The following is a 55954-nucleotide window of genomic DNA, read 5'->3' as shown; positions in this document are numbered from 1 at the left end:
CGGCGAAGAGTTCGGTCACCTCGATCCGGGTGCCGCGCTGGGCCGGCGCCGGGCGGACCTGACCCTTCAGCCCCGCCTCGACCGTCAGGCTCGCCCCCGCCTCGGCCTCCGGCGTCCGCGTGACGATGGCGAGCCGCGACACCGCGCCGATCGACGGCAGGGCCTCGCCGCGGAAACCGAGGGTGTCGATCGCCGTGAGGTCGCCGCCCGGGAGCTTGGAGGTGGCGTGCCGCTCGACCGCGAGGTCGAGATCGTCCGGGGTCATGCCGCGGCCGTCGTCGACGACCCGGATCAGCCGGCGCCCTCCGGCCTCGACGGTGACCTCGATCGCCCGGGCCCCGGCATCGATCGCGTTCTCGACCAGCTCCTTCACGGCCGAGGCCGGGCGCTCGACCACTTCGCCCGCGGCGATGCGGTCGACGAGCACGGGATCGAGGCGGCGGACGGACGGCGCGGACAGGGATGTCATCGGCGCGCAGGATAGTCCCTGCGCGGCGGCGATCCAATCGCGGCGGCCGCGCCGTCTCTTCAGGCGCGGCGCTGCGACCCGCCCAGGGAGATGCGGCCGGTGCCGCCGCGCGCGCCGCGGCTCGCCGCCGCCACGGGACGGCGGGACAGGTCGTAGAGGACGTTTCCGACGAGGCCCGCGGTCCGCCGCAGGGTCGCGCCCTCGCAGGTCGCGGCGACGCGGACGCCGATCGCGTGGGTGTGGCTCCGGCCGTAGAGCCAGACGGCGAGTCGGGCGCGGGTCGCCTCCGGGATCCCGTCGAGCAGGAACGCGGCCCCCTCCGGATCGGCCTTGATCAGGCGGCCCACCACGTCCGGCTCGACCGGACAGTCGAGGGCGGGATCGTCGATGCTGAGCGTTCGATCCTGGTTCATGGCAGCCCCTGACAGTGCGGAGCCGTCAGGGTGGGCAGTCTTGGTTAACGAAAGCTCACCAGGGGTTGTGAGCCTTCATACCCTGGTGCAGGTCGCGACAGCGGCGTTGCGGCGGTGCAACCGGCACCTGCCCGGAAGCCCGACCCTAGAGCGGCCGGCGGATCATGCGGGCGATCAGTCCGACGATGCCCTCGCGGAACAGCAGAACGCAGAGCACGAAGACGCAGCCCTGGATGATCGTCACCCAGGCCCCGAACTGCGCGAGGTACGTCTCCATCGTGACGATCACCAGCGCGCCGACGATCGGACCGAACACCGTCCCCATGCCACCGACGAGGGTCATGAGCACCACCTCGCCCGACATCGACCAGTGCACGTCGGTGAGCGAGGCGAGCTGGAAGACGATCGCCTTGGTGGAGCCCGCGAGCCCGGCGAGCGTCGCCGAGAGGACGAACACGGCGAGCTTGTACTGGCTGGCGCGGTAGCCCAGCGAGATCGCCCTCGGCTCGTTGTCGCGGATCGCCTTCAGCACCTGCCCGAAGGGCGAGTGGATGATCCGGTAGATCAGCAGCATCCCGGCCATGAACACCACGGCCACGACCGCGTACATCACCCGGTCGTCCGCGAGGCTGATCGCGCCGAACAGGTTGCCGCGCGGCACCGCCTGGATGCCGTCCTCGCCGCCGGTGAACTTCGCCTGCAGGGAGAAGAAGAACACCATCTGGGCGAGCGCCAGGGTGATCATCGAGAAGTAGATGCCCTGCCGGCGGATCGCCAGGGCGCCGAAGACCAGCCCCAGCAGCGCGGCCGTGACCGTGCCGGCGAGGATCGCCAGCTCGGGCGTGAAGCCCAGGCTCTTAGCCGTGTAGGCGCAGAGGTAGCTCGCCATGCCGAAATAGGCGGCGTGGCCGAAGGAGAGCAGGCCGCCGTAGCCGAGCAGCAGGTTGAAGGCGAGCGCGAACAGCGCGAAGCACAGCACCTTCATCAGGTAGACGGGGTAGAGGACCAGCGGTGCTACGACGAGCAGCACGGCGATACCGACGAAGATGAGGCGGTGGAGCGCCTTGTCGTCCCGGCTCGTCGGCAAGGCGGCGGCGATCGGGGCGGCGTCGAGGGCGGCGGTGTCGGCCATGGGGGTGCCTCAGATCGCGATCAGGCCGTGCGCCCGAACAGGCCGGCGGGTTTGACGAGCAGCACCAGCACCATGATCACGAAGATCACGGTGGCCGACGCCTCCGGATAGAACACCTTGGTGAGCCCCTCGACGAGGCCTAGGGTAAAGCCCGTGATCACCGAGCCGATGATCGAGCCCATGCCGCCGATCACCACCACGGCGAAGACCACGATGATGATGTCGGCGCCCATGTTGGGATTGACCGAGTAGATCGGCGCCGCCAGCACCCCGGCGAAGCCCGCGAGCGCGACGCCGAACCCGTAGGTCAGCGTCAGGAACAGCGGCACGTTCACCCCGAAGGCCTGGACCAGGGTCGGGTTCTCGGTGGCGGCCCGGAGGTAGGCGCCCAGCTTGGTCTTCTCGATGACGAGCCAGGTGGCGATGCAGACGGTGAGCGACGCCACCACCACCCAGGCCCGGTAGTTCGGCAGGAACATGAAGGGCAGGCGCTGACCGCCGGACAGCTCGGCCGGGATCGCGTAGGGCAGACCCGAGACGCCGTACTGGTTGCGGAAGAGGCCCTGGATGATCAGCGCGAGACCGAAGGTGAGCAGCAGGCCGTAGAGGTGATCGAGCTTGTAGAGCCGGGCGATGAGCACCCGCTCCAGCACGATGCCGAACGCGCCCACCACGATCGGGGCGAGCCCCAGCGCCCACCAGTAGCCGAGTCCGACGTAGGTGAGCAGCATCCAGGCCACGAACGCGCCCATCATGTAGAGCGCGCCGTGGGCGAAGTTGATGATGTTGAGGAGCCCGAAGATGATCGCGAGCCCCAGCGACAGGATCGCGTAGAACGAGCCGTTGATCAGGCCGAGCAGCAATTGCCCGAACAGGGCCTGCGTCGGCACACCGAAGATCGTGGTCATGGCCGTTCTCCGCGCCCCGATCCCACCGTCAGCCCTTCACCAGCGGGCAGTTGCCCTCGTTGAGCGGCCGGAAGACCTGGTCGCCCGGGATAGTCTCGAGCTTCTTGTAGAGGTCCCATTCGCCCTTCGACTCGGCGGGCTTCTTGACCTCGAACAGGTACATGTCGTGGATCTTGCGGCCGTCCGCGCGGATCACGCCCTTGCCGAAGAGCGGGTCGTCGGTCGGCATCGCCTTCATCTTGGCGACCGTGGCGGCCCCGTCGGCGGTCGACTTCAGCTCGGCCACCGCTTTCAGGTAATGGAGCACGTCCGAGTAAACGCCCGCGTGGTTCGCGGTCGGCTTCGAGGCGTTCTTCATCTGCTTGGCGAACCGGTCCGAGAAGGCGCGGGTCTGATCGTTCAGGTCCCAGTAGAACGGCTCCGTCAGGACCAACCCCTGGGCGACCTTGGTACCCAGCGAGTGCACGTCCGACGAGAAGACCAGGAGGCCGGCGAGCGCCTGCCCGCCCTCGGTGATGCCGAACTCACCCGCCTGCTTGATCGCGTTGATCGTGTCGGTACCGGCATTCGCCAGCCCGATCACCTTGGCGCCCGACCCCTGCGCCTGCAGCAGGAAGGACGAGAAGTCGGAGGTCGGGAAGGGCGTCTTCACCGAGCCGACGACCTTGCCGCCGTTCTTGGTGATCACCGCGCTGGTGTCGCGCTGAAGGGTCTGGCCGAAGACGTAGTCGGCGGTGAGGAAGAACCACGTGTTGCCGCCGCGCTTCACCATCGCGCCGCCGGTGCCGTTGGCGAGCGCCACGGTGTCGTAGACCCAGTGGATCGTGTTCGGCGTGCATTGCGGCCCGGTGAGATCCGCCGTGCCGGCGCCGGTGTCGATGAAGACCTTGTTCTTCTCCTTGGTGACCTGGCTGATCGCCAGCGCCACCGAGGAGGTCACCCCGTCGGTGATCATGTCGACGGCGTCGCGGTCGTACCATTGGCGGGCGATCGCCGCGCCGACATCCGGCTTGTTCTGGTGGTCGGCGGAGACGATCTCGACCTTCAGGCCATGCTGCTCCGGCTTGAAATCCTCGACGGCCAGCTTCGCGGCGACCACCGAGCCCTCGCCGCTGATGTCCGAATAGGCGCCCGAGCGGTCGCCCAGGATGCCGATCTTCACGTTCGTCTGCGCGGCCGCAGTACCCATCATCAGGGCACCTGCGAGGGCAGCGAGGGTCACGGGCCGGGCGATGCGTCCGAACATTTCGTTTCCATCCTCCAGCGGCGCGGCGGATCTCCGCCGGCCGAGTATCGGGTCGCCGTTTGCTGGCGCTTCTACGGTTTTCGCGTACGGGATTCAGACGCCGAGATAGGCGTGCAGCTTGTCGATATTGGCGTCAAGCTCGGCATTGGGGATCATGTCGACCACCCGTCCCTGCTCGATCACGAAATGCCGGTCCGCCAAAGTCTGGGCGAAGCGGAAATTCTGCTCCACCAGAACGATGGTGTAGCCCTGGGCCTTCAATTGCTGGATGGTCCGGCCGATCTGCTGGACGATGACCGGCGCCAGACCTTCCGTCGGCTCGTCGAGCAGGATCAGCTTGGCGCCGGTGCGCAGGATGCGTCCGATCGCCAGCATCTGCTGCTCGCCGCCCGAGAGCTTGGTGCCCTGGCTGCCGGCGCGCTCCTTGAGATTCGGGAACAGAGTGTGGATCTCCGCCACCGACATGCCGCCGGGCTTCACCCGCGGCGGCAGCATCAGGTTCTCGTGGACCGTCAGGCTCGCGAAGATGCCGCGCTCCTCCGGCACGTAACCGATTCCGAGCCGCGCGATGTTGCGCGAGGCCATTCGGACCGTCTCGACGCCGTCGTAGACGATCGAGCCCGAACGCTTGCCGAGGATGCCGATGATCGCCCGCAGGGTCGTGGTCTTGCCGGCGCCGTTGCGGCCGAGCAGCGTGATCACCTCGCCCGCGCGCACGTCGATGTCGATGCCGTGGAGGACGTGGCTCTCGCCGTACCAGCCTTCGAGGCCGCGGACGGTCAGCAGCGCGCCGGTCGCGGCCGCCGGAGGTACCTTGAGAGCCGCCTCAGGCATGTCCCGCCCCGATATACGCTTCGACCACGCGCGGGTCCTTCGAGACCGTGGCGTAGTCGCCCTCGGCCAGCACCTGGCCGCGGGCCAGCACGGTGATCCGATCCGACAGGGAGGCGACCACGGAGAGGTTGTGCTCCACCATCAGGATCGTCCGATCCTTCGAGACCCTGCGGATGAGGGCCGCGGTCCGGTCAACGTCCTCGTGGCCCATGCCGGCCATCGGCTCGTCGAGCAGCAGCATCTCGGGATCGAGGGCGAGCGTCGTGGCGATCTCCAGCGCGCGCTTGCGCCCGTAGGAGAGTTCGACCGCCAGCACGTCGGCGAAGTCCGAGAGGCCCACCGCCTCGACGAGGGCGAGCGCCTCGCCGTTCAGCGCGCGCAGAACCCGCTCGGCCCGCCAGAAGTCGAAGGAATCGCCGCGCCGCCGCCGCTGCAGGGCGATGCGGACATTCTCCATCACCGTCAGGTGCGGGAACACCGCCGAGATCTGGAAGGAACGCACGAGACCGAGACGGGCGACGTCGGCCGCCTTCAGACCGGTGATGTCGCGATCCTTGTAGCGGATCGTGCCCGCGGTGGGGATCAGGAACTTGGTCAGCAGGTTGAAGCAGGTGGTCTTGCCGGCGCCGTTCGGCCCGATGAGGGCGTGGATGGTGCCGCGTTCCACTTGCAACGCCACGCCGTTGACGGCCCGGAATCCGCGGAATTCCATCGTCAGGCCATCGGTCGCCAGGATTACATCCCGTGCCAAGCGTGTCCCTCCCGGGTTTGATTTCTTGCCGCCATATCGCCGATCCGCGACGGCACAGTCCATCGCAAACGCTCGTGGCGGCGCGACAATCCCCCGGGAGTGATATCAGTCGCGGCCCGTGTCATGCGGGCGGCGGGACCGTGCTTGACCGCGCCGCGGCCCCCACTTAACTCAGACAATTCGAGACCACGGTCGTTAGAGGGATTTCAGCATGGTCGGTCGCGCGGCCTACATCGCCGTCGACTGGGGCACGACGAACCGGCGGGCCTTCGCCATGTCGGAAGCGGGAACCGTCCTCGACAGTTTGGGCGACGACCGCGGCATCCTTGCCCTGACGCCCGACGCGTATCCGGGGGAGATCGCGGCCCTGCGCGCGCGGTTCGGGGCGCTTCCCATCATCGCCGTCGGCATGGTCGGCTCCAACCGCGGCTGGCAGGCGGCGCCCTACGTGGCCGCGCCGGCGACCCTGGCCGCCCTGGTCGATGCCTGCCTGGAGCCCGCCCCCGACGTCCGGATCGTTCCGGGGGTGGCCCTGCGGGACGGTGCGCGTCCCGACGTCATGCGGGGCGAGGAGATCCAGGTCTTCGGAGCGATCGGAGCGGGGGCGGCGCCCGCGACGGCCCTGTTCTGCCAGCCCGGCACGCACAACAAGTGGATCGAGACGGTCGACGGGGCCATCACCGATTTCACCACCGTGATGACCGGGGAATTCTTCGCCCTCCTCCGGACACACGGCATCCTGGCGGGAACCCTCGACGGCGCCGTCGAGGACGGGACGAGCTTCCGCGCGGGCGTCCGCCGCGGTCTCGCGTCCCGGAACCTCGCCGCTACCCTGTTCGAGGTCCGCTCGGGCCTGCTGCTCGAACGGCTCGGGCCCGGCGATGCCGCCGCCCATGCCAGCGGCATCCTGATCGGCGCCGATCTCGGCACCCGGGACGACCTGCAGCGGCGCCCGGTCCACCTGCTGGGCGGCGGCCACCTCGCGGCGCTCTACGCGGCCGCCATCACCGAAGCGAATGGGGATCCGGTGATCGTCCCCGACGGTTCAACCACGGCCGGTATCCACGCCATCTGGAGTCTGCGGGCATGACGATCCTCGAGCGGTTCGAGGCGGCCTTCGTGGCCTGCCCGCTCGTCGCGATCCTGCGAGGCCTCACGCCGGACGAGGCACCGGATGTCGGCGAGGCCCTGGTCGGAGCCGGGTTCACCCTCGTCGAGGTGCCCCTCAACTCGCCCGACCCGCTGCGGAGCATCGCCGTGCTCGCCGAGCGCCTGCACGGGCGGGCGCTGGTCGGGGCCGGCACGGTCCTGACCCCGTCGCAGATCGGCGAGGTCGCCGCCGCCGGCGGGACCCTCGTGGTGTCGCCGAACGTCGATCCGGCCGTCATCGGCGCGACGGTCGCGGCGGGACTCGTCTCGCTACCGGGCTATCAGACCCCCACCGAGGCCTTCGCGGCCCTAGCGGCCGGCGCCACCGCGCTGAAACTGTTTCCGGCGGACGTCGCGACGCCGCTGGCGCTCAAGGCGCATCGCGCGGTCCTGCCGCCGGACACGCGGGTCCTGGCCGTCGGCGGGGTGATGCCCGAGAGCATCGCGGGCTGGCGGCAGGCGGGTGCCGACGGATTCGGGCTCGGGTCCAATCTGTACCGGCCCGGCAAAGCGGCGGCCGACGTCGCCCGCGACGCCGCGACCTACGTGGCGGCGTTCGAGCGCTCGATCTGAGAACACGGTCGGCTGTCCGCCCGAAGGTCGGCTCGTACGGTCGCAGCCGCCCGAACACGCCTGCGCGACGGGTCTATCGAAGGATCAGTGATAACCGGTCGCGGTCGGCCACGTCGCCGGCAGGAGAGGCGCCGCGCTATCGGCGATTCGCGATCTCGCGTGCCGGCCGCTCGGACCGGTCGACGACCGTCCGGCAGGCACCGCTCAGCGCCCCCCGCTTCTCGCGCAGGCAGAGGGTGATCGCTCCCGCGTTCGGGATCTGTGCCGCGCACAGGCGCATCACGTCCGGCGTGCAGGCAGCCCGGTCGGCGCTCGTCTCCGCCAGCGTCGGTGACGCGCCGACGAGGACGGCGACCAGAGCGAAGGGGGCAGATTTCATCGCGGTAGGTCTCCTGAGCGGATCGGGTGCAGCGAGCGGCCAAGCCTCGGCGTCCGGCGAGAACGCCGAGGCCGGAGAAGATATCCCGTCGCGCTTGTTTCAATCTGACGCAGGGCGTCGCCAGCGGCCCGGGACCGGCACCCTCAAGGCCGTCCGGCCGGTAGGATCGCTCCGGTCGTCGCGGGCTCGACCAAAGCTGCGCCGACAACCGCCTGTGTTTTCTGACGATCGAGCTTGTCCGCCGAGACGAGCGCGGCAGCGATCAGGGCCGACACTGCCAGCGTCGCCTTCACCACATCCCAGACCCGCGCCAGCATGGTCGAACCTCAACGGCGTCATCGAATGCGAGCGGCGGATCCGCCTCATCTATCCGCCCGACCTGCATCCTCGAACGCAGCCCTTCCCAAAACCTTTCTCGCGGAGCCGGAGACTGCATATCGACCATCGCGTGATGCAATCAGGTCTCACTCCACATCTCACGCAGGCGCCAGGCGCGGGGTCTCACCCGACCGTCGACTCCGCGGCCGCCTCGGCGGCCAGAGCCTCGAAGACCAGGGCGTGGCGTCGCGCCAGGGCATCGACATCGTGCGTGTAACCGCCGCCGATCACCGCGGCGAGGGCGATCCCGCGGGCACGAGCCTGGGCCACGACGAACCGATCGCGGGCGAGCAGGCCGTCATCGGTGAGGCAGAGACGGCCGAGGCGGTCGTCGCGATGGGGATCGACGCCCGCATTGTAGAAGACGAGATCCGGCGCGAACGCGTCGAGGAGCGGCGGCAGTCGGGCGCGCAGGACATCGAGGTAGCCGGCATCGTCGAGCCGGTCGGGCAGACCGATGTCGAGGTCGCCGGCGATCTTCTGGGCGGGATAATTGTTCTCGCAATGGATCGAGAGCGTGAACAGGTCGGGACTGAGCGCGAGGCAATCCGCGGTCCCATCGCCCTGATGCACGTCCAGATCCACCACGAGGACGCGCCGGACCAGACCTTCGGCCTGGAGGGTGCGGGCCGCCACCGCGACATCGTTCAGCACGCAGAAGCCGGCGCCCTGCTGGCGCCGCGCGTGGTGGCTGCCGCCGGCGGCGCTGCCCGCCAGCCCTTCCGCGAGGGCGAGGCGCCCGGCCAGGAGTGTGCCGCCCACCGACGCGCGCGAGCGACGGACCAGGGCGGCGTCGACCGGCAGGCCGATGGCCCGTTCGATCTCGCGGCCGACATCGCAGGCGAGCACCGCGTCCACGTAGGCGGGATCGTGCGCGCGCAGCAGGATGTCCGCGCTGGCCGGCTCCGGCGTGACGAAGCCCAGGGGTGCCAGGCCCTTGGCGACCAGCGTCTCGGCGAGCAGACCGTACTTGCGCATCGGGAAGCGGTGGCCGGACGGGAGCGGCGCCTCGTAGGCCGGGTGAAAGGTGATCGGCGGAATCACGCGGGGCAGCCCAGATCGGCCATGAGGCCCCGGGCCAGCGCCTCGCCGCTGTCGTAGGCCGCCTCGATCCGGGCTCCGAGGCACCAATCCCCGGCCGCGCCGACGCGCAGGTCCGGATCGTACAGGCAGGGCTTCTGGAGCGCCGTCTCGACCTGGGCGTAGCGCCAGCGATGCGCCTCCGCGTGCGACGGCCGGAGCCCGGTACCGAGAACGTCCTCGGCCGCCTCGAGAAGTTCGGCGACGACCGCCTCGCGCGCGGCCTCGAGGTGTCGGCGGGACCATTCCGGCGTCGCGTGCACCGTCAGCCGGCAACCGGCAGGTCGCCCGGGCTTCGAGGCATCGTGCGCGATCAGGCCGATCGGATCTGTCCGGGGCTCGATCAGGACATCCGGCGGCGACGCGTCCGTTGCCACCATGAGGGACCAGCAAGGCGCGTAGGAGGCGCGGCCGATGCCGGGCAAGGCGACACCCGACGCGTCGAGCAGCGTCGCGACCTGAGGGGCCGGGAAGGTGATCGCGATGCCGTCGAACGGGCCGTGGACGGTGCCGGACGCGTCCTCGACGTGCCAGCGCGGGCCCGCGCGTCGAAGCCGCACGACGGTCGTGGCGCTCGAGACCGGAAGCCCCCTGAGCAGGGCGCGGACGGGCTCGGTCATACCGGGCACACCCACATACCGGTCGGCGCCGGCCCAGGGCTTGACGATGCCCCGCTGCGCCCAGCATTCGAGCTGAGCCGCGAAGGCGGGACCGCGCGCCCGCATGAACTGCGCGCCATGATCGAACTGCATGTCACCGGCCCGCCGGGTCGCCATGCGCCCCCCGACCCCGCGCCCTTTATCGAGGACCTGGACGCGGAGCCCTGCCTGAGAGAGCCGGCGCGCTGCGGCCGCGCCGGCCATGCCGGCGCCGAGGACCGCGACAATTCCGTGCTGGTTCACGCCCTGCCCCGCCTCGCCGAACGGCCCTGACGACCGCGCGGCGGCGAAGATAGAGGACGCGATGCGCGACGTCAGAGCGACGGAATCGCGCTGCACGACGGATCGATGCGTCGCGACGCGGATCCGGTCGAGAAGTCCGACAGCGTCCCGCGTCGATCGGTGGCGCTCTGGTGCGGGTAGAGGGAATCGAACCCCCACGCCTTGCGGCTGGCGATTTTGAGTCGCCCGCGTCTACCAATTCCGCCATACCCGCGTGCCAGGGGCTCTTCGCATAGGTCGGCAGCTCCGGCCAAGTGTTGTTTTTGCGCGGGTCGTCGATCTGGCCAAGGTCTCGCACCTATGCTCAAAGGGCGGCCGATCGCTCAAATCGGGACCTTGAATGCTCCGCCGGCTCTACGCGTGGATCCTGGCCCTCAGTGACCGGCCGTCCGCGCCCTACGCGCTCGGCGCCGTGGCCTTCGCAGAAAGCTCCTTCTTCCCGGTGCCGCCGGACGTGATGCTGGTGCCGATGGCGGTTGCCCGGCCGGACCGGGTCTGGCTCTACGCCACGATCACGACGGTCGCCTCGGTCCTCGGCGGCCTCGTCGGCTACGCCATCGGGGCCCTGCTGTTCGACTCCGTCGGCGAGTGGCTCATCCGCCTCTACGGCCTGCAGAACTCGGCCGCGACGTTCCAGGATTCCTACGCGCGCTACGGCCACTGGGTGATCCTGCTGAAGGGACTCACGCCGATCCCCTACAAGCTCGTCACGATCACGTCGGGCTTCGCGCACTACAGCCTGTTCTGGTTCACGATCCTGTCGATCGTGACCCGCGGCGCCCGCTTCTTCATTCTCGCCGGATTGCTCGGGCGCTACGGTGTGCAGATCCGCGGCGTGCTCGACCGACACCTGAACGCGGTCGCGGCGATCTCCGTCGCCGTCATCGTCCTCGGCTTCCTGCTCTTTAAGGTAATCCTGTAGCGATGAACACGGCGGCTGCCCTGCGCCTCAAGACCGCTGGCCTCTGGCTCGCGATCGCCTCCGCCCTCACGGTCGGGGCCGCGCTCGTGCTCCAGTACGGATACGGCTACGCGCCGTGCAAGCTCTGCCTGACCGAGCGTCTGCCCTACTACGCCGCCGTACCGCTGGGCCTGCTGGCCCTGTTCCTGCCGGAGCGTCTGGCGCGGATCGCCCTCGGGCTCGCCGCTCTCGGCCTCCTCTACGGGGCCGGGATCGGGGTCTACCACGCCGGCGCGGAATGGGGCTTCTGGCCCGGACCCGCCGATTGCGGCGGCGGCACCGGCGCCAATCCGGGTCAGATCGGCGACTTCCTCAACAGCCTGCAGACCACGAAGGTCGTCGACTGCTCGGTGGCCGCGCTCCGGGTGCTGGGCGTGTCGCTCGCCGGCTGGAGCGCCGTGATCTCGGCCGTGCTGGCCTCGTTCGCGGGGACCGCCGCCCTGCGTCCCTGACGCGTCCCGGCCGGCGGAACCGCTCAGTTCCGGTCGTCGGGCAGGATCGGGATCGCCGCCACCTCGATGCCCTCGTCGATCAGGGCGCGCGCCTCCGCGGGGCTCGCCTCGCCGTAGATCGAACGCCCCTCCGCCTCGCCGTAGTGGATCTTGCGCGCTTCCTCGGGAAAGCGCGCCCCGACATGCTCGGAATTCGCCACGACGTGCTCCCGGAACGCGCGCAGCATCGCCCGCATCTGACGCTCCGGCTCGGCGACCATGGTCACGGGTGCGTCCGCCCTGGGAACCGGCGCGGGCGCGCGGTCCCGATCCGTGCGGGCGACGCTCGGCACCATCAGGGCCTTGCTGACCTTGGCGCTGTCGCAGACCGGACACGTCACGAGGCCGCGTGCGACCTGGGTGTCGTAGGAATCGGAGGACGGGAACCAGCTCTCGAAGCCGTGCCCGGTGTCGCAGACGAGACTGTACTGGATCATTCTGTTGCTTGCTGGGGTGCCTATTGCGCGGCCTGAACGCGCGGACCCACGCGGTCGACGGTGAACGGCCGGGCGTGCTGCAGCGCGGGGATGCGGGCGCGGGCCTCGGCGACCTGCGCGAGGTCGATTTCCGCCAGGATGATCCCGGGCTCCGCCCCGCCGGCATCGGCGAGGACGCGGCCCCAGGGATCGACGATCAGCGAGTGCCCGTAGGTCTCGCGCCCGTCCTCATGCTGTCCGCCCTGCGCCGCAGAGATCACGAAGGCGCCGGTCTCGATGGCCCGGGCCCGCTGGAGCACGTGCCAGTGAGCCTCGCCGGTCTGCCGGGTGAAGCAGGCGGGGGCCGTCAGAACGTCGGCGCCCGCCTCGGCGAGGGCACGGTACAGGGCCGGGAAACGGATGTCGTAGCAGATCGTCAGGCCGAGCGTGGCCCAAGGCGTCTCGGCGAGCACCGCGCAGGCGCCCCCGGAATAGGTCGCCGATTCCCGCCAGCGCTCGCCGCTCGGCAGGTCGACGTCGAAGAGATGCAGCTTGTCGTACGACGCCAGGATCTCGCCGTCGGCGCCGATCAGGTAGGCGCGGTTGGCGATCTTGTCGCCGGACTTGACCGCGATCGAGCCGATCTGGACGAGTGTCCCGGTCTGACGCGCGGCCTCGCGGAGCGCCGCCAGGGTCTGGTCCTCCTCCTCGGTGGTGACGTGCGCGAACAGGCGCTCGCGGCTCCGCTCGACCAGGGAGGTCATCTCGGGGGTCTGCACGTAGGCGGCGCCCCGGGCCGCCGCCTCGCGCACGCCCGCCACGGCCGCGTCGCGGTTGGCGACCGGGTCCCGCCCCGACCGCATCTGCACGCAGGCCGCCGTGAAGCGAGACTCAGGCATCGGCCGTGTCCTTGAGCAGCGGGTCGAGCTTGCCGGCCCGGTCCAGGGCGTAGAGGTCGTCGCAGCCGCCGACATGCGTGGCGCCGATGAAGATCTGGGGAACGCTGGTGCGGCCGCCGGCGCGCTCGACCATCGCGGTCCGGGCGCCCTGAACGCGCTCGACGTCGATCTCCTGGAAGGCGGCGCCCTTCTCCTTCAGCAGGCTCTTGGCCGCCGAGCAGTAGGGACACCAAGCCGTGGTGTAGATTGTGACCGGCTGCATCGCGATCGTCGCCCCGCCCGTGAACGCCCGACATATAGGAGCGCGGGGCGCGGCTTGCCTATGCCCCTGTGGTCACAGGGCAACGCGCGCGCCGTCGGCGACGCGCGGGCAGGATCAGGCGGCCAGGAGCTTCTCGACCTCGTTCACGAGGTCGCGGAGGTGGAAGGGCTTCGACAGGACCTTGGCGTCCTTCGGGGCCTTCGAATCCGGGTTGAGGGCGACGGCCGCGAAGCCGGTTATGAACATCACCTTGATGTCGGGATCGAGTTCGGTGGCGCGGCGGGCCAGCTCGATGCCGTCCATCTCGGGCATCACGATATCGGTCAGCAGCAGCTCGAACGGCTCCTCGCGCAGCCGGTTGTAGGCGGAGAGGCCATTGTCGAAGGACAGGACATCATAGCCCGCGTTCTGCAGCGCCTTGGCCAGAAACCGGCGCATATCGTTGTCGTCTTCCGCCAGCAGGATTTTCATCGGCCGGATCCGAGCCTTCGAGTCGAGAAGTTGATCCCATAAAGGGAGGCGATGGTAAACAAGGTGTTAGGATGGAGCGCGCAGCCGGCGCCGCGTGTCTCCCGGGCGACTGCGTCAGCCGCCGGTGCGGAGTGGACAGGCGATCGTTCGCGCACCACAGTGAGCGCCTGCCGTCCTCGTTCAACCGCTGGGGTGCCCAACAGCCGATGACTGCAACCGAACCGGTACAGCCAGACGCCTTCGGATTTGCCCCGGCCTTCGCGGTCGACGAGCCCGCGGCGCACACCCTGCCTTTCGTCTTCAATACCGGTCATTCCGGGGCCGTCTACCCCCCCGACTTCATCGCGGCCTCGCGGCTCGACGCGCTGACCCTGCGCCGCTCCGAGGACGCCCACGTCGAGCGCCTGTTCGCGTCGGTCGTCGAGTTGGGGGCGCCGCTCCTGCGTGCCAACTTCCCCCGCGCCTTCCTCGACGTGAACCGCGAGCCCTACGAGCTGGACCCGCGCATGTTCGAGGGGCGTCTTCCACCCTTCGCCAATACCCGGTCGATGCGCGTCGCCGGTGGCCTCGGGACGGTGCCGCGAGTCGTCGCCGACGGCCAGGAGATCTACGCCCGCCGCCTGCCGGTCGCCGAGGCGACCGCCCGGATTGAGAATCTGTACAAGCCGTATCACCGCGCGCTGCGCGGACTGGTCCAGCGCACGGCGCGCACCCACGGCCACTGCATGCTCGTCGACTGCCACTCGATGCCGTCCTCGAGCCTGGGCCGCGATCCGGACATGAAGGCGGACGTGGTCCTGGGCGACCGCTACGGAACGGCGTGCGCCCCCGTCCTGATCGACGGGTTCGAGGCTGCGTTCCGGGCGCGGGGTTTCCGCGTGGTGCGCAACAAGCCCTACGCCGGCGGCTTCATCACGGAGCATTACGGCGAGCCGAACCTCGACCGCCACGCGCTCCAGATCGAGGTGAACCGGGGCCTCTACATGAACGAGGCCAGCCTCGCGACGACGGCCGGATTCCCGGGCCTGGTCGAAGCCCTGCGCGCTGTCATCACCGACGTCGCCAGGGAGCTCGACGAGCTGGTCCCTCGCCAAATGGCCGCGGAATAGCGGTCCCGGCCCACCCGCTCCTAGAGAAGAGTGACGCTGTACCGGACAGAAAAAAGGCCACTCCCGAAGGAGCGGCCCGAAGTCTAGGGAGGAAACGCCCAAGAAGGGCAACGAGACCGCGACGCCATCGCGATCTCGCAACGCACAAATTAAAGTGCGCCGCACAAGAAGCAAGCGCAAAACGTCCGGACCGGCCGCACTGCGCGCATACCTGAACCGCGTTCGCCGTGAGCGTCGCCCCCGACGCCGCGAAGAGCGGGCTGATCTTTCGATCGATAGTGAAGAACCCTGACCGCCGCGGCCGGCGACCGGGGTTCCGAACCGTCGGAGCTGTCGCCGGAACGTGCCGGCGGCAGGCCCGCAATCGTCGGACCTGCGCCCGGCGTGCCGATCAGCCGTGATGCTTCAGCAGCTTCTCGATCTCGGCCCGCAGGGGACCCGCGAGATCGTTCCGCTCCAGGGCGTAGGCGAGGTTCGCCGTGAGGAAGCCGAGCTTCGAGCCGGTGTCGTAGGTCCGGCCCTCGTAGCGCATGCCGAAGAACGCCTGCGTCGCCATCAGGTCGATCATGGCGTCGGTGAGCTGGATCTCGCCGCCCGCGCCCTTCTTGCCGTGCTCCAGGATCCCGAAGATCTCGGGCTGCAGGATGTAGCGCCCGGAAATGATGAAGTTCGACGGTGCCGTGCCCTGCTTGGGCTTCTCGACCATCCCGGTGATCTGGAACGACTGGCCGTAGGTCTCGCCGACGCTGACGATGCCGTACTGGTGCGTCTCCTCGGGAGCCACCTCCTCGACCGCGATGATGTTGCCGCCGTGGCGATCGTAGGCGGCCAGCATCTGCTGCATGCAGCCGCGGCTCAGCATGTCGGGGAGCAGCACCGCGAACGGCTCGTCGCCGACGATCTCGCGGGCACACCACACCGCGTGGCCGAGGCCGAGCGGCGCCTGCTGGCGGGTGAAGCTGGTCTGGCCGGCCTTCGGCAGGTCCTTCTTGAGCTCCTCATAGGCGGCCGTCTTCCCCCGCTCCTGCAGGGTGTGGTCCAGTTCGAACGCGATGTCGAAGTGGTCCTCGATGACCGCCTTGCCGCGGCCAGTGACGAAGATGAAGTGCTCGATCCCCGCCGCGCGGGCTTCGTCGACGACGTGCTGCACCACCGGCCGGTCGACGACCGTGAGCATCTCCTTCGGGACCGCCTTGGTGGCGGGCAGGAAGCGCGTGCCAAGGCCCGCGACGGGAAGGACGGCCTTGCGGATCGGTTTCATCGAGCGGTAACCCCGGAACTGGATGGAACGACGTGGTCAGCTGTGCGGTCAGTGAGATAGCTTAACGCGAGCCGTCGCAAGCATGTACGTCGATAGTATGAGGTGGCGGGGCGTAAATTTCCCGTCTGCAAAAGCGTATGCCGGTGCCGGGGTGGGGGCAGAGGGGGTGAGATGGCGGTTCTGGTGACGGGTGGTGCCGGCTACATCGGCAGCCACATGGTGCTGGCGCTCCTCGACGCCGGCCATGAGGAGGTCGTCGTCCTGGACGATCTGTCCACCGGTTTCGACTGGGCGGTCCCGGAGGGCGTGAAGCTCGTCGTCGGCGACGTGGCCGACCAAGCCCTCGTGACGCAGACGATCCTCCAGCACCGCATCGACGCCCTGGCCCATTTCGCCGCCAAGATCGTCGTGCCCGATTCCGTAGCCGATCCCCTGGGCTACTACCAAGCCAACACGGTGAAAACCCGCTCGCTGATCGAGGCCGCGGTACGCGCCGGCGTCAAGCACGTGATCTTCTCCTCGACCGCCGCCGTCTACGGCGAGCCCGACGTCACGCCGGTTCCCGAGGATCTGCCGCTCAACCCGATCAACCCCTACGGCCGCTCGAAGCTGATGAGCGAGTGGATGATCGCCGACGCCGCCGCGGCGCACGGCTTCTCCTACGTGGTCCTGCGCTACTTCAACGTCGCCGGCGCAGATCCGGAGGGGCGGTCCGGCCAGTCGACGCCGAATGCCACACACCTCATCAAGGTGGCCACCCAGGCGGCGCTCGGACAGCGCGCCCGGCTCGACGTCTTCGGGACCGACTACCCGACCCCGGACGGGTCGTGCCTGCGCGACTACATCCAGGTGTCGGACCTCGCCGAGGCGCATCGCCTCGCCCTCGACCACCTGCGCTCCGGCGGCGAGAGCCTGACGCTGAACTGCGGCTACGGGCGCGGCTACTCGGTGCTCGAGGTGGTCGAAGTCGTGAAGCGGATCTCCGGCCGCGATTTCGAGGTGCGCCTGTGCCCGCGCCGAGCCGGCGATCCGGCCCAGATCGTCGCCGAGGCGGCGCGCATCCGCGAGCGCCTGGGGTGGCAGCCCCGGCACGACGACCTCGACGCCATCGTCGACCAGGCGCTCGCCTGGGAACAGCGCCTGGAGAAGCGCAATCGGATCTGACCGGATGCTCTCCCGCCGATGGTTTCTGGCCGCGGCGGCGTCCCTCGCCACCGGGGAGGCCCGCGCCGAGGACGCCTTCCGGGCGTTCATCGAGGCCCTGCGTCCGGACGCGGCGGCGCGGGGTGTCACCGCGGCGACTTTCGACGCGGCGTTTCGCGGGATCACGGGACCCGATGCCGGCATTCTGGCGCGCACCCGCCGCCAGAGCGAGTTCGTCCGGCCGGTCTGGGAGTACCTCGTCGGCGCGGTCTCGGCCGGCCGCATCGCGCGCGGACGCGCCCGTGCGGCGGCCCTCGCGTCGACCCTGACGGCAATCGAGGGCCGCTACGGCGTTCCGGGGCGGATGGCGATGGCGTTCTGGGGCGTCGAATCGGACTTCGGAGCGAGCGCGGGCAGCGTTCCGACGGTCCGGGCGCTGGCGACGCTCGCCGAGGCGCGGCACCGCGGCGGCCTGTTCCGCGACGAGCTCCTGGCCGCGCTCACGATCCTGCAGCGCGGCGACATCGCGCCGGACCGGATGAGCGGCAGCTGGGCCGGCGCGATGGGTCAGGTGCAGTTCCTGCCCTCCACCTACCTGGCCCACGCGGTCGACTTCGACGGCGACGGCCGCCGCGACATCTGGACCAGCGAGCCGGACTCGCTGGCATCGATCGCGGCCTACCTCAAGGATCTCGGCTGGAATCCGGCGCTCTCTTGGGGCTACGAGGTGCTCCTGCCGAAGGACTTCGACCTGAGCCGCTACGCGGGCGATCTCGGCAGCTTCGCCGAGCGAGGCGTTCGCCGCACCGACGGGAAGCCGCTGCCGGGGACCGGACGTGCCAGCCTGTTCCTGCCCGGTGGCCTGGGGGCGCCGGTCTTCCTGATCACCGACAATTTCGAGGTGATCCGAGGCTACAACACCTCGGATTCCTACGCGCTGGCGGTGGGACACCTCGCAGACCGACTCGCCGGCGGTCCGCCGCTGGCCGCGCCTTGGCCAGCCGCCGGCGCCCGCCTCGACGGGCCGGGCCTCCGCGCCCTGCAAACCGGCCTCGCGGCGGCCGGCTTCTACGACGGGCCGACGGATGGAAGGGCCGGCCCGAAGCTGCGCGAGGCGGTGCGGCGCTACCAGATCAGCGCCGGATTGCCGGCCGACGGCTACGCCACGCCGGCCCTGCTCGACCGCGTCACCGGCAAGGCGGCACCGCGACGCTGAGCCCGTCGAGAGGTTTAGACCCGCGTGCTGCTTCCGCCTATAGTGGCCGCGTTCCGAACGGGTCCGGTTCGGCGTGAAGCGTACGGAATGCGCATGGTCCTCGCTCGTCGGCGTCACTCGGAGCGTCCGCTGCTCCTCGGGCTCGCAGCCCTGCTGGGGCTGGCGGGGCTGGCGGCCATCGGCGGTCCGGCCCGCGCGCAATGGGGCGACAGTTACCAGCAGCAGCAGGGCGGCACCTACTACGAGGCACCGCCGCGTCGGCGGCCGCGGGACGCCTATTACCGCGACGACGGGACGTACGGGCGTCAGCCCCGTTACGCGCCGCAGCAGGAGGCGCCGCGCCAGTTCTACTGGCCCTGGGAGGACAGGCCGCAGCCGGTGGCGCCGCAGCCGGAGCGCACCTACCGGGCGCCGCGCCAGCGCAATCCCTACGCGACCGGCGAGGCGCAGCGACCGGCCCCCGCGGTGAAACGGCGGGTCCGTCCGGCCCGGGCACCGACGCCGCCGAAACCCGCGGTCGCCAAGACCGAGCCGAACGTCCAGATCGCCGTCTTCGGCGATTCCCTGGCCGACCACCTCGCCAAGGGCCTCGACGACGTGTTCGAGGACAATGCCGACGTCGCCGTGATCGACCGCGCGAAGGGCGACAGCGGTCTGGTGCGCAAGGACGTCGTCGACTGGCCGAAGGTCGCGCAAGACTACCTCCAGAGCAACGGGAAGGTGCGCTACGCCCTGGTGATGATGGGCGCGAACGACCGACAGCCGATCCGCGAGGGCGACGAGACGGCCGAGCCTCTCACGGACCGCTGGCGCGCGCTCTACCGCGCGCGGGTGGAGGCGCTCGTGAAGGTCTTCACCGACCGCAAGATCCCGCTGATCTGGGTCGGGTTGCCGCCCGTCCAGAGCGAGACGCTCAGCCGGGATCTCGCGTCCCTGAACGACATTGTCCGCGACACCGTCGGCAAGGCCGGCGGGACCTACGTCGACATCTGGCCGGGCTTCGTCGACGACCGGGACCGGTACGCCGCGTCGGGCCCGGATCCGGAGGGCCAGATCGCCAAGCTCCGCACCGCGGACGGCGTGCATTTCACCAAAGCGGGCGACCGGAAGCTCGCCCACTTCGCCGATGTCGAGCTGAAGCGGCTGATGGGCGCGGTGCCGGGCACGACCGAGCCGTCGCCGACCGCGACCGTGGCGCCGACCGCGCCGTCCTCGACCCCCGGGCCCAGCCTCGACGGCACCGCGCCGGCCACCGACACCGCGGCGATCGATCGTCAGATCACCGCGATGCTGCCGAGCCTGCCCGAGCCGCCCGGCGTGCCGGCGCTTCCGGTGAAGCCCGCGGCCGGCCCCGTGGTGCCGCTGAGCCGGAGCGAGGTGTCGCCCGGCGGCGCGCTTCTCAACGGACGGCCGCGCGACCCCGACAATTCCGGGACCGTGGAGCGGACGCTGCTGCGCGGCAACGCACCGATGCCGCAGCCCGGCCGCGCCGACGATTTCCGCTGGCCGCCCGGCTAAGCCGGGTGGATCCTCCGTGCGCCCTCAGCGCGGCAGGACGCTGGCGCCCATCAGGGTCTCGTCGATGGCGCGCGCCGCCTGACGTCCCTCGCGGATCGCCCAGACCACCAGGGACTGGCCGCGCCGCATATCGCCCGCGGCCCAAATCTTCGCGTCCGAGGTGCGGTAGTCCTCCTCGTTCGCCTCGACATTGCCGCGCTTGCTGACGCCGATCCCGGATTGCTCGAGGAGCCCCTTCTGCACCGAGCCGGCGAAGCCGATCGCCATGAAGACGAGGTCGGCGGGCAGCACAAACTCTGTCCCGGCGATCGGCTGGCGCTTGGCATCGACCCGGGCGCAGACCACGCCGGTGAGCTGGCCCTTCTTGTTGCCCTCGAGCCGCAGGGTCGCGGCCTGGAACTCGCGCTCCGCACCCTCGGCCTGGCTCGACGAGGTCCGCATCTTGGTCGGCCAGTAGGGCCATACGGTGAGTTTGTCCTCCCGCTCGGGCGGGCGCGGGCGGATGTCGAGCTGCGTCACCGACAGCGCCCCCTGGCGGAAGGCGGTGCCGACGCAGTCGGAGGCGGTGTCGCCGCCGCCGATGACGACCACGTTCTTGCCCGAGGCCAGGATCGGCTGCTCGCCGTTGCCGCGCATCGGCTCGGCGCTCACGCGCCGATTGGACTGGACGAGGTAGGGCATCGCGTAGTGCACGCCCTCGAGGTCCTGGCCGGGCAGCTGCGGGTTGCGGGGATCCTCGGCGCCGCCGCAGAACATCACGGCGTCGAACTCGGCCTTGAGCTCGTCCACCGACTTCGTCACGCCGATGTTCTGGTTGTAGTGGAAGACGACGCCCTCGGCTTCCATCTGGCGCACGCGCCGGTCGATGTGGCGCTTCTCCATCTTGAAGTCCGGGATGCCGTAGCGGAGCAGGCCGCCCGCCTTCGGCTCGCGCTCGAACACGTGGACGTCGTGCCCGGCACGGGCGAGCTGCTGGGCCGCCGCCATCCCGGCGGGGCCGGAGCCCACGATCGCGACGCGCTTGCCGGTGCGGGCCTGCGCCGGCTCGGGCTTCACCCAGCCCATGTTCCACGCCCGGTCGGCGATCGCCTGCTCGATCGTCTTGATGGCGACCGGCTGGTTCTCGAGGTTCAGCGTGCAGGCCTCCTCGCAGGGCGCGGGGCAGACGCGGCCGGTAAACTCCGGGAAATTGTTCGTGGAGTGGAGGTTGCGGGACGCCTCCTCCCAATCCGACTGGAACACGAGGTCGTTCCAGTCCGGGATCTGGTTGTGGACCGGGCAGCCCGTCGGCCCGTGGCAGAACGGGATGCCGCAATCCATGCAGCGGGCGGCCTGTTTCGTCAGGTCGTGCTCATCGAGCGGCAGCGTGAACTCGCGGAAGTGCCGGACCCGGTCGGCAGCGAGCTGGTACTTCTGCTCCTGCCGGTCGAACTCGAGGAAGCCTGTGATCTTGCCCATTGGTCAGCCCCTGGGCCGGCCAGTCTCTGACTGCGCTGCCCGCGTCGTCGTCTCGTGTCAGTGCGTGACCGGGCGGCAGACCGCCCGGTCTGAGGAAGCTGCCTACTCGGCGGCCACCGGCATCCGCGCCATCTCCATCTCGCGCAGGGCCCGGCGGTACTCCACCGGCATCACCTTCACGAACTTGGTGCGGTAGCCGCTCCAGTCGTCGAGGATCGCCTTGGCGCGGGGGCTGCCCGTATACTTGAGATGGTTGGTGATGAGCTGCGTCAGCCGCTCCTCGTCGTGACCGGACATGTCGGCCAGGATGTCGACCCGCCCCTTGGTCTCCAGATCGCCGTCCTGGTGGAAGCGACGCATCAGGTCGTCCTCCTCCTCGACCGGCTCCAAGTCGACCATCGACAGGTTGCAGCGCGCCGAGAACGAGCCGTCCTCGTCGAGCACGTAGGCGATGCCGCCGGACATGCCGGCCGCGAAGTTGCGCCCGGTCTCGCCGATCGACACGACCACGCCGCCGGTCATGTACTCGCAGCCGTGATCGCCCATGCCCTCGACCACCGTGATGGCGCCGGAATTGCGCACCGCGAAGCGCTCGCCCGCGGAGCCGCGGATGTAGCACTCGCCGGCGATCGCCCCGTACAGCACGGTGTTGCCGACCATGATGGTCCGGTCCTGCGGCGACTTCAGCGCGTCGCTCGGCCGGATGATCAGCTTGCCGCCCGACAGGCCCTTGCCGACGTAGTCGTTGCCGTGACCGGTCAGCTCGACGGTCACGCCGGCAGCGACCCACGCGCCGAAGCTCTGGCCTGCCGTGCCGGCGAGCCTCACCACGATCGTGTCGTCGGGCAGGCCCTCGTGGCCGTGCGCCTTCGCCACCGCGCCGGAGAGCATCGCGCCCGCGGCCCGGTCCGAGTTCCGGATGGTGTCGGTGATCACCACCGGCTCACCGGTCTCGATGGCGCGCTGCGCCTTCTCGATCAGGCGCCGGTCGAGGACCGTGTCGATCGGGTGGTGCTGCACCTCCACGTGGCGGATCGCCGTGCCCTCGGCCACCTTGGGCCGGTGGAACAGCTTCGTGAAGTCGAGCCCGCGCGCCTTCCAGTGGGCGATGGCCTCGACCTTGTCGAGCACGTCGGAGCGGCCGACCGCCTCCTCCAGCTTCGTGAAGCCGAGCGACGCCAGGATCTCCCGCACCTCCTCGGCCACGAAGAAGAAGTAGTTCACCACGTGCTCGGGCGTGCCCTTGAAGCGCTTGCGCAGCACCGGATCCTGGGTGGCGACGCCCACCGGGCAGGTGTTCAGGTGGCACTTGCGCATCATGATGCAGCCGGCGGCGATCAGCGGCGCCGTCGAGAAGCCCATCTGGTCGGCGCCGAGCAGCGCCGCGATCATCACGTCGCGCCCGGTCCGGATGCCGCCGTCGGCCTGGAGGGCGACGCGGCCGCGCAGGCCGTTGAGCACCAGCGTCTGCTGGGTCTCGGCCAGCCCGGTCTCCCAGGGACCGCCCGCGTGCTTGAGGGAGGTCAGCGGCGCCGCGCCGGTGCCGCCGTCGAAGCCCGAGATCGTGATGTGGTCGGCGCGCGCCTTGGCGACGCCGGCCGCGACCGTGCCGACGCCGACCTCGGAGACGAGCTTCACCGACACGTCCGCCGACGGGTTCACGTTCTTCAGGTCGAAGATCAGCTGGGCCAGATCCTCGATCGAGTAGATGTCGTGGTGCGGCGGCGGGGAGATCAGGCCGACGCCCGGGGTCGCGTAGCGGACCTTGGCGATCTTGGCGTCGACCTTGTGGCCGGGCAGCTGACCGCCCTCGCCGGGCTTGGCGCCCTGCGCGACCTTGATCTGCATCATGTCGGAATTGACGAGGTATTCCGTCGTGACGCCGAACCGCCCGGAGGCGACCTGCTTGATCGACGACCGGCGCGAGCGCCCGTCCGGCAGGGGCTTGAACCGCTCGACCTCCTCGCCGCCCTCGCCCGAGTTCGAGCGGCCGCCGAAGGAGTTCAGCGCGATGGCGAGCGTCTCGTGCGCCTCCTTGGAGATGGAGCCGTACGACATGGCGCCCGTGGCGAAGCGCTTGACGATCTCGGAGGCCGGCTCGACCGCGTCCAGCAGGACCGGCGCGCGGCCGATCTCGGTGGCGGACTTGATCCGGAACAGGCCGCGCAGCGTCTTCAGCTGGTGCTCCTGGCGGTTCACCAGCTCGGCGTATTCCCGGTAGCGCTCCGGCACGTTGAGGCGCACGGCGTGCTGCAGCGTCGCCACCGTGTCGGGCGTCCAGGTGTGGGTCTCGCCGCGCAGGCGGTAGGCGTACTCGCCGCCGACATCGAGGGCGTTGCGGTAGACCGGCGCGTCGCCGAAGGCGTCGCGGTGACGGCGCGCGGTCTCCTCCGCGATCTCCGCCATGCCGACGCCCTCGATGGTCGTGGCCGTGCCGAAGAAGTCGCGGCCGACGAAGGTCGAGTTCAGGCCGACCGCGTCGAAGATCTGCGCGCCACAGTAGGACTGGTAGGTGGAGATGCCCATCTTGGACATCACCTTCAGCAGGCCCTTATCGATCGCCTTGATGTAGCGGTAGATGATCTCGTCGTCGGTGAGGTCCGGCGGGAACTCGTCCTTCATGTCGAGCAGCGTCTCGAAGGCGAGGTACGGGTTGACCGCCTCGGCGCCGTAGCCGGCGAGGCACGCGAAGTGGTGCACCTCGCGCGGCTCGCCGGACTCGACCACGAGGCCGACCGAGGTCCGAAGTCCCTTGCGGATCAGGTAGTTATGCACGGAGGCCGTGGCCAGCAGCGCCGGGATCGGGATCCGGTCCGGCCCGACCGCCCGGTCGGTGAGCACGATGATGTTGTAGCCGCCGCGCACCGCCGCCTCGGCGCGGTCGCAGAGCCGGTCGAGCGCCCCGTCCATGGCCGCCGCGCCGGTCTCGGCCGGGTAGGTCATGTCGAGTGTCTTGGTGTCGAACCGGTCCTCGAAATGCCCGATCGAGCGGATCTTCTCCAGATCCGCGTTGGTCAGGATCGGCTGGCGGACCTCCAGGCGCTTGCGCCGGGACGCGCCCTCCATGTCGAGCAGGTTCGGCCGCGGCCCGATGAACGAGACGAGGCTCATGACGGCCTCCTCGCGGATCGGGTCGATCGGCGGGTTCGTGACCTGCGCGAAGTTCTGCTTGAAGTAGGTGTAGAGGAGCTTCGACTTCTCGGAGAGCGCCGAGAGCGGCGTGTCCGTGCCCATCGAGCCGACCGCCTCCTGGCCGGTGACGGCCATGGGCTGCATGAGCAGCTTGAGGTCTTCCTGCGTGTAGCCGAAGGCCTGCTGGCGATCGAGCAGGCTGACGTCGCCCCGCGACTCGCGCGGCTGCACCGGGCGCAGATCCTCCAGCACGATCTGGGTGTTCTTCACCCAGTCGGCGTAGGGGTGCGCGGCGGCCAGCTCGCCCTTGATCTCCTCGTCGGAGACGATGCGACCCTTCTGGAGGTCGATCAGCAGCATGCGGCCCGGCTGGAGGCGCCAGGACTGGACGATCTTCTCGTCCGGGATCGGCAGGGTGCCCATCTCGGAAGCGAGCACCACGAGGCCGTCGTCGGTCACGATGTACCGCGCCGGGCGCAGGCCGTTGCGGTCCAGGGTCGCGCCGATCTGGCGGCCGTCCGTGAAGGCCACGGCGGCCGGGCCGTCCCACGGCTCCATCAGGGCAGCGTGATACTCGTAGAAGGCGCGCCGCTCCTCGCTCATCAGCGGGTTGCCGGCCCAGGCCTCCGGGATGAGCATCATCATCGCGTGGGCGAGCGGGTAGCCGCCCTGCACGAGGAACTCGAGGGCGTTGTCGAAGCAGGCGGTGTCGGACTGCCCCTCGTAGGAGATCGGCCACAGCTTCGAGATGTCGTTGCCGAACAGGTCGGAATCGACGCTCGCCTGGCGGGCCGCCATCCAGTTGACGTTGCCGCGCAGCGTGTTGATCTCGCCGTTATGCGCGACCATCCGGTACGGGTGCGAGAGCCGCCACGTCGGGAACGTGTTGGTGGCGAAGCGCTGGTGAACGAGGGCGATCGCCGAGACGAAGCGGTCGTCCTTCAGGTCGAGGAAGTAGCCGCCGAGCTGCGTGACCAGCACCATGCCCTTGTAGACGATGGTCCGAGTCGACACGGAGACCGGGTAGAACTCCTTCACCCGCGGGTCGTCGAGGCCGTAGACCTTGTTGGAGATCACCTTGCGGGCGACGTAGACCCGGCGCTCGAACGCGTCCTGGTCGGTGACCGAGGCGGGCCGGCCGATGAACACCTGACGGTGATGCGGTTCGGTGGCCTTCACGGCGTCGCCGAGATCCTCCGGGTCCACCGGCACGTCGCGCCAGCCGAGGAGCGGAAGGCCCTCGGCGGCCAGGGCCGATTCGACGATCTCCTGGATGATCGCCCGGGGCTCCTCCGCCTTCGGCATGAAGAACTGCCCGATGGCGTACGAGCCCGCGGGCGGAAGCTCGAAGCCGAGACGCGAGCACTCCTCCGCGAAGAAGCCGTGCGGGATCTGCGTGAGGATGCCGCAGCCGTCACCCATCTTGGGATCGGCGCCCACCGCGCCGCGGTGATCGAGGTTCTCCAGGATCTTCAGACCCTGCTCGACGATCGCGTGGGTGCGGCGGTCGTGCATATCGGCGATGAAGCCGACACCGCAGGCGTCGCGCTCGTGAGCCGGATCGTAGGAACCCTGGGCTTTCGGAAGGGCGGGGTCGCGCACGATGAGCGGCATGGCGCCGCCGCGGGGGGCGGCAGCCTGGGCCGTGAACGCAGCAAACTCGTCGGCGGGTCTGCGTTGTGACATGCTTCGTCTCGTCCTTCCCTCGAACCCGTCCGCAGCCAAGAACCCGCGAGCATGTTTCATGCCCGCAAGCCGTCGGCGCCCCGCGCTCGGCCTCTTGCCGCAGGCCATCCGGCCGGTCCCGGAGGACCCGTCCGTCGGCTCGCGTTCATCGAGGACCCGGACCGCTCGAGGAGCGGCGCGCTGGCGCGCCCGTGTCCGTCTACCGTTCTCTCTCGCCCGCGCGCGAGACGGCGACGGCCGGGATGCACGGCCGATGGGACAGTTGTGCTGTCCTAAGTCGCGAAACTGCCAGATTGAAATGTTTTCAGCAAGAGACAGCCGACGGGCACGGTGTCGCCGCTCTGGATGACGGGTCGCGGCACGCATCGCGCCTCCGCAATCTCGCCCGAATCGCGGGGTCTACCGGGCAGGCCGAGCACAAGCGGCATGCGGGGCAACGACCTCGCCGGCATGGTCGAGGTCCGGGTCCACCGGCCCGGACCATGCCGGAACCGGACACTCTGCCGGGTCTCCAAACCCAAAACGCACAAGAGTGACGATGACGAGCAGAGTCGCTGCGCGCCTTCAATCCCCGATGATCAGAACGCTTCGCGCCGGCTTCATGTCGGTGCTCGCTCTCGTGGGAGCGAGCGCCGGCGCGCGCGCGCAGTTCGCCTTCGAGGACGAAGTCCTTCCGCCGCGCGTCGTGGCCTGGCGCCTCGCCGACCGCGGGTTCAGCGGCCTGAGCCGTCCGCGCTTCGACGGGCGGGTCTACGTGGTCGACGCCGTCGGTCCCGCCGGCGCGCCCGTCCGGCTGTTCGTCGATCCCATGACGGGTGCAATCGTGGGCCGCCGCCCGATCGGCGCGCCCGAGACGGTCGCGCGGCTGGAGCGGCCCGCACCGGGATTCGGCTGGACCGAGGACGAGGTGGTGCCCCGTCGCGCGATGCGCCCCGTCCCCTCCGAGGACGGCCCGGTGGCGCGGACGCCTCGCCGGCCGGCCGGCGAGGCGCTGCGGCCTGACGCCAACCCGGAAGGCGTGAATCCCGACAATGTCGGCCGGACCGCTCCGCCGAAGCGGGTCGCGCGCGGGGCGCTCGCCAGGACCCCGGAGTTGAAGCCGCCGCCCCGAACCTCCCCCCAGGCGCCGGCCCCCAAGCTCGCGCCGGCCGATGCGGCCAAGGCGGATCCGAATGCCGGGCCGGCGCCCGAGACCAAGGCGGCGTCGATCGAGAAGACGCCCGCCGCGGCTCCCGCTCCGCCGTCCGCCACGCCGTCGAAGCCGGCCGACGCCGCCGTGGCAGGAGCGCCCAAGCCGGCCGCGAAGGACTGGAAGGACCCGCCCACCGACAAGAAGCCGGTCCGGGTGATCGGGGGCGCGACCGTCGTCCCGGGCCAGGCCGAGTAGTCTCGGAGACCGAGGCGAGCGCGTCACGCGCCGTCGGTCAGCCGCTCGGCGCCCGTGAACACCGTGACCGTGTCGGCCCGCGCGATGGCGCAGAGCGTCATGCCGTAGGAGCGGGCGCGCTCCAGGGCCAGGGACGTCGGCGCCGAGATGGCAACGATGACGGCCGCCCCGAGGCGCGCGGCCTTCTCGACCATCTCGAACGAGCAGCGGCTGGTGATGACCAGGAACCCGGCGTCCACGGCCGTGTCCGTCCGCATCAGGGCGCCGATCAGCTTGTCCAGGGCGTTGTGGCGGCCGACATCCTCGCGGACCGCGGCGAGGCCGCCGTCGAGGCGAGCCCAGGCCGCGGCGTGGACCGCGCGGGTCTCCGCACCGAGCCGCTGTGCGCCGTCGAGGTCCGCCAGGGCGCGCGCGATGGCCGGCAGCGCGACCCGGACCTCGGAGGCCGCCCGGCCTCCGGCCCGCGGCAGCTGCGCCAGATCCTCGATGCCGCAGACCCCACAGCCGGTCCGGCCGCTGATGGCGCGCTTGCGTGCCAGATGCTCGCGGAGCCGTCCCGGCGCGAGATCGACGTGGAGGCGAAGTCCGTCCGGCCCGGCCTCCACCCGGGTCGCGCGGATCTCCTCCGCGCTGTCCACGATGCCCTCCGTCAGGCTGAACCCGTAGGCGAAATCCTCGAGGTCGGCGGGCGTCGCCATCATCACGGCGTGCGGCACGCTGCCGTAGACGAGGTTGACCGGCGCTTCGACGGCGAGCGGCCGCGTGCCCGATCTCGGCGCCGAAGCCGCATAGGGCATCACCTGCATCGGCGCCGGCACCGCGCAGGGCAGAGGACCGGACGTGAGGCTGCCGGTTTGCGTGGACATCGTGGACTCCGCAGGCGTGACACGAACGCGTCGCGACGCTTCATCCCCGGCGCGACGCGACGGGGAACAATTTTGCCGCCCCCCTAGTGCGCCGACGCCACGAGGCGCCGTCAACTGGCTGGAAAGCGCGCGATGCGACGCTTGTGCGGTTGCACGTGGCCGGCCCTTGTGGTCTGAAGCGCCGGTCGGATAATGCCGGGTAACACAACCGGTACTCCGTCACGTCGGTACAATCCCGCACGCGGTCAAGACGGGAAGGTCCGGCGGCAGCCAGATAGTTCAGGGGAGCCACGAGAGGCAGATGCGGACGGTGCGGACGATCAACCGGTCACTCTGGAGCCTCGCCGCTCTCGGCGCCCTGCTCTTCCCGATATCCGGCGCGCAGGCCGCGGGCTTCGGTCAGCCCGTGCCGTGGGAGATGGACCGGCAGATCCCGGTCACCGAGAACGCGCGCGACATCCTGAACTTCGAGATCGGACTGCACTGGCTGTCCCTTGCCATCTCGGTCTTCGTCCTCGGACTCATCCTCTGGTGCGTCTACCGCTTCGGCGAGAAGCGGAACCCGACGCCCTCGCGGACCACGCACAACACCGCCATCGAGATCGCCTGGACGATCGTGCCGGTGCTGATCCTGGTCGCCGTGGCGATCCCGTCCTTCCGCCTGCTGCGCACGCAGCTCTCGGATCCGAAGGCCGACATGATCGTCAAGGTCATCGGCCATGCCTGGTACTGGTCGTACGAGTACCCGCAGACGGAGGCCGGCGGCGGCTTCACGTTCGATGCCAACCTCGACGAGGACAAGCAGCCGCGCCTGCTCCAGACCGACAACGAGATGGTCGTTCCGGTCAACAAGATCGTGAAGATCCAGGTCACCGCCGCCGACGTGCTGCATTCCTGGGCGATGCCGGCCTTCGGCTTCAAGATCGACGCCGTCCCAGGCCGGCTGAACCAGATGTGGTTCAAGGCCGACAAGGAGGGCACGTTCCACGGCCAGTGCTCGGAGCTGTGCGGACAGCGCCACGCCTACATGCCGATCGTGGTTCGCGTGGTCAGCGAGCAGGCCTACGCCGACTGGCTGAAGGAGGCGAAGACCAAGTACGCCCGCATCGACACCGGCACGAGCGTCGCCGAGGCGCGCTGAGCCCCGGCTGACCGACCCGAACCCATCAGATCCACAAGGCATCCGAATCCATGGCTACAGCCGCAGCCCATGCAGAGGCCCACGAGGTCCACGACCATAAGCCGTCGTTCTTCGCCCGCTGGTTCCTGTCGACGAACCACAAGGACATCGGCACGCTCTACCTGCTCTTCGCCTTCTGCGCCGGCATGATCGGCGCGTTCCTCTCCTTCGGCATCCGGATGGAGATGGAGGCGCCCGGCCTGCAGTACTTCTCGAATCCCGCGACCTACAACGTCTTCGTCACGGGCCACGGGCTCATCATGGTGTTCTTCATGGTGATGCCGGCGCTGATCGGCGGCTTCGGCAACTGGTTCGTGCCCCTCATGATCGGCGCGCCCGACATGGCGTTCCCGCGCATGAACAACATCTCGTTCTGGCTCACGGTCGCGGGTTTCTGCTCGCTGCTCTGCTCGCTGTTCGTCGAGGGCGCTCCCGGCGCGTCCGGCGCCGGCACCGGCTGGACCGTCTACCCGCCGCTCTCGACCGCCGGCCATCCCGGCCCGGCCGTCGACTTCGCCATCTTCGCCCTGCACCTGTCGGGCGCGGGCTCGATCCTCGGCGCGATCAACTTCATCACGACCATCCTGAACATGCGCGCCCCGGGCATGACGCTGCACAAGATGCCGCTCTTCGCCTGGGCCGAGCTGGTGACCGCGTTCCTCCTGCTGCTGTCGCTGCCGGTGCTCGCGGGCGCCATCACGATGCTGCTGACCGACCGCAATTTCGGAACGACCTTCTTCGATCCGGCCGGCGGCGGTGACCCCATCCTGTACCAGCACCTGTTCTGGTTCTTCGGTCACCCCGAAGTGTACATCATGATCCTGCCGGCCTTCGGCATCGTGTCGCACATCATCGCTACCTTCTCGCGCAAGCCGGTCTTCGGCTACCTCGCGATGGCCTACGCCATGGTGGCGATCGGCGTGGTCGGCTTCGTCGTGTGGGCCCACCACATGTACACCGTCGGTCTGTCGCTGCAGACGCAGTCCTACTTCGTGTTCGCCACGATGGTGATCGCCGTCCCGACCGGCGTGAAGATCTTCTCGTGGATCGCCACCATGTGGGGCGGCTCCATCCGCTTCACCGCCGCGATGCACTGGGCGGTGGGCTTCATCTTCCTCTTCACGGTCGGCGGCGTCACCGGCGTCGTGCTCGCCAACTCGGCGGTCGATAAGTACCTGCACGACACCTATTATGTGGTGGCGCACTTCCACTACGTCCTGTCTCTCGGCGCCGTGTTCATCATCTTCGCCGGTATCTACTACTGGTTCCCGAAGATGACCGGCCACATCATCCCGGAATGGGCCGGCAAGCTGCACTTCTGGCTGGCCTTCATCGGCGCGAACATCCTGTTCTTCCCGATGCACTTCCTCGGACTGGCCGGCATGCCGCGCCGCTACGCCGACTACCCGGACGCCTTCGCCCAGTGGCACAAGGTGTCGACCTACGGCGGCCACATCTTCGGTCTCGGCATGTTCGTGTTCGTGATCGGCGTGGTCCTGGCCTTCCGCTCGAAGGAGCGGGCCGCGGACAACCCGTGGGGTGAAGGCGCCACCACCCTCGAGTGGACGCTCTCCTCGCCGCCCCCGTTCCACCAGTTCGAGACGCTGCCCCGCATCGTCGACGAGCCCGGCGCGCACTGATAGACACCCCGCGAGGGCCGCATCCGCGGCCCTCGCCCTTACCCGGAGGCCGGTCGGCCGACCTCCCGGCAAGGGCGAGCGATGAGGGCGATCCGCACGGGCCGAGGTAGACTCCCTGGGCCCCGCTCACGCCGATCCTTGGAACACGTCGAATTCGAGACACGACTCGGCCGTGACGCGCGCGGCCGGGCGCCGACACAGCAGCGGCAGACGCGATGACGAGCCTGACGAACACGATCGGACCGGACGTTCCGGGTCCGGCCCTCACGACCGCCAACGGCGACGTTCCGGACTACTTCGCCCTGCTGAAGCCCCGGGTGATGGTCCTCGTCATCTTCACCGCGCTGGTCGGCATGGTGGTCTCGCAGGGCCACGTGCAGCCGGCCATCGGCGCGATCTCGCTCCTCGCCATCGCGGTCGGAGCCGGGGCGTCCGGCTGCCTGAACATGTGGTGGGACGCCGACATCGATGCGGTCATGAGCCGGACCGCCACCCGGCCGATCCCGTCGGGCCGGATCACCTCGGAGGAGGCGCTGGGCTTCGGGCTGTTCCTGTCGGTCGCCTCGGTGGTCGTGCTCGGGCTCGCCGCCAATCTCCTGGCCGCCGCGCTCCTCGCCTTCACCATCGTGTTCTACGCGGTGGTGTACTCGATGTGGCTGAAGCGGGCGACCGCTCAGAACATCGTCATCGGCGGCGCCGCGGGCGCCCTGCCGCCGGTCATCGGCCAGGCGGTGGTGACCGGGTCGATCGGCATCGAGTCGCTGATCCTGTTCGCCATCATCTTCATCTGGACCCCGCCGCACTTCTGGGCGCTCGCCCTGATCAAGGCCGACGAGTACGCCCGCGCCGGCATCCCGATGATGCCCAACGTGGCCGGCCCGGCCTCCACCCGCCGCCAGATCGTGTGGTACTCGCTGCTCCTCGCGCCGCTCGGCCTCGTCCCGGTGGCGCTGGGCTTCGGCGGGCTCGTCTACGCTGTGGTCGGCCTGGTGGGCGGCCTCGGCATGGTGGCCTTCAGCATCCGGGTGCTTCGGAACCCGGAGGGCGATGCCGAGCGGCGCGCCGCCATGGGCATGTTCGGCTTCTCGATACTCTACCTGTTCGCGCTGTTCTCGGCGCTCCTGGCCGAGCAGAGCTTCGGCCTGTTCCGCCCGGTCCTGGGTTGAGCGCCATGGCGGATCCCGAGATCCAGTACCGGCCGCTCACGCCCGAGCAGGAGGCGCGGCGCCGCAAGCGGTCGATCGCGATCGCGCTGGCCCTCGGTGCCTGGGTTCTGCTGTTCTTCGTGCTGACGATCGTCAAGCTCGGACCGCAGATCCTGAGCCGGCCGATCTGAGGCGTTCGCGATGACACTTCCTCCTTCAGGACCGAGCCGGGCCGCGACGCGAACGGCCCTGGCGTGCGCGGGTCTCGCCGTCGGCATGGTCGGCCTCGCCTTCGCGTCGGTGCCGCTCTACGACGCCTTCTGCAAGGCAACCGGCTACGACGGCACGCCCCGGCAGGGGCCGGCGCTCTCGGCCTCAGCGGCGCGGACCGACGACAGCATGGTCGTCCACTTCGACACGAACGTCGCGCCGGGCCTGCCCTGGAAGTTCATCCCGGAGGTGAGCAGCGTCGAGGCGAAGCTCGGCGAGACCAAGACGGTCTTCTTCCGTGTGCAGAATACCGGCAGCACGCCCTCGGCGGGGGTCGCCACCTTCAACGTCCAGCCGGGGCTGATGGGCGGCTATTTCGTCAAGATCGCCTGCTTCTGCTTCAACGAGCAGACGCTCCAGCCGGGCGAGACGTTGGACGTGCCGGTGGTCTTCTACGTCGATCCGGCCGTGCGGGACGACTCGAACACCGCGCATCTCTCGGAGATGACGCTATCCTACACGTACTTCGCCTCCAAGAACGGCCAGCCGGTCAAGGCGACGGTGGCGAAATCGTCTTCTCCGGGCACGAAGGGCGATTTCTGATCGCGGCCTCGTGACAACACGGGGCTGCACCGACTAAAGCTGCGGGCAAGCTTGGGTGTGGTGCGTGCCGCGCCCGGCCAAGAGCAAGCAACGAACAGCGTAAGGCCGGGAACGGCGCAGGGCGCGAGGGTGAGGAGCGACGGGACGATGGCCGAGGCGCACGCCAAGAATCACGACTTTCACATCCTGAATCCGAGCCCGTGGCCGTTGCTCGGGGCCTTCTCGGGCTTCCTCATGGCGTTCGGCGCTGTGTTCTGGATGAAGAGCCTCCAGATCGGCACCCTGAGCCCGGGACCCTACATCTTCGGGGCCGGCACGATCGGCGTTCTCTACACCATGTACGCGTGGTGGAAGGACGTCGCGCACGAGGCCAATTCCGGCGACCATACCCGCGTCGTGCAGTTGCACCACCGCTACGGCATGATGATGTTCATCGCCTCCGAGGTGATGTTCTTCGTCGCGTGGTTCTGGGCCTACTTCGAGGCCGCCCTCTACACCGCCGACCCGATCCAGGTCTCGCGCGTGGAGTTCACCGGCGGTGTCTGGCCGCCGAAAGGCATCGAGGCGTTCGATCCCTGGCACCTGCCGCTCCTCAACACGCTGATCCTGCTGACCTCGGGCACCACCGTGACCTGGGCGCACCACGCGCTGATCGAGGGCGACCGCAAGGGCCTGAAGTACGGCCTGTGGCTGACCATCATCCTCGGCGTCCTGTTCACCGCCTGCCAAGCCTACGAGTACAGCCACGCCGAATTCGGCTTCTCGGGCAGCATCTACTCGTCGACCTTCTTCATGGCGACGGGCTTCCACGGCGCCCACGTGATCATCGGCACGATCTTCCTGGCAGTGTGCCTGTTCCGCGCCTACGCGGGCCAGTTCACGCCCCGTCAGCACCTCGGCTTCGAGTTCGCCGCCTGGTACTGGCACTTCGTCGATGTCGTGTGGCTGTTCCTGTTCGCCGCCATCTACGTGTGGGGCTCCGGCGTGTTCCACGGTGGCGGCGCTCACTGAGCGGAACCATCTCGCCGCTGCATGGCGGACCTGCGAAGGGCGGCTCAGGCCGCCCTTCTGCATTTCCGACGCCGCGCGATCCCCATATCGAGGGGGCGGCCCCGACGCGGGGCATGGCGCCCGCGCGGAACAGGTCTGGAGTGTGCCCGTGGACGACCGAACCTATTCGCCGCCGCCGCCGATCCCCACCGGCCTGCGCGGCCGCTGCCCGCGCTGCGGCGAGGGTCATCTGTTCAAGGGCTTCCTGACCCTGCGACCGTCCTGCGAGGCCTGCGGCCTCGACTACGCGCATTTCGACTCGGCGGACGGGCCAGCCTTCTTCGTCATGTCGATCGTCGGCCTGGTCGTCGTCGGCCTCGCCCTGTGGCTGGAGATCACCTACGAGCCGCCGATCTGGGTCCACGCCCTCGTGGCGCTGACGCTCTCGGTCGGACTCAGCCTGATCCTGGTGCGGCCCCTCAAGGGTCTGCTGATCGCCCTGCAGTTCAGCAACCGGGCCGAGGAAGGGCGCTTCAAGCCGTGACCGCGACCGAACCGCAACGGGCTGCCTGGCGCGACCTCGTCGCGCCGGGACTCGCCTCGCTGATCGCGCTGGCCATCTTGCTGGGCCTCGGAACGTGGCAGCTCGAGCGCAAGGCCTGGAAGGAAGATCTCATCCTCCGGCTCGTCCGTCAGACCCGCGCGGAGCCGGTAGCGCCGCCGGCCGCGGAGTCCTGGGATCCGGCACGCGACGAGTTTCGCCATGTCCGGGTCGCCGGTCAGTTCCTCAACGATCGTGAGACCCTGGTCCACGGATTGGCGCCCGGCGAGACGCCGGGGCGCGCCCTGCAGGGGTACTACGTGCTGACGCCGTTCCGCCGCGAGGATGGCAGCCTCGTGCTGGTCAACCGGGGCTTCGTTCCCACGGAACTGAAGGCGCAGGGCGATCGCCGGGACGGCCTGATCGACGGGCCGACGACGGTCACCGGTATCCTCCGCGCGAGCGAGGCCCGAGGGATGTTCGTGCCGGAGCCGGATCCCGCACGCGGGGAGTGGTTCAACCGGGATATCACCGGCATCGCGGCGGCGCGCGGTCTCGGAACGGTCGAGCCCTACCTGATCGAGGCGGACGCCGTTCCCGGACAGACGACCTGGCCGCGCGGCGGCCAGCTGCGGGTCGACCTGCCGAACAACCACCTGCAATACGCGTTCACGTGGTTCGGCCTCGCCGCCTGCCTGATCGGCGTGTTCTCGGTCTTCGCGTGGCGTCGCCTGCACGATTCGCCCGCGGCGCGCGCCGCCTAGAATAAAGCCGCACGCGCAGGATCTCGGCGAAGAAGAGTCTCGCCGGGATCAGCCCAAAAAAGGCAACCCGTTCCTTTGACCGACGGCCATCGCCCCGGAATACTTTCTGTGTTCTTGAGCGATCGGCCGCGCTCTGCATAGTGTATTCAGTTCGCGGCGATCATCCGAAGACGTCACGGCGCCTGACCGCCGTGCAACTGAGGTAACGCCGGATGACCAGCCATCTCGCCAACTCGGCGGCGCGCGCGCCGATCCGCTTCGCCTACTGGGTGCCCAACGTCTCCGGGGGCCTCGTGATCAGTAAGATCCCCCAGCGCACGAGTTGGGACGCCGCGTACAATCGGAAGCTAGCCCAGATCGCCGAGGAAGCGGGCTTCGATTACGGGCTGACGCAGATCCGGTTCACCGCGGGCTACGGCGCCGAGTACCAGCACGAATCGGTCGCTTTCAGCCACGATCTGCTGGCCGCGACCACCAAGCTCAAGGTGATCGCCGCCCTCCTGCCCGGGCCGTGGCATCCCACGCTCGCCGCCAAGCAGATCGCAACGATCTCACAGCTCACCGAGGGCCGCATCGCGGTGAACATCGTCTCTGGCTGGTTCTCGGGCGAATTTCGGGCGATCGGCGAGCCATGGCTGGACCACGACGAGCGTTACCGCCGGTCTGAGGAGTTCATCCGGAGCCTGCGCGGGATCTGGACGCGGGACAATTTCACCTTCCGCGGCGACTTCTACCGCTACAGCGACTACACGCTGAAACCCAAGCCCGTCGATCCGCTGCCCGAGATCTTCCAGGGCGGCTCGTCGCGCGCCGCGCGCGACATGGCGGCCCGGGTCTCCGACTGGTACTTCACCAACGGCGGCACGCCGGAGACCATCCGCGCCCAAGTGGACGATATCCGCGCCAAGTCGGCCGAGACGGGCAATCATCCGCGGATCGGCGTGAACGCCTTCGTGATCGCCCGCGACACCGAGGAGGAGGCCCGCGCCGTTCTCCAAGAGATCATCGACAACGCCGATCCGGACGCCGTGAAGGCCTTCGGCCACGAGGTGAAGAATGCCGGCAAGGCCTCTCCCGAAGGTGAAGGCAACTGGGCGAAATCGAGCTTCGAGGATCTCGTCCAGTACAACGACGGCTTCAAGACCAATCTGATCGGCACGCCCGACCAGATCGCCGAGCGGATCCTCGCGCTGAAGGATGCCGGTGCCGACCTCGCCCTGCTGGCATTCCTGCATTTCCAGGAGGAGGTCGCGTATTTCGGCGCGCACGTGATCCCGCGGGTCCGCGCCCTCGAGGCCGCCCGCGACCGGCGTGCCGAGGCGGCCTGAGCGCCGCAGACTCGATCGAAACTTGCCTGACCGGAGTGAGCCATGAACATCGCCGTGGATGCGCGCGCACTCGAGCCGGAGCGCCGCCCGGGCGCCACCGGCCCCGCGAGGCCGCCCTCCCCCGCCCACGTGATCCGTGACGACGCCGAGGCGCTGGCCGCGGCTCACCGGCTCGCGGCCGATTTCCGCGCCGGCGCCTCGGAGCGGGACCGCCACGCCGTGCGGCCGCTGGCGGAGCTCGACGCCTTCTCGCAGAGCGGGCTCTGGTCGATCAACGTGCCGCGAGCCTATGGCGGCCCCGAGGTCTCCTACCGGACCCTCGCGCAGGTGATCGCCATCGTGGCGGCCGCCGATCCGGCCATCGCGCAGATCGCCCAGAACCATCTCGGCATCCTGGCAGCCATCCGGACGGTGTCGGACGAGGCGCAGAAGCACCTGCTGTTCGGCGAGGTGCTGCGCGGCGCGCGCTTCGGGAACGCCTTCTCGGAGCGCGGCACCAAGCGGGCCGCCGATTTCGATACCCGCTTCACCGATCACGGCGACCACGTCGTGGTCCGGGGTCAGAAGTTCTACGCCACGGGCGCCCTCCTCGCGCATCTGGTACCGATCGTCGCCCTCGATGAGGAAGGGCGCGCCTGGTACGCTATCGCCGAGCGGGACGCGCCCGGGCTCACGGTGATCGACGACTGGTCGAGCTTCGGCCAGCGCGGGACCGCGAGCGGGACCGTGCTGATCGACGACGTGCGCGTGCCCAGGACGCATCTCGTGCCCGCCTGGAAGGGCTACGCGGCGCCCAGCGCCGACGGCGCCGTGTTCCAGATCATCCAGGCGGCGGTCGATGCCGGGATCGGCCGCGAGGCCCTCGACGACACCATCGGCTTCGTCCGCGAGAAGGCCCGGCCCTGGATCGACAGCGGGCTGGAGCGGGCCGCCGACGATCCCTACACGATCCAGGCGATCGGCGACCTGACCATCCGGCAGCACGCCGCCGAGGCGCTGCTCGACCGGGCCGGGCTCGCCCTCGACGCGGCCGTCGCGCGGCCAGACGCCGAGACGGTCGCCGCGGCGCAGATCGCCGTCGCCGAGGCGAAGGTGCTGACGACAGAGGTGGCCCTGGCGGCGTCGAACAAGCTGTTCGAGTTGTCGGGCACCCGCTCGACCCTGGCGGCGGAGAATCTCGACCGTCACTGGCGGAACGCGCGCACGCACACGCTGCACGACCCGGTCCGCTGGAAATACGCGATCGTCGGCAACCACGCCCTCAACGGCGTGAACCCGCCGCTCCACGCCTGGAGCTGATCGGCGGCCTACAGCACCGGCAATCCCCGCGCCTTGGCCTCCTCGCCAGGCTCGACGTGGATGGTCACCACCGCCCCGGGGATCGTCGTCTCCAGGGCGGATTCCAGCCGGTCGCAGATCGCGTGCGAATCCTCGACGGTCATCGCGCCGGGGACGACGAGGTGGAAGTCGATGAAGGTCGCCTGACCGGCAGAGCGCGTGCGCACGTCGTGCGCCTCCAGCGCGCCCTCGCCGTGCTGGGAGATGAGCGACCGGATCTGGCTCACCATCTCGGCCGGGGCAGCCCGGTCCATGAGGCCGTCCACCGACTCCCGAACCATGCGGAAGCCGGACCACAGGATGTTCAGGGCGACCAGCCCGGCCACCACGGGATCGAGGACGGGGTAGCCCGTCAGCACGACGGCGCAGACGCCGGCAAGCACGCCGCAGGACGTGACCACGTCGGCGAAGACGTGGCGCGCGTCTGCGATCAGGGCCGGCGACCGCCACCGCCGGCCCCAGCGCATCAGCGCCGCCGCCCAGACCGCGTTGACGATCCCGGCCGCGAAGTTGATCGCGAGGCCGATCGCGGGCGCGTCGAGGGGCTTCGGGGCGAGCAGGCCGAAATAGGATTCGCGCAGGATCAGCAGCGCCGCCACCACGATCAGCGCGCCCTCGATCACCGCCGAGAAGAACTCGGCCTTGTGGTGACCGTAGGGGTGGTCCTCGTCGGCCGGTCGCGCGGCGACCTTCAGGGCCACGAAGGCGCCCACCGCGGCGACCACGTTGATGATGCTCTCCAGCGCGTCGGAGTAGAGGGCGAGGCTGCCGGTGAGCCACGCCGCGTAGAACTTCATCGCCGTGACGGCGAGGCCGATGCCCGCGCTGAAGAGGGCAGCTTTCTGGGTGCGGTCCATGGTTCGCGCCGTTGGGGTGTCGCCGCGCCCATACGGCACCGGCCATGGGCAAGGCCACGGCAAAGGTTCGACGCCGTCGAAAACGTGTTAGCCGCGGCTAAGTCTCCGACGAACCACCGTTGTCCCGGGCGGCTTCGCGTCGGCGGCTCGGCTCCGCCCTGGCGCGCGCGGCCTCCGCCTTGCGCAGGTAGCGACGGCGCTGCCAGGCGAAGCGCGCTCCGGCGGCGAGGGTCTCCAGCCGGGCGGCCTCGCGCTCCCAGAACCCGAGGAGCTGCCCGTCGAGGGTGACCCGCCGGGGGCGACCGCGGGGCGTCACGCGTCGCTCCCCCGCGGCGCCGGCGGCACGCCCGTCTCGGCCACGACCAGGGCGTCCGGATCGCCGCGGAAGCTGCCGGCGCCGGTATTCGGCACCGGGATTCCGGGGCTGCCGAAGGGCGGGCTCGGGTAGGCCGATTCGAACTTCGCGCGGGCGGTGTCGGGATCCTCGGCCTTCAGCACGATCTCGGACGTGCCGGGGAGCGGCCAGCGGGGATCGGCGACGTCACGGGGGCGAACGGCGTACCAGGGCATGGGTCGGGTGCCTCGCGTCTCGGTGACGCGGAAAACGGACGCGCTCCTCCGCGGTTCCGCGGTTGAAACCGCGTCCCGTTCGGTGCAGGCAGCCGGCGATGCGCGTGGACCTCTTCGATTTCGAGTTGCCGGAGACCAGCATCGCCCTGCGCCCGGCCGAGCCGCGCGACGCCGGGCGGATGCTCGTGGTCCGCCCCGGTGCGCCGCTGGTCGACCGGACCGTGCGCGACCTGCCCGACGCTCTCCGGGCCGGCGACGCCCTGGTCTTCAACGACACGCGGGTGATCCCCGCCCGGTTGAACGGCGTGCGCACCCGCCCCGGCGCCCCCGGCCAGCGCACGGAGGTGATGCTCCACCTGCGCGAGGCCCCCGACCGGTGGCGCGCCTTCGCGCGTCCGGCCAAGCGGCTCACGGCGGGCGACGCGCTGCGCTTCGGCGATCTGACGGCGACCGTTCTCGAGAAGGCCGAGGCCGGCGAGATCGTCCTGGCCTTCGACCGGGCCGGGCCCGAGCTCGACGCGGCCATCGCCGCGGAGGGCGCCCTGCCGCTGCCCCCCTACATCGCGGGCAAGCGCGCCACGGATGCCCGCGACGCCACTGATTACCAGACGGTCTACGCCCGCAATCCCGGGGCGGTGGCGGCCCCGACGGCCGGCCTGCACTTCTCGGACGCCCTGCTGGCCGATCTCGACGCCGCCGGTCTGCAGCGCCATCACGTCACGTTGCATGTCGGCGCCGGGACCTTTCTGCCGGTCAAGGCCGAGGACACCGACGGGCACCGCATGCACGCGGAGATCGGCATCCTCGACGCCGCCACGGCGGACGCCCTGAATGCCGCGCGGGCCGCCGGCGGCCGGATCGTCGCGGTCGGAACCACGGCTCTGCGCCTGCTGGAGAGCGCGGCCCGCCCGGACGGGACACTCGCACCCTTTTCCGGACCGACCGAGATCTTCATCACCCCGGGCTACCAGTTCCGGGCGGTCGACGCTCTCGTGACCAACTTCCACCTGCCACGCTCGACGCTGTTCATGCTGGTCTCAGCCTTCTCGGGCCTCGAGACGATGCGCGCGGCCTACGCGCACGCGATCGGCGCCGGGTACCGGTTCTACTCCTACGGCGACGCCAGCCTGCTCTTCCCGGGCCCGCGCGCGGACACCCCATGACCGACAGCGCTAGCTTCCGCTTCGACCTGCTGGCCCGGGACGGCACCGCCCGGACCGGCATGATCGCGACGCCGCGCGGCGAGATCCGGACCCCGGCCTTCATGCCGGTGGGCACCGCCGCGACGGTCAAGGCGATGTATCCCGGCCAGGTCCGTGACCTCGGCGCCGATGTGGTGCTGGGCAACACCTATCACCTGATGCTGCGGCCCGGCCCGGAGCGCATGGCCCGGCTCGGCGGCCTGCACCGCTTCATGAACTGGGACCGGCCGATCCTGACGGATTCCGGCGGCTTTCAAGTGATGTCGCTCTCCGCCCTGCGGAAGATCGACGAGCAGGGCGTGACCTTCCGCTCGCACATCGACGGCACAGCGCACCACATGAGCCCGGAGCGCTCCATCGAGATCCAGGGTCTGCTCGGCTCCGACATCCAGATGCAGCTCGACGAGTGCGTCCGCCTGCCGGCGGATCACGCGGCCATCGAGAAGGCCATGCACCTGTCCCTGCGCTGGGCCGAGCGCTGCCGCGTCGCGTTCGGCGACCAGCCCGGGCGAGCCCTGTTCGGCATCGTCCAGGGCGGGGACGTGCCGGCCCTGCGCGTCGAGAGCGCCCGCGCGCTGACCGATCTCGATCTCAAAGGCTACGCGGTGGGCGGCCTCGCCGTGGGCGAGCCCCAGGCCGTCATGTTCGCCATGATCGAGACGGTGGAGCCGCACCTGCCGACCGCGAAGCCCCGCTACCTGATGGGCGTCGGCACGCCGGACGACATCCTCGGCGCGGTGGGGCGCGGCATCGACATGTTCGACTGCGTGATGCCGACCCGCGCCGGCCGGCACGGCCTCGCCTACACGCGCCACGGACGGGTCAACCTGCGCAACGCCCGCCACGCGGAAGACACCGCGCCGCTCGACGTGGCCTCGACCTGTCCGGCCGCGCGGGACTATTCTCGGGCCTACTTGCACCACCTCGTGCGCTCGAACGAGATCCTCGGGATGATGCTGCTGACGTGGAACAACCTCGCCTACTACCAGGACCTGATGGCCGGCGCCCGCGCGGCGATCCGCGACGGCCGCTACGCGGATTACTGCGCCGCGACCCGCGCGGGCTGGGCCAGCGCCGAGCGCGCCGCCGCTTGACCGGGCATCACGGGTGGGCGAGCACCCGGTAGACCCCATCCGGATCGTCGCGGCCGGTGGCGACGGCGCTCGCGAGATCCGAGACGATGCGCGCCGCCACGGGCAGGCGGTAGTGCAGCGCGTCCCAGTAATTCGCGTCCCGGGTCGTGAGCGGCGAGATTCGGCGGAAATCCACCACGACCGCGCCGTGACGCGTCCCGATCATCGCGGCGCGCGCCTTGCAGGCTTCCTCGCGCAAGCCGACCGCCGAGCCCGGTGATCCCTGCGCCGCCGCGTGAACCGGCATGAAGGCCACGATCTTCAGGGCCTCGACGGGCACGCGGCCGAGAAGATCGTCCAGGCGGTCGAGGGCCGGCATCGGCGCGTCGGGCGGTTCCGCGGCCGACGAATCGACGGCACCGGCGCGGATGTGGGCCTGGGCGCGAACGAGATCGTAGTGCGCCTCAGGTGGCGTGAACACCGCGTAGCCGTCGCCGCGGATCCGCGCCTGCGCCAGTCCGAGATCGGCGAGCCCGATTCGGACGGCCGTCGTGACCGCGCGCAGGCTGACCTGCCGCAGGACGTCGCCGGGCGCCCGGTCCGCATAGAGCCAGTCGGGGAAGGCGTGGGCGGTTCGGGCCGGCGGATCGGCGGCGCACCAGGAGGCGTCGAGGCCCAACAGGACCGCGCGGACCGGCCGGCGGGCCAGGAACAGCGCGGCGAGGCGAGCCTGCTCATCGGGCGTCGCGGCATTCACCGCCAGATTGGCGAACCGGACGCCGAAGGCCGCGTCGAGCGCCTGCGGGTCGAGCAGCCGCGCGGTCGAAGTGCCGAAGACCGCCGCGTCGAACGGCCCGCCGCGGGCGATCTGCGGATAGGAGAGCCGCTGATTGGCGTCCATGATCGGTCCCGGCGGATGCCCGGGCGCCGCCCGCAGACCGTAGGGATCGACCGCGGCCACGAAAACGACCAGCGCCACGCCCATGCTGACGGCGCTGACGAGGAAGCTGCGCGCGAAGCCGACCCATCCTGCGGGTCGGGAGCCGGCTTGACCGTGTGAAGGCGAATCCATCGGGCGGCTTCATACGCCGTTTGGCCGGCCACGTCGCAAGCGCGCAACCGGCCGGGCGCCAGACACCGTGCGCAGACCCCTGATACAACGGCTGGGTGTAGAGCCTGCGACAAAAGGGCTACGGAAACATGTTGTTCCGGCGCGACAGCGCTTCCTGCACTTCTGCTGCTATGTATATGAGTACGGGTCGATTGCCGGCGCTTGACGATTTGATTTCGATGAAATTGATGATGATCACGGCACGCAGCCCGCGCGAACAATCTAGCAACGACACTCAGTGATCCAGTAGCGATGTCGAAGACGCCGTCGATCCTCGTGTGCGGGAAAAACAAGGTATGCGCCGACACACTCGAGGTCCTTCGTCGTAAGCTGCCAGATCACACGATCGTGTACGTTTTCGCCGACAAGGATGAGACTTCCGCGCGGGTCGCGCGCGACGTGGCGCACCGCCTCGGGATCGAGAGCCGCGGCGTCCGAAATGCCGAGGCCTTCGCACGCACCTATTTCGAGATCGATCCCACCCTGCTCCTGTCGGTTCAGTTCTCGATCATCTTGAGACACGACATCATCGAGCACGGCGGCGACCGACTCATCAACCTCCACTTCTCGCCGTTACCGCGCTACCGCGGGATGGCGCCCATCACGCTCGCCATCCTTAACGGCGACGCGACCTTCGGCGTGTCGCTCCACATCATCGATGCCGGGATCGACACGGGAGCCCTCGTGGATCAGGAGACCTTCGCGATCGAGGGCCGATCCAATCGCGAGGTCTACAGCCTCTGCGAGCAGGCCGGCGTGCGACTGATCGAGCGGAACGCGGCCATATTCGGGGCCGTTACCGCGACGCGCGGCCTGTCGGGTATGGCCGCCGTCCAAGACGACGCGGCGGCGACCTATTTCAGCAAGACGGATATCGACTACGCGCGGACAGAGATCGACTTCAACCGAACGGCGGCCCAGATCGACCGGCACGTGCGCGCCTACCTGTTCCCGCCCAACCTGTACGCGCGTATCACGGTCAGCGATCGGCGCTTCCGGGTCTTGCAGCCTCCGGAGGTCGGCGCGCGCTGCACGGATCGCAAACCCGGTCTGGTAGTGCAGAGCGATCCGCTGACCGTGACGACGCGCGACCGGATCCTGATCTTCAGACAGACAGAAGAAGATGCCTGAGCGCATGTCGAAGCCCACCCTGTTGCTGATGGATGTCTTCGGCATCCTCGATGCGAGCCGCAGCGGGCTTATCGACGCCTTCGCGGCGGCCGGATGCGACGTCGTCGTCGCGAACTTTGCCTATACCCACCTCAGCCAGTCGGAGGAGCTTTCCGAGACCCTGCTCGCCTTCTTGGAGGCCGACGGCGTTGCGATCGACGGCGCCCTGAGCATCAATGCGGTCGGGCTTTCCGCGCCGATCTATGAGGGTCTCGCGCGGCGCGGCGCGGCGCACGCGGCGTGGTTCGTCGACAGCCCCTTCTACTTCTCCGGCCTTGAGATCCCCGAGAGCGTATTGCTGAGCGTCGCGTGCAGCAACTTCGCAGAGCATCCGCAGGCGACCCGGGCCGACTGGCTGCCCTTCGCGGGCTTCGAGCCCCGGCCATCCCAGAACCGAGCCGCGACCTCGGTCGGCTTCCTCGGGTCGCTGCATCACATCGCGCTCTACGCGGCGCGCTCGCAGGACGGCCTCGTCGGTTCCCGCACCGGCCCTCTCCCGGTGGGGGTCGAGCTCCGTGATCGTATGCGTTCGCCATTCTTCATGATCGACGAGACGTGGAGTCTACCCGACGGCACGCCGGTCAACGCGATGGAGTACTTCAATTTCCAGTCATCGATGCACCGACTGGAACTCCTCTCCTACTTCTCGGCGACCGATCTGGAGATCCAAGGACCGCCGAGCTGGTACAAGGAACTCTGGACGGCAGCCCCTCACCTCCTTCACAAGTTTTCCGTGAACAGCGTCGCCGGCGAGCGGGAGATGCGGGCCTACATGGCCCGCTACCGCATCTGCCTGAATATCTTTCACATTCAGAATATGAACGGTGGCCCGAACTTCAGAAGCTTCGACGCCGCTTCGCACGGCGTCCCGTGCCTGTCCCAATATAACCGCGACTGCACCGCCCTCTTCCCGCACGGTGAGGCGGCCCTGTACTTTAATAACCCTGCCGAGGCGCTTCATCTACATCGGGAGCTCGACGGCAGTAGTCGGCTGAGACAGAAGCTCGCGGCGGCAGCCGCGCGGGTCGTTCGCGACGGGAACACGTTCAGCCATCGCGCCAGCCGCTTCCTCAAAACGCTGGCGCTAAGACAGCGGGCCGGTACCGCCAGGGGCACAATCCGGCATCTGCGCTGGCAGGATGGCTGGACCGCCGAGCCGGAGGATGCAGCGCTGGCGGCAGCAGCTTCTCCGGAGCCTTCGCAGGCCGGAAGAGAGTTCCTGGCCCGAAATCCCATCCGTCGCTTCTTCGAACGGGCGCGCCGCTAACGCGCGCCGCCGCGCGCGCATTTCGAATCCGCGCGCGGGCCGTTCCACACGGGCAAATCCACAAACCACGTGAACCGATCGGCCGCGGCCCATATAGACTCAGGGCGTCCCCGCTCGGTGAGGGTGTGCGGCGTGGAAAGGCGGCATGACGTTCACGGCACACAACATCCGCCTCGCAGACGGGTCCGAGACCTTGCCAGAGGCGGGCTGGTTGATCGCCGACAGCCCCTGGACCCAGGCGGCGCTGCGCTCGCTCCGGCTGTTCTACGGGCACAGGCTGGCCGGCCGCTCGATCGTCGATCTGGGCTGCCTCGAGGGCGGGTACACGCTCGAGTTCGCCCGCGCCGGAATGCGCGCCACGGGTGTCGAGGTGCGCCGCTCCAATTTCGAGAACTGCCTACGGGTCAGAGATGGGGCCGGCGTCCCGGACCTCGGCTTCGTCAACGACGATGTTTGGAACCTCGCGGCCCACGGTCCCTTCGATGCCGCGTTCTGCTGCGGGCTGCTCTACCACCTCGACAGACCGGCCGCCTTCATCCGCCTCATGGCTGACTGCGTGCGCGACGTGATCATCCTGCACACGCATTTCGCGACTGACGAGAACCGAGACCTGTTCCAGCTCTCGCCGCCGGCGGAGAACGAAGGCCTGCCCGGCCGCTGGATGCACGAGCACGATCTCGACGACACCAGCCAGCTCGAAGCTCACAAATGGACCTCGTGGAGCAACAAGCGCTCCTTCTGGCCGACCAAGCCGGCCCTGATCCAGCTCCTGAAGGCGTGCGGCTTCGACATGATCTACGAGCAGTACGACATGCTCGGGCTCGACATCCGCGGTTCGATGGAGAGTGGCTACTACCACCAGCAAGGCCGGGGCATGTTCGTGGCCATGCGGACCTGAGCGACGCAGGCACCCGCGTCGATTCTGAGCTTCCTATCCACGAAGACTTGCGCCACCCGGGCTACCACGAACCTGATCAGCGATGTCCGCTTGATTACTGCGGCGAGCGAGTCGCAGCATCATCCTTATTTCGCGAAGTCCCGCAGTCGTGTTCGCGACGAGCGTCGCTCTGTGGGTGACAGCCATCCTGCTTCTGCTTGCTTGGCCGCATCTTCGCGTGCGCGTGAGGGAGCGGTGTCGCCGCACGACCCGAACGCAGATTGAGCGCCTGCTCGTCGAGAACCGTTGGATGGAGCGCCTTGCCCGGGATGCGGCCGCGTTCGTGGCGCTCTGGTAACGGGTACTGGTCCGGCTGCTCCGCGCCCATCTCTCGCGGCCGCTCCGCGCCGTCGTCCGGATCGGCAACTTCGGACGGTTGGTCCGGGCGGAATTCGCGTCCTTCCTGCCGGTCGGGATCGCGTCCTGGACCCTCGTCGACTGCGCCAGCTCCGCGCAAGCAGGCTACGAGGCGCCGATGCTGCGGCGCCTGAAAGCGGCGGCCTGGCGTCTGGAATACCAGTATCGAAACTCCTTCGTCCTCCTCCGGGCCCGGACGCGCGTCGGGGTGTGCCTGCAATCGGCGGATCGCGACGTCGCGTACCTCCCGATCTCGGGCGACGCGGCGGCGGAGCGTGCCGGATCGGCCGAGGCGTGCGTGATGACCACCGGCCGCTTCAGCGTCGCGGCGCGCGCCCTGGCGGAAGAGCAGACCGTCCTGGCGCTGCACTGCTTGCAGATGGACTTACTGCCGCCCCGGGACAGGTCGATGGTCGTGCCTCGCAGCGTCCGCGGCAACGGGCTTCGGTGCGCAGCCTGACCGCGCTCAGGCCCCCGTGGGGGACGTGAAGTGTGCCGCGCGAGACCGATGACAGCTCTCGGAGCCGCAATCGTGAGAGACCCGCCGTCAAGCGCCGCGATCTGTCACGCCGACGGGCTTACCGGTTCGCCTGTCACTGTTAGGAAGAGTCGCGGTGCTCGCCAACGCATCGAGCGCCCCTGACCTCGCCCGCCCGGTTCGCCGTGGCGGGCACATTTTTCCCCGATCGGGGCAACGCGCGCTTCACCATCCCGGGCAGACGCTGAGGCCGAATCGTGGTCCGCGCCGTTGAGGCGCATGGACCAGTCCGCGTTGCCCAGAACGGACCACCCCGCAACCGACCAGGACACCCTCGCCGAGTTGCCGGCGGGCGATTTCGTCAGGCGATGGCGGCAGATCACCGGCGAGCCGCCGGCCATTCTCCTGAATTCGCGGTCCGAGATGATCGCGCTTCTCGTGGAGAGCGTGCCCATCGCGCCGCTCACGCCGCCGGAGAGGATCCCAAGAATTGCGGAGGTCGACGAAGTGCCGTCTCAGAAACGCGGCCCGGCTGGTCCCGGCACACCTGATCCGGAATGAGACGCGCCCGATGACCTCCGGAGGCGCGACTGCGAACCGATCCGGGATGACGCGATACCGGCGAGCCTCGACGCCCTCGGACCTTTGCCGATGGCCGCGTTCGCGAGCACTTCGGAGCAGTGGCATCGTCGCGCGATCTGAGCTGGACGGTCGCGCATCACCTGCACGCGGACGCAGGGCAGCTTTCCGTTCTCACCGAGCTTGAGATCGCGGGAATTTTGGTCGGAGTGGCAGGATTTGAACCTGCGACCCCCACGTCCCGAACGTGGTGCGCTACCAGACTGCGCTACACTCCGAAGGCCGCCCCGCGTGTCCGTCAGGGCCGGCGAGCGGGTGTATAGCCGCGCCTTTGCCCCACCGCAAGCGCGGTCTCGCGCCTTTTCAGCCGAGATGATCGGGCCAGTCGTCCGAGAGCCGGTGGCAGGTGATCTCCGCCCCTGCGGATCGGACCGCCACCGTCGCCACGTGATCGCTCCCGCAATCGATCTCCGCCAAGCTCCACGGACCCTCCAGGTTCCAGGACACGTCGCCGGAAGCCCGGAGAAGGCGCGGCGGTTCGGGGGGGACGCTGACGCTGAAGCGGTCGAGCGGTAGCGACAGGCCGCTGCCCAGCGCCTTCACCACCGCCTCCTTGCGGGTCCAAAGTCCGAAGAAGCGACGCTCGACCGCGCTTCGGGGGGCGCCGGCGAGGGCCGACACTTCGTCGGCGGCGAAATGGGCCGCCGCGATCCGCAGCGCGTCGGCGATCGGCCGGACGGCCTCGACATCGACACCGATCGACGCGTCACGGGCGAGCCCGATCAGCGCGCGCGCGCCGGAATGGGACAGGTTGAAATCTGCGGCCCCCCGCGCCGCGCCCGCGAGCTCCGGCTTGCCGCCGGCTCCGGCCAGGAACTCCACGTCGGCCGGCGCGAGACCGAGCGCGTCGCCGAGGATCAGCCGCAGCGCGGCGTGGCTGGCGCGGAACCGCGCCCGATCCACCGGGCGCAGGAACCGGTCCGCCCGCCCGCGCTCCGCGGCGTCGAGAACGGCCTCGCACCGGTCGATCTGGCCCGGGGTCAGGGCGAGGTCGACGATCCAGACCTCGACCGCGCTCACGCGCCACCTCGCGAGGCGAAAGCAGTGGCGCTAGCGTCAGGGGAGCGAAACGGCACGGGCGGCGATCCGATGGAAGGAAGGAGCAGCATCGGATCGCCGCCCGTCTCCCGCAAGGAGCGCCGCGCTCCGTGACGGTGTCCGGCACGGATCTCCGCGTCGGCCTGTCCGGCAGACCGAGCCTCGGCCTGCGGCCGGTCCGCTACGGGGTATTCTTCGCCACCTATCTCTATCAGGGCCTCATCGCGGGCTTCTCGCTGACGGCGCTCGCCAATCATCTCGCGGCGCAGGGCGTCTCCTCCACGGAGGTGGGGACGCACTTCGCTCTGGCGGGCCTGCCGTGGACGTTGCAGCCCCTGCTCTGGGGGCCCTGGGTGGACCGGGCCGGGGACACGCGGATGGGACGGCGCCGCCCCTTCGCGGTGGCCGCCCTGGTCGGATGCCACGCGACGCTGGCGCTCCTCCTCGTCCCCGGGGGCCACGCCGTCGGAGCGCTCGGCCTGGTTTTCCTCGTCCACAGCCTGTTCGCGTCGCTCCTCGATACCGCCTGCGACCGGATGATCATGGATCACGTCCCGGCCCGTGAGCTCGGCCGCGTCAGCGCCTGCACCCGGGCGGGCTTCACGGCCGGAACGAGCCTCAGCGCCGCACTCTTCGGCTGGTCGCTCGCGAATTGGGGCTTCTCCGCGAGCGCCCACTGGCTGTTCGCCGCCGCGATCGTCGCGAGCTTGCCGATGCTGCTGGTCCGCGAGGCGCCGAGCGATCCGATCTGGTCGCTCGATCGCCGCGGACCGCCGCCGCGGCGCGTCCCGTTCCGCCGCTTCCTGCGCCGGACGGTCGTGGCTTTGCGCCGTCCGCGCGCCCTGCGGCTGCTCGCCCTGTGCTTCGGCGTCGACGCGGCGCTCGGCCTGTTCGAGTTGCCCTTCGCGATCGATCTCCTCCAGCGGCAGGGCTGGGAGGCCGCCGGCCTGTCGCGACTGCAGGCCGTGCTGACCCTGGTGAGCGGCACGGCGGGAGCCGTCGCGGTGGGTGTCTGGTCGGACCGCGCGGGAGCGGCGTCGCCGTTGCGCGCCCTGCTTCTGGGCAGCGCCGTCACCTTCGTTCTGGCCGGGATCCTGATCGCTGCCGGGCTCGTCGGGGCCGCGGCACCGGCCATCCTGGCGCTCACCAGCGTGCTGCCCGGCCTGCTGATCGTCGCCCTGATGCCGGCGCTGCTCGCGGCGAGTCGGGGCCGTCCGGGCGCGGCCACGCAGTTCGAGGTGTACATGGCGTCCATGAATCTCGGCTCGGTCGCCGGGACCGCGGTCGCGGGCTGGCTGGCCCCGGCTCTGCCGCTGCAGGCATTCGCCGCGCTGGTCGCCGCGACGTTCTTCGCGGCCTTCCGCATGGCGAGGCGCGGCGATCTGCTCAGCCCCCGCCCGTGAGGGAATCGGGGACTGCGCGCCGCGGCCGGCTCCCCGCCGGCCGCCGATGCGTTAGAACCCCGGCATGGCCGCAACGAAATCCGAACCGCTCGATCTCGACCTCACCGCCGAGGAAGCGCGCGCCGAGTACGCGCGCCTGTCGGACGCGATCCTGGAGGCCGATCGCCTCTACTATCAGGAAGACGCGCCCGAGATATCGGACGCCGAGTACGACCGGCTGCGCCGCCGCCTGGAAGACATCGAGGCCCGCTTCCCCGATCTCGCCGGTACCGGCGCCGCCAGCACGTCGGTCGGCGCGAAGCCTTCGGAGAAGTTCGCCAAGGTGCGGCACGCGGTGCCCATGCTCTCGCTGGGCAACGCCTTCGACGACGCGGAGGTGGCCGAGTTCGTCGCGCGCGTGCGCCGCTTCCTCGGCTGGTCGGACGACACTCCCCTCGCCTTCACGGCCGAGCCGAAGATCGACGGCCTGTCCCTATCGCTCCGTTACGTGAACGGCCGGCTCGACACCGCCGCCACCCGCGGCGACGGCGAGGTCGGCGAGAACGTCACGGCCAATGCCCGCACGGTGCAGGACATCCCGGCGGTGCTCGCGGGGGCCGGCTGGCCGGAGATCTGCGAGGTGCGCGGGGAGGTCTACCTGTCCCACGCCGACTTCGCCGCCATCAACGCCCGGCAGGAAGCGGCCGGCAAGCCTCTCTTCGCCAACCCGCGCAACGCCGCCGCCGGCAGCCTGCGCCAGCTCGATCCCGCGATCACCGCGTCCCGGCCGCTGCGATTCTTCGCCTATGCCTGGGGCGAGCTGTCGGCGCCGATCGCCGAGACCCAGACCGGCGTGCTGGAGCAGTTCGCGACCTGGGGCCTGCCGGTGAACCCGCGCACCGAGACCTTCACCGACACGGCGGCGATGCTCGCCCATTACCGCCGCATCGAGGCGGACCGGGCCGGGCTCGGCTACGACATCGACGGCGTCGTCTACAAGGTCGACGACCTCGCGCTCCAGAAGCGGCTGGGCTTCGTCTCGCGCTCGCCCCGCTGGGCGCTCGCCCACAAATTCGCCGCCCAGGAAGCCACGACGGTCGTCGAGGACATCGTCATCAATGTCGGCCGCACCGGCTCGCTGAACCCGCTGGCCAAGCTCCGTCCCGTGACGGTGGGCGGCGTCGTCGTGTCGAACGCCACCCTGCACAACGAGGGCTACGTGAAGGGCGTCGGCGCCGACGGCGAGCCGATCCGCGACGGCCGCGACATCCGCGTCGGCGACACGGTGACGGTGGTCCGGGCCGGCGACGTTATCCCCAAGGTCATGGACGTCGACCTCACGAAGCGCCCGGCCGACTCGCGGCCCTACGCGTTCCCGGAGTCATGCCCGGCCTGCGGCAGCCGCGCCGTCCGCGCCATCAACCCGCGCACCGGCCGGCCCGACGCGGTGCGCCGCTGCACCGGCGGCCTGATCTGCCCGGCGCAGGGCGTCGAGCGGATGAAGCACTTCGTGTCGCGCAACGGCTTCGACATCGAGGGCTTCGGCGAGACGTATATCGAGGTCCTGTTCGAGGCCGGACTGGTGCGCCAGCCCGCCGACCTGTTCCGCCTGGATTTCGAGGAACTTAAGGCTGCGATCGTGGCGCGGCGCGAGGCGCTGTCGGCCGAGCGGCGCGCGGAATCGGGGACGTCCGAGCCGCCCAAGAAGGCCGCCAAGAAGAAGGGCGACGAGGACGACAAGGCGATCAAGAACCTGCTCGCCGCCGTCGAGGCACGGCGCGCGGTGCCGATGAACCGCCTGCTCTTCGCCCTCGGCATCCCGCAGATCGGCGAGGCGACCGCCAAGGCGCTGGCGAAGCGCTTCGCCGACATGCCGACGCTGATCGCGGCGATCCGCGAGGCCGCGGCGGCGCAGCCGGGTCCCGACTGGGTCGAGCTCACCGCAGTGCCGCGCGTCGGGGGCACCACCCGGGACCGGCTCCTCGATCTCGGCTTCCCGGAGGACGACGCGGCGCCGGCCAAGGAGCGGGCGCGCCTGAGCGCCGTCCAGCGCGAGAACCTCCTCGCCCATTACGGCGACGTCGACGCGGTGCGCGCCGCGATCGCGCAGGCTGCGGCGCAGCGTCCCGGCGATGCCTACCGGGTCTTCGCCGACGACGGCGAGATCGGCCCGGTGGCGACCGATGCCCTGCTCCTGTTCTTCTCCGAGCCGCACAACGCCAACGCCGTCACCGCGCTGCTCGACGCGGTCGCGGTGCAGCCGATGGAGCGGGCCGCCGCGGCCTCCACCTTCGCGGGGAAGACCGTGGTCTTCACCGGCACCCTGGAGAAGATGACCCGCAACGAGGCCAAGGCGGTGGCCGAGCGGCTGGGCGCGAAGGTCTCGGGCTCGGTCTCGGCCAAGACCGACCTGGTCGTCGCCGGCCCGGGAGCGGGCTCGAAGCTGAAGGACGCCCAGAAGCACGGTGTCCGGGTCGTCTCGGAGGACGATTGGCTGGCGATGGTGGCGCAGGGTTGAAGCCCGAGTCCGGCCGGCCTAGACCTCTCGGGGAACACCCCGAGAACTTCCACCCGGTATGGTTGAACCGCGATGACGGTCCTGGCCCTCGACTTCGAGACGGCCAACGAGCGGCGTGACAGCGCCTGCGCGGTGGGGCTCGCCTGGATCGCGGATGGCCGGGTCGTGCGCCGCGAGAGCCACCTGATCCGGCCCCCCGAGATGCGCTTCGCGCCGGGCAACATTCGCGTCCACGGCATCCTGCCGGCCGACGTCGCCGACAAGCCCGACTTCGCCGCCGTCATGGCGCCCTATCTCGGCGATCTCGCGCGCGGGCTGATCCTGGCGCACAACGCGAGCTTCGATATCGGCGTCCTGCGCGCCGGCCTGACCCGGGCAGGCCTGCCGGTGCCCGATCTCGCCTATCTCTGCACGGTCCAGGTGTCTCGCCGGGTCTTCCCGGCGCCGGAGGGCTGCGGGCTCGGCAAGGTCGCGCGGCGCCTCGGCATCCGCTTCGAGCACCACGATGCCGGCGAGGACGCCTATGCGTGCGCGGAGATCGCGCTGGCCGCGATGCGCGAGCGGGCGGTCGCGGACATGCACGCCCTCGCGGCCGCGCTCGGCCTCCCGGTCACGCGGGCGGTCGGCGGTCCCGCCGTGCCGCGCCGCGCGCCGGGAGCGATCAGCGGCCGGGCCCTGGCGGCCTTCCCCGAGGAGCCGGCGGCCCTGCGCTTCGCCATGCGCGGGTCGACCGGCAACCGCTACCACGTCAGCCTCGAGGAGCGGCCGGGCGGCCCGGAGCTGCGCTGCACCTGCACGGCGGGCCGCTACGGCATGCGCTGCCGCCACGTGAAGGCGCTGGAGGTCGGCGACATCACCGACCTGCTCTCGGACAATGCCGGCGACGTCGTGCTCCTCGCCCGGATGCTCGGCGCGAAGACCCGGGTCGCGGGCGCGGCCTGACCGGTCAGGCCGCGTCGAGGCAGGCGCGGAAGGCCGCGACAGCGCGATCGACGTCGGCCGGCGCGATGTGCCGGTGCGTGACGAGCCGAAGCCGCCGCGCGCCGAGCGGGCGCGAGCGGATGCCGGCCGCGTCGAGATCGGCCACCCAGCGCGCGCTGTCCCACCCCGTCCGCGAGACATCGACCTGCACGATGTTGGTCTGCGGCGCGGTCGCCGCGAGGGGCGGCATGGCGTTCAGCCCGTCGCTCAGCTGCCGGGCCCGGTCGTGATCCTCGGCGAGGCGTGCGCCCATGACGGTGATCGCCTCCAGCCCGGCGGCCGCCACGATCCCGACCTGCCGCTGCGTTCCGCCGATCATCTTCCGCAGGCGCCGCGCCGCCGCGATCACCGGCCCGTCACCGGCGAGCACCGCCCCGACCGGGGCGCTCAGGCCCTTCGACAGGCACAGCGACACGGTATCGACATGGGCGGCGAGGTCCGCCGGCGCGACGCCGAGATGGGTCGCTGCGTTGAACAGACGGGCCCCGTCGAGATGGACCTTTATCCCGCGCGCGCGGGCGATCCCCGCCACCGCCGCCATGTGGTCCGGCGGCAGCACGGTGCCGCCGGCGGCGTTGTGCGAGGTCTCCAGGGCGATCATGGCCGTCCGCAGCGGGCTCGCACTGGGCCGGAGGGCGTCCTCCAGACGGTCGAGATCCATGGCACCGTCGGTTCCGGCGATCCCGTACAGGAACGCGCCCGTCAGGGTGGCGGCCCCGCGCTCGGTTTGGAGCATGTGGGCCTGGGCCTCCAGCAGGACCTGCTCGCTGCGCTGAACCTGGGCCAGGATCGCCAGCAGGTTGCCCATCGTGCAGCTCGGCACGAACAGGCCGGCCGCCTTGCCGAGCATGGCGGCGGCGGTCTCCTCCAGCGCGCAGGCGGTCGGGTCGGCGTCGAGCCCGTCGTCGCCCAGCGGCGCCGACCGCATCCGGGCGTACATCGCCTCGGTCGGCCGCGTGACCGTGTCGCTCCGCAGGTCGACGACGGTCGGCGCGTCCGCCGCTTCGCCGTGTTCGTTTCGCATGTCGATCCCGCCGCTTTACCGGTACGCCCCCTCGTCACCGGAATCGGTCGGGTTGGCGAGGGCACGTCTGAGAACGTCGCTCATCGGCAACTCCAAGTTGATACCCTTCGGCGGGATCGGCTGCTCGAAGTACTTGCCGTAGAGGCGCGCCACGGTCCCGTCCTGGATCAACTCGACCACCGCCTTGTCGACCGCCGCCTTGAAGGCCGCGTCGTCCTTGGGCTCCAGGATCCCGTAGGGGGCGAATTCCAGGCCTTTCGTGCCGATCTTGTAATCCGCCGGGCGCTTGGCGCCCGCCACCGTGGCGTGGGCCAGGGCGTCATCGTTGATGGCGCCCGCCGCGCGGCCGGTCTCCACGAGCAGGAACACCTCGGCGGTGTCCTTGGCGGGCATCACCTGGATGTCGAGCTTGTCGCGGACGTTGATCCGGGTGGCGACGCGCTGTGTCTCGCCGCCGGCCTGGGCCGAGATGGCCTTGCCGCGGAAGGACGCGATGTCGTCGACATCCACCGGCGTGTCCTTCTTGGCCACCAGCACCACCTGCGCCACGAAGGTGGTCGGCGCGAACGAGACCAGCTTGTGCCGCTCGGGCAGGTTGCTGGCGGTGCCGCATTCCAGGTCGATCGTACCGTTGTTGATCAGCGGGATCCGGGTCGCCGACATCACCGGCACGTGGCGCACCTCGAGCTTGTTCATGCCGAGAACGGCTTTGAGCTTCTGCGCGACGTGCTCGCATATCTCCAGAGAATAGCCCACCGGCTTGGCGTTCTGGTCGAGGAAGCCGAAGGGTGGCGACGCGTCCGGGAAGCCGAGGCTGATCTGCCCGGTCGCGCGGATCTTGTCGAGGCGCCCCTCGGCGGCCGACGGCGCGGCGAGCCCGGCCCAGCACAGAGTGGCCAACAGAAGCGGCAGCGTCCTCGACACGATCCGAACCCCCTCGCTATGTCTGAACCGGAGAAGCACCGGGCTGCCCCGACGGGGAGTCGGCCCGAAGCTTTGCCGGTCGATCCTAGGAGCGGCCGCGCGCGGGCGTCCAATGCCGATTCACCTGCCGAGCATACGGATCTGATATGGCCGAGCGG

Annotated in this window: 55 protein-coding genes and 2 tRNA genes (1 of these 57 running past the window's edge); 29 read left to right on the top strand and 28 right to left on the bottom strand. The window is 69.8% G+C overall.

The features are described 5' to 3' along the window. The 7 genes from mutL to BKE41_RS00510 form a co-directional block, all read right to left on the bottom strand. Positions 1-469 carry the start of a DNA mismatch repair endonuclease MutL gene (gene mutL / locus BKE41_RS00540; protein WP_024827893.1) on the bottom strand. It extends 1478 nt beyond the left edge of the window, so the window shows 469 of its 1947 coding nt (coding positions 1-469); the start codon lies at positions 467-469; its stop codon lies beyond the left edge, outside the window. A 59-nt stretch (positions 470-528) separates the two neighbouring features. Continuing rightward, positions 529-882, bottom strand: coding sequence for a hypothetical protein (locus BKE41_RS00535; protein WP_012317087.1), 354 nt, complete (start codon positions 880-882; stop codon positions 529-531). A gap of 145 nt (positions 883-1027) precedes the next feature. Beyond that, positions 1028-2014, bottom strand: a complete 987-nt coding sequence (locus BKE41_RS00530) for a branched-chain amino acid ABC transporter permease (protein WP_024827894.1) — start codon at positions 2012-2014, stop codon at positions 1028-1030. A 20-nt stretch (positions 2015-2034) separates the two neighbouring features. After that, positions 2035-2922 (bottom strand): branched-chain amino acid ABC transporter permease, encoded by an 888-nt coding sequence (locus tag BKE41_RS00525; protein ID WP_012317085.1) that lies wholly within the window; start codon positions 2920-2922, stop codon positions 2035-2037. A gap of 28 nt (positions 2923-2950) precedes the next feature. Then, on the bottom strand, positions 2951-4168 hold the full coding sequence (locus BKE41_RS00520; protein WP_012317084.1) for an ABC transporter substrate-binding protein: 1218 nt from the start codon (positions 4166-4168) through the stop codon (positions 2951-2953). Positions 4169-4261: 93 nt separating this feature from the next. Continuing rightward, a complete protein-coding gene (locus tag BKE41_RS00515) occupies positions 4262-5002 on the bottom strand; it encodes an ABC transporter ATP-binding protein (protein WP_012317083.1) in 741 nt (246 codons plus the stop codon). Continuing rightward, complete coding sequence (locus tag BKE41_RS00510) at positions 4995-5753, bottom strand: ABC transporter ATP-binding protein (RefSeq protein WP_012317082.1); 759 nt, start codon at positions 5751-5753, stop codon at positions 4995-4997. The genes BKE41_RS00515 and BKE41_RS00510 overlap by 8 nt, the downstream gene beginning before the upstream one ends. Positions 5754-5964: 211 nt before the next feature. On the opposite strand from BKE41_RS00510, the gene BKE41_RS00505 reads away from it, so the two are divergent. Both BKE41_RS00505 and BKE41_RS00500 read left to right on the top strand, forming a co-directional pair. Beyond that, positions 5965-6843, top strand: coding sequence for a 2-dehydro-3-deoxygalactonokinase (locus BKE41_RS00505; RefSeq protein WP_024827898.1), 879 nt, complete (start codon positions 5965-5967; stop codon positions 6841-6843). Continuing rightward, the gene (locus BKE41_RS00500) at positions 6840-7475 is read left to right on the top strand and encodes a 2-dehydro-3-deoxy-6-phosphogalactonate aldolase (protein WP_029359143.1); all 636 of its coding nucleotides are present in this window, start codon (positions 6840-6842) and stop codon (positions 7473-7475) included. Before BKE41_RS00505 ends, BKE41_RS00500 begins: the two co-directional genes overlap by 4 nt. A 136-nt stretch (positions 7476-7611) precedes the next feature. Here the strand turns inward: BKE41_RS00500 and BKE41_RS00495 are convergent, their stop codons facing one another. The 5 genes from BKE41_RS00495 to BKE41_RS00480 all read right to left on the bottom strand — a co-directional run bounded on the left by BKE41_RS00495 (position 7612) and on the right by BKE41_RS00480 (position 10467). After that, a complete protein-coding gene (locus BKE41_RS00495) occupies positions 7612-7854 on the bottom strand; it encodes a hypothetical protein (RefSeq protein WP_012317079.1) in 243 nt (80 codons plus the stop codon). 143 nt (positions 7855-7997) lie between these two features. Beyond that, entirely contained in the window at positions 7998-8171 is a 174-nt protein-coding gene (locus BKE41_RS31500; RefSeq protein WP_012317078.1) for a hypothetical protein, read from the bottom strand. Between the two features lie 184 nt (positions 8172-8355). Next, positions 8356-9273, bottom strand: a complete 918-nt coding sequence (locus BKE41_RS00490) for a histone deacetylase (protein WP_059409015.1) — start codon at positions 9271-9273, stop codon at positions 8356-8358. After that, entirely contained in the window at positions 9273-10175 is a 903-nt protein-coding gene (locus BKE41_RS00485) for an FAD-dependent oxidoreductase (RefSeq protein ID WP_043342882.1), read from the bottom strand. Before BKE41_RS00485 ends, BKE41_RS00490 begins: the two co-directional genes overlap by 1 nt. A 207-nt stretch (positions 10176-10382) precedes the next feature. After that, a tRNA-Leu gene (locus tag BKE41_RS00480) sits at positions 10383-10467 on the bottom strand. 126 nt (positions 10468-10593) lie between these two features. Between BKE41_RS00480 and BKE41_RS00475 the strand changes: the two genes are divergently transcribed. Both BKE41_RS00475 and BKE41_RS00470 read left to right on the top strand, forming a co-directional pair. After that, positions 10594-11175, top strand: a complete 582-nt coding sequence (locus tag BKE41_RS00475; protein ID WP_012317075.1) for a YqaA family protein — start codon at positions 10594-10596, stop codon at positions 11173-11175. Between the two features lie 2 nt (positions 11176-11177). Further along, a complete protein-coding gene (locus BKE41_RS00470; protein WP_012317074.1) occupies positions 11178-11666 on the top strand; it encodes a disulfide bond formation protein B in 489 nt (162 codons plus the stop codon). Between the two features lie 23 nt (positions 11667-11689). Here the strand turns inward: BKE41_RS00470 and BKE41_RS00465 are convergent, their stop codons facing one another. The 4 genes from BKE41_RS00465 to BKE41_RS00450 form a co-directional block, all read right to left on the bottom strand. After that, the gene (locus BKE41_RS00465) at positions 11690-12142 is read right to left on the bottom strand and encodes a DUF1178 family protein (protein WP_070998250.1); all 453 of its coding nucleotides are present in this window, start codon (positions 12140-12142) and stop codon (positions 11690-11692) included. Positions 12143-12162: 20 nt separating this feature from the next. Continuing rightward, complete coding sequence (locus tag BKE41_RS00460) at positions 12163-13020, bottom strand: carbon-nitrogen hydrolase family protein (protein ID WP_012317072.1); 858 nt, start codon at positions 13018-13020, stop codon at positions 12163-12165. Next, on the bottom strand, positions 13013-13282 hold the full coding sequence (grxC, locus tag BKE41_RS00455) for a glutaredoxin 3 (RefSeq protein ID WP_012317071.1): 270 nt from the start codon (positions 13280-13282) through the stop codon (positions 13013-13015). The genes BKE41_RS00460 and grxC overlap by 8 nt, the downstream gene beginning before the upstream one ends. A gap of 114 nt (positions 13283-13396) precedes the next feature. Continuing rightward, positions 13397-13753 carry a response regulator gene (locus BKE41_RS00450; RefSeq protein ID WP_003603128.1) on the bottom strand — a complete coding sequence of 119 codons (357 nt, stop codon included), beginning with the start codon at positions 13751-13753 and terminating at the stop codon, positions 13397-13399. Between the two features lie 206 nt (positions 13754-13959). Here BKE41_RS00450 and BKE41_RS00445 point away from each other — a divergent pair, with 206 nt between their 5' ends. Next, positions 13960-14862: an N-formylglutamate amidohydrolase gene (locus BKE41_RS00445; protein WP_012317070.1), complete on the top strand. Its 903-nt coding sequence runs from the start codon at positions 13960-13962 to the stop codon at positions 14860-14862. 391 nt (positions 14863-15253) lie between these two features. Here the strand turns inward: BKE41_RS00445 and galU are convergent, their stop codons facing one another. Next, a complete protein-coding gene (gene galU / locus BKE41_RS00440) occupies positions 15254-16123 on the bottom strand; it encodes a UTP--glucose-1-phosphate uridylyltransferase GalU (protein WP_024827903.1) in 870 nt (289 codons plus the stop codon). Positions 16124-16294: 171 nt separating this feature from the next. Between galU and galE the strand changes: the two genes are divergently transcribed. The 3 genes from galE to BKE41_RS00425 all read left to right on the top strand — a co-directional run bounded on the left by galE (position 16295) and on the right by BKE41_RS00425 (position 20000). Next, positions 16295-17287, top strand: coding sequence for a UDP-glucose 4-epimerase GalE (gene galE, locus BKE41_RS00435; protein WP_070998248.1), 993 nt, complete (start codon positions 16295-16297; stop codon positions 17285-17287). Between the two features lie 4 nt (positions 17288-17291). Beyond that, positions 17292-18482 (top strand): lytic murein transglycosylase, encoded by a 1191-nt coding sequence (locus BKE41_RS00430; protein ID WP_059409009.1) that lies wholly within the window; start codon positions 17292-17294, stop codon positions 18480-18482. Between the two features lie 87 nt (positions 18483-18569). After that, positions 18570-20000 carry an SGNH family hydrolase gene (locus tag BKE41_RS00425; RefSeq protein ID WP_029359140.1) on the top strand — a complete coding sequence of 477 codons (1431 nt, stop codon included), beginning with the start codon at positions 18570-18572 and terminating at the stop codon, positions 19998-20000. Between the two features lie 24 nt (positions 20001-20024). Here BKE41_RS00425 and BKE41_RS00420 read toward each other — a convergent pair whose 3' ends face one another. Together BKE41_RS00420 and gltB are read right to left on the bottom strand one after the other, a co-directional pair. Continuing rightward, a complete protein-coding gene (locus BKE41_RS00420; RefSeq protein WP_012317065.1) occupies positions 20025-21458 on the bottom strand; it encodes a glutamate synthase subunit beta in 1434 nt (477 codons plus the stop codon). Between the two features lie 102 nt (positions 21459-21560). Further along, positions 21561-26276, bottom strand: a complete 4716-nt coding sequence (gltB, locus tag BKE41_RS00415; protein WP_070998247.1) for a glutamate synthase large subunit — start codon at positions 26274-26276, stop codon at positions 21561-21563. Between the two features lie 574 nt (positions 26277-26850). Here gltB and BKE41_RS00410 point away from each other — a divergent pair. After that, positions 26851-27663 (top strand): hypothetical protein, encoded by an 813-nt coding sequence (locus BKE41_RS00410; RefSeq protein ID WP_043072889.1) that lies wholly within the window; start codon positions 26851-26853, stop codon positions 27661-27663. A gap of 23 nt (positions 27664-27686) precedes the next feature. On the opposite strand, the gene fdhD is transcribed toward BKE41_RS00410, so the two are convergent. Beyond that, on the bottom strand, positions 27687-28460 hold the full coding sequence (fdhD, locus tag BKE41_RS00405; protein ID WP_234742147.1) for a formate dehydrogenase accessory sulfurtransferase FdhD: 774 nt from the start codon (positions 28458-28460) through the stop codon (positions 27687-27689). Between the two features lie 370 nt (positions 28461-28830). On the opposite strand from fdhD, the gene coxB reads away from it, so the two are divergent. The 10 genes from coxB (at position 28831) to BKE41_RS00360 (ending at position 38229) form a co-directional block, all read left to right on the top strand. Continuing rightward, a complete protein-coding gene (coxB, locus tag BKE41_RS00400) occupies positions 28831-29670 on the top strand; it encodes a cytochrome c oxidase subunit II (RefSeq protein WP_012317061.1) in 840 nt (279 codons plus the stop codon). Between the two features lie 50 nt (positions 29671-29720). Then, positions 29721-31349 (top strand): cytochrome c oxidase subunit I, encoded by a 1629-nt coding sequence (gene ctaD, locus BKE41_RS00395; RefSeq protein WP_012317060.1) that lies wholly within the window; start codon positions 29721-29723, stop codon positions 31347-31349. Positions 31350-31564: 215 nt separating this feature from the next. Next, complete coding sequence (locus BKE41_RS00390) at positions 31565-32515, top strand: heme o synthase (RefSeq protein ID WP_070998242.1); 951 nt, start codon at positions 31565-31567, stop codon at positions 32513-32515. A gap of 5 nt (positions 32516-32520) precedes the next feature. Next, a complete protein-coding gene (locus BKE41_RS31495; RefSeq protein ID WP_012317058.1) occupies positions 32521-32685 on the top strand; it encodes a hypothetical protein in 165 nt (54 codons plus the stop codon). Between the two features lie 10 nt (positions 32686-32695). Continuing rightward, on the top strand, positions 32696-33307 hold the full coding sequence (locus BKE41_RS00385) for a cytochrome c oxidase assembly protein (RefSeq protein WP_029359136.1): 612 nt from the start codon (positions 32696-32698) through the stop codon (positions 33305-33307). Positions 33308-33454: 147 nt separating this feature from the next. Beyond that, complete coding sequence (locus tag BKE41_RS00380; protein WP_012317056.1) at positions 33455-34318, top strand: cytochrome c oxidase subunit 3; 864 nt, start codon at positions 33455-33457, stop codon at positions 34316-34318. Between the two features lie 148 nt (positions 34319-34466). Further along, a complete protein-coding gene (locus tag BKE41_RS00375) occupies positions 34467-34841 on the top strand; it encodes a DUF983 domain-containing protein (protein WP_012317055.1) in 375 nt (124 codons plus the stop codon). Then, positions 34838-35602, top strand: a complete 765-nt coding sequence (locus tag BKE41_RS00370; RefSeq protein ID WP_012317054.1) for an SURF1 family protein — start codon at positions 34838-34840, stop codon at positions 35600-35602. Before BKE41_RS00375 ends, BKE41_RS00370 begins: the two co-directional genes overlap by 4 nt. Positions 35603-35814: 212 nt before the next feature. Beyond that, on the top strand, positions 35815-36930 hold the full coding sequence (gene sfnG, locus BKE41_RS00365) for a dimethylsulfone monooxygenase SfnG (RefSeq protein ID WP_012317053.1): 1116 nt from the start codon (positions 35815-35817) through the stop codon (positions 36928-36930). Between the two features lie 42 nt (positions 36931-36972). Continuing rightward, complete coding sequence (locus BKE41_RS00360) at positions 36973-38229, top strand: SfnB family sulfur acquisition oxidoreductase (protein ID WP_012317052.1); 1257 nt, start codon at positions 36973-36975, stop codon at positions 38227-38229. 8 nt (positions 38230-38237) lie between these two features. Here the strand turns inward: BKE41_RS00360 and BKE41_RS00355 are convergent, their stop codons facing one another. From BKE41_RS00355 to BKE41_RS00345, 3 genes are all read right to left on the bottom strand, one after another. Then, positions 38238-39125: a cation diffusion facilitator family transporter gene (locus BKE41_RS00355; protein ID WP_012317051.1), complete on the bottom strand. Its 888-nt coding sequence runs from the start codon at positions 39123-39125 to the stop codon at positions 38238-38240. A 97-nt stretch (positions 39126-39222) separates the two neighbouring features. Then, positions 39223-39441, bottom strand: a complete 219-nt coding sequence (locus BKE41_RS00350; protein ID WP_012317050.1) for a hypothetical protein — start codon at positions 39439-39441, stop codon at positions 39223-39225. Further along, positions 39438-39695: a hypothetical protein gene (locus tag BKE41_RS00345; protein WP_012317049.1), complete on the bottom strand. Its 258-nt coding sequence runs from the start codon at positions 39693-39695 to the stop codon at positions 39438-39440. Before BKE41_RS00345 ends, BKE41_RS00350 begins: the two co-directional genes overlap by 4 nt. Before the next feature lie 98 nt (positions 39696-39793). On the opposite strand from BKE41_RS00345, the gene queA reads away from it, so the two are divergent. Together queA and tgt are read left to right on the top strand one after the other, a co-directional pair. Next, complete coding sequence (gene queA, locus BKE41_RS00340; protein ID WP_070998240.1) at positions 39794-40858, top strand: tRNA preQ1(34) S-adenosylmethionine ribosyltransferase-isomerase QueA; 1065 nt, start codon at positions 39794-39796, stop codon at positions 40856-40858. Beyond that, positions 40855-41991: a tRNA guanosine(34) transglycosylase Tgt gene (tgt, locus tag BKE41_RS00335; RefSeq protein ID WP_070998239.1), complete on the top strand. Its 1137-nt coding sequence runs from the start codon at positions 40855-40857 to the stop codon at positions 41989-41991. Before queA ends, tgt begins: the two co-directional genes overlap by 4 nt. A 7-nt stretch (positions 41992-41998) precedes the next feature. Here the strand turns inward: tgt and BKE41_RS00330 are convergent, their stop codons facing one another. Beyond that, positions 41999-43042 carry a hypothetical protein gene (locus BKE41_RS00330; RefSeq protein ID WP_070998237.1) on the bottom strand — a complete coding sequence of 348 codons (1044 nt, stop codon included), beginning with the start codon at positions 43040-43042 and terminating at the stop codon, positions 41999-42001. A gap of 291 nt (positions 43043-43333) precedes the next feature. Between BKE41_RS00330 and BKE41_RS00325 the strand changes: the two genes are divergently transcribed. The 5 genes from BKE41_RS00325 to BKE41_RS30695 all read left to right on the top strand — a co-directional run bounded on the left by BKE41_RS00325 (position 43334) and on the right by BKE41_RS30695 (position 47851). Next, positions 43334-44212: a formyltransferase family protein gene (locus BKE41_RS00325; RefSeq protein ID WP_083374250.1), complete on the top strand. Its 879-nt coding sequence runs from the start codon at positions 43334-43336 to the stop codon at positions 44210-44212. Between the two features lie 4 nt (positions 44213-44216). Then, positions 44217-45518 (top strand): glycosyltransferase, encoded by a 1302-nt coding sequence (locus tag BKE41_RS00320; protein WP_012317044.1) that lies wholly within the window; start codon positions 44217-44219, stop codon positions 45516-45518. 145 nt (positions 45519-45663) lie between these two features. Then, complete coding sequence (locus BKE41_RS00315) at positions 45664-46416, top strand: class I SAM-dependent methyltransferase (protein WP_012317043.1); 753 nt, start codon at positions 45664-45666, stop codon at positions 46414-46416. A 514-nt stretch (positions 46417-46930) separates the two neighbouring features. Then, complete coding sequence (locus tag BKE41_RS00305; RefSeq protein WP_133250867.1) at positions 46931-47272, top strand: hypothetical protein; 342 nt, start codon at positions 46931-46933, stop codon at positions 47270-47272. A 297-nt stretch (positions 47273-47569) separates the two neighbouring features. Further along, positions 47570-47851: a hypothetical protein gene (locus BKE41_RS30695; protein WP_024827918.1), complete on the top strand. Its 282-nt coding sequence runs from the start codon at positions 47570-47572 to the stop codon at positions 47849-47851. A gap of 219 nt (positions 47852-48070) precedes the next feature. Here BKE41_RS30695 and BKE41_RS00295 read toward each other — a convergent pair. After that, positions 48071-48147, bottom strand: a tRNA-Pro gene (locus BKE41_RS00295). Between the two features lie 85 nt (positions 48148-48232). Then, entirely contained in the window at positions 48233-48949 is a 717-nt protein-coding gene (locus BKE41_RS00290; RefSeq protein ID WP_029359129.1) for a 4'-phosphopantetheinyl transferase superfamily protein, read from the bottom strand. A gap of 128 nt (positions 48950-49077) precedes the next feature. On the opposite strand from BKE41_RS00290, the gene BKE41_RS00285 reads away from it, so the two are divergent. The 3 genes from BKE41_RS00285 to BKE41_RS00275 all read left to right on the top strand — a co-directional run bounded on the left by BKE41_RS00285 (position 49078) and on the right by BKE41_RS00275 (position 53809). Then, positions 49078-50370 carry an MFS transporter gene (locus tag BKE41_RS00285; protein WP_070998234.1) on the top strand — a complete coding sequence of 431 codons (1293 nt, stop codon included), beginning with the start codon at positions 49078-49080 and terminating at the stop codon, positions 50368-50370. A 64-nt stretch (positions 50371-50434) separates the two neighbouring features. Continuing rightward, on the top strand, positions 50435-52867 hold the full coding sequence (gene ligA / locus BKE41_RS00280; RefSeq protein ID WP_070998232.1) for an NAD-dependent DNA ligase LigA: 2433 nt from the start codon (positions 50435-50437) through the stop codon (positions 52865-52867). A 72-nt stretch (positions 52868-52939) separates the two neighbouring features. Beyond that, positions 52940-53809 carry a 3'-5' exonuclease gene (locus BKE41_RS00275; RefSeq protein WP_012317038.1) on the top strand — a complete coding sequence of 290 codons (870 nt, stop codon included), beginning with the start codon at positions 52940-52942 and terminating at the stop codon, positions 53807-53809. Between the two features lie 4 nt (positions 53810-53813). Here the strand turns inward: BKE41_RS00275 and BKE41_RS00270 are convergent, their stop codons facing one another. Then, entirely contained in the window at positions 53814-54872 is a 1059-nt protein-coding gene (locus BKE41_RS00270; RefSeq protein ID WP_063111069.1) for a GntG family PLP-dependent aldolase, read from the bottom strand. 15 nt (positions 54873-54887) lie between these two features. Beyond that, positions 54888-55772 (bottom strand): amino acid ABC transporter substrate-binding protein, encoded by an 885-nt coding sequence (locus BKE41_RS00265; protein WP_041372227.1) that lies wholly within the window; start codon positions 55770-55772, stop codon positions 54888-54890. Between the last annotated feature and the right edge of the window lie 182 nt (positions 55773-55954).

Source organism: Methylobacterium sp. C1 (assembly GCF_001854385.1).
Classification (GTDB): Bacteria; Pseudomonadota; Alphaproteobacteria; order Rhizobiales; family Beijerinckiaceae; genus Methylobacterium; species Methylobacterium radiotolerans.
The sequence above is the reverse complement of the archived record's forward strand: the minus strand, read 5'-3'. Positions and strand labels throughout refer to the sequence as shown.

Bases quoted from the DNA above. Each gene is read 5' to 3' on its own strand.
- tgt (WP_070998239.1), top strand. From the start codon at position 40,855: ATGACCGACAGCGCTAGCTTCCGCTTCGACCTGCTGGCCCGGGACGGC.
- BKE41_RS00470 (WP_012317074.1), top strand. From the start codon at position 11,178: ATGAACACGGCGGCTGCCCTGCGCCTCAAGACCGCTGGCCTCTGGCTC.
- BKE41_RS00385 (WP_029359136.1), top strand. From the start codon at position 32,696: ATGACACTTCCTCCTTCAGGACCGAGCCGGGCCGCGACGCGAACGGCC.
- BKE41_RS00495 (WP_012317079.1), bottom strand. From the start codon at position 7,854: ATGAAATCTGCCCCCTTCGCTCTGGTCGCCGTCCTCGTCGGCGCGTCA.
- queA (WP_070998240.1), top strand. From the start codon at position 39,794: ATGCGCGTGGACCTCTTCGATTTCGAGTTGCCGGAGACCAGCATCGCC.
- BKE41_RS00275 (WP_012317038.1), top strand. From the start codon at position 52,940: ATGACGGTCCTGGCCCTCGACTTCGAGACGGCCAACGAGCGGCGTGAC.
- BKE41_RS00315 (WP_012317043.1), top strand. From the start codon at position 45,664: ATGACGTTCACGGCACACAACATCCGCCTCGCAGACGGGTCCGAGACC.
- BKE41_RS00425 (WP_029359140.1), top strand. From the start codon at position 18,570: ATGCGCATGGTCCTCGCTCGTCGGCGTCACTCGGAGCGTCCGCTGCTC.
- BKE41_RS00485 (WP_043342882.1), bottom strand. From the start codon at position 10,175: ATGGCCGGCGCGGCCGCAGCGCGCCGGCTCTCTCAGGCAGGGCTCCGC.
- BKE41_RS00500 (WP_029359143.1), top strand. From the start codon at position 6,840: ATGACGATCCTCGAGCGGTTCGAGGCGGCCTTCGTGGCCTGCCCGCTC.
- BKE41_RS00445 (WP_012317070.1), top strand. From the start codon at position 13,960: ATGACTGCAACCGAACCGGTACAGCCAGACGCCTTCGGATTTGCCCCG.
- galU (WP_024827903.1), bottom strand. From the start codon at position 16,123: ATGAAACCGATCCGCAAGGCCGTCCTTCCCGTCGCGGGCCTTGGCACG.
- gltB (WP_070998247.1), bottom strand. From the start codon at position 26,276: ATGTCACAACGCAGACCCGCCGACGAGTTTGCTGCGTTCACGGCCCAG.
- BKE41_RS00505 (WP_024827898.1), top strand. From the start codon at position 5,965: ATGGTCGGTCGCGCGGCCTACATCGCCGTCGACTGGGGCACGACGAAC.
- BKE41_RS00450 (WP_003603128.1), bottom strand. From the start codon at position 13,753: ATGAAAATCCTGCTGGCGGAAGACGACAACGATATGCGCCGGTTTCTG.
- BKE41_RS31500 (WP_012317078.1), bottom strand. From the start codon at position 8,171: ATGCTGGCGCGGGTCTGGGATGTGGTGAAGGCGACGCTGGCAGTGTCG.
- BKE41_RS00460 (WP_012317072.1), bottom strand. From the start codon at position 13,020: ATGCCTGAGTCTCGCTTCACGGCGGCCTGCGTGCAGATGCGGTCGGGG.
- BKE41_RS00330 (WP_070998237.1), bottom strand. From the start codon at position 43,042: ATGGATTCGCCTTCACACGGTCAAGCCGGCTCCCGACCCGCAGGATGG.
- BKE41_RS00525 (WP_012317085.1), bottom strand. From the start codon at position 2,922: ATGACCACGATCTTCGGTGTGCCGACGCAGGCCCTGTTCGGGCAATTG.
- BKE41_RS00380 (WP_012317056.1), top strand. From the start codon at position 33,455: ATGGCCGAGGCGCACGCCAAGAATCACGACTTTCACATCCTGAATCCG.
- BKE41_RS00355 (WP_012317051.1), bottom strand. From the start codon at position 39,125: ATGGACCGCACCCAGAAAGCTGCCCTCTTCAGCGCGGGCATCGGCCTC.
- BKE41_RS30695 (WP_024827918.1), top strand. From the start codon at position 47,570: ATGGACCAGTCCGCGTTGCCCAGAACGGACCACCCCGCAACCGACCAG.
- grxC (WP_012317071.1), bottom strand. From the start codon at position 13,282: ATGCAGCCGGTCACAATCTACACCACGGCTTGGTGTCCCTACTGCTCG.
- galE (WP_070998248.1), top strand. From the start codon at position 16,295: ATGGCGGTTCTGGTGACGGGTGGTGCCGGCTACATCGGCAGCCACATG.
- BKE41_RS00535 (WP_012317087.1), bottom strand. From the start codon at position 882: ATGAACCAGGATCGAACGCTCAGCATCGACGATCCCGCCCTCGACTGT.
- ctaD (WP_012317060.1), top strand. From the start codon at position 29,721: ATGGCTACAGCCGCAGCCCATGCAGAGGCCCACGAGGTCCACGACCAT.
- fdhD (WP_234742147.1), bottom strand. From the start codon at position 28,460: ATGCCCTATGCGGCTTCGGCGCCGAGATCGGGCACGCGGCCGCTCGCC.
- BKE41_RS00520 (WP_012317084.1), bottom strand. From the start codon at position 4,168: ATGTTCGGACGCATCGCCCGGCCCGTGACCCTCGCTGCCCTCGCAGGT.
- coxB (WP_012317061.1), top strand. From the start codon at position 28,831: ATGCGGACGGTGCGGACGATCAACCGGTCACTCTGGAGCCTCGCCGCT.
- BKE41_RS00410 (WP_043072889.1), top strand. From the start codon at position 26,851: ATGATCAGAACGCTTCGCGCCGGCTTCATGTCGGTGCTCGCTCTCGTG.
- BKE41_RS00530 (WP_024827894.1), bottom strand. From the start codon at position 2,014: ATGGCCGACACCGCCGCCCTCGACGCCGCCCCGATCGCCGCCGCCTTG.
- BKE41_RS00430 (WP_059409009.1), top strand. From the start codon at position 17,292: ATGCTCTCCCGCCGATGGTTTCTGGCCGCGGCGGCGTCCCTCGCCACC.
- BKE41_RS00465 (WP_070998250.1), bottom strand. From the start codon at position 12,142: ATGATCCAGTACAGTCTCGTCTGCGACACCGGGCACGGCTTCGAGAGC.
- BKE41_RS00305 (WP_133250867.1), top strand. From the start codon at position 46,931: ATGCTGCGGCGCCTGAAAGCGGCGGCCTGGCGTCTGGAATACCAGTAT.
- BKE41_RS00360 (WP_012317052.1), top strand. From the start codon at position 36,973: ATGAACATCGCCGTGGATGCGCGCGCACTCGAGCCGGAGCGCCGCCCG.
- BKE41_RS00320 (WP_012317044.1), top strand. From the start codon at position 44,217: ATGTCGAAGCCCACCCTGTTGCTGATGGATGTCTTCGGCATCCTCGAT.
- BKE41_RS31495 (WP_012317058.1), top strand. From the start codon at position 32,521: ATGGCGGATCCCGAGATCCAGTACCGGCCGCTCACGCCCGAGCAGGAG.
- BKE41_RS00390 (WP_070998242.1), top strand. From the start codon at position 31,565: ATGACGAGCCTGACGAACACGATCGGACCGGACGTTCCGGGTCCGGCC.
- BKE41_RS00270 (WP_063111069.1), bottom strand. From the start codon at position 54,872: ATGCGAAACGAACACGGCGAAGCGGCGGACGCGCCGACCGTCGTCGAC.
- BKE41_RS00420 (WP_012317065.1), bottom strand. From the start codon at position 21,458: ATGGGCAAGATCACAGGCTTCCTCGAGTTCGACCGGCAGGAGCAGAAG.
- BKE41_RS00475 (WP_012317075.1), top strand. From the start codon at position 10,594: ATGCTCCGCCGGCTCTACGCGTGGATCCTGGCCCTCAGTGACCGGCCG.
- ligA (WP_070998232.1), top strand. From the start codon at position 50,435: ATGGCCGCAACGAAATCCGAACCGCTCGATCTCGACCTCACCGCCGAG.
- BKE41_RS00325 (WP_083374250.1), top strand. From the start codon at position 43,334: ATGTCGAAGACGCCGTCGATCCTCGTGTGCGGGAAAAACAAGGTATGC.
- BKE41_RS00515 (WP_012317083.1), bottom strand. From the start codon at position 5,002: ATGCCTGAGGCGGCTCTCAAGGTACCTCCGGCGGCCGCGACCGGCGCG.
- BKE41_RS00345 (WP_012317049.1), bottom strand. From the start codon at position 39,695: ATGCCCTGGTACGCCGTTCGCCCCCGTGACGTCGCCGATCCCCGCTGG.
- sfnG (WP_012317053.1), top strand. From the start codon at position 35,815: ATGACCAGCCATCTCGCCAACTCGGCGGCGCGCGCGCCGATCCGCTTC.